Raw genomic sequence first — 56,855 nt, 5'->3', positions numbered from 1 at the left:
TGCGACGCTGTTAAAAGATCCCGAACTGATCTATCAGGGCGCAAAAGCCATGCGTGAGGCGGTGCCAGCGCATTTGCCGGTCACGGTGAAAATACGCCTGGGTTGGGATTCCGGCGCTCGTCAGTTCGAAATTGCCGACGCGGTACAGCAGGCAGGAGCCAGTGAGTTGGCTGTGCATGGTCGCACGAAAGAAGACGGTTACAAGGCTGAATGCATTAACTGGCAGGCAATCGGAGAAATCCGCCAGCGACTGCGGATTCCGGTGATTGCCAACGGTGAAATCTGGGACTGGCAGAGCGCACAGGATTGTATGGCGGCAACGGGCTGCGATGCCATCATGCTGGGGCGGGGGGCTTTGAATGTGCCAAACCTGAGCCGCGTGATTAAATATAACGAACCGCGTATGCCGTGGCCTGAGGTTATGTTACTGCTACAAAAATATGTGCGGCTGGAAAAACAGGGTGATACGGGGATGTATCACGTGGCGCGGATCAAACAGTGGCTTGGCTATTTGCGTAAAGAGTACGACGACGCCACCGCGTTATTCAGCGAGATTCGCACGCTGAAGACCTCAACGGAAATCGCACGTGTGATTGGTGAGCCATAAGCGCTCACCGTTTCCTCTCGTTATCTATTTTCCCATTCTTTGTTTTCCCCTCTTTGTTTCACACTTTTTGTTTCCCGATAGCGGCTGCTCAATTTTAACCCACTTCACTACTCTCCCGCGGCCTGCGCTTTACTTTACGAATCGGTTGACGGTATAACACTCCATCTATCTGGAAGTTTAGACGTCTACTCCCGTTATACTTCAAGTTGCCTGCGTGTTGGCTACGTTACTCGGAGCACTTGCGTGTACCGCGCTCCGTTGGGGCCGCTGCAAGCAGCGTTCAACTCTGCCAGAGGCAGATTTGTCACTCGCCGCCTTCATGCAACTCGAATTATTTAGGGACCATTACCGTCCTGCGACATCAAGCAGGGCAGGTTTATTGATAACGAAAGGTCATCATGGAACAACACGCACCTGGCTCGGAAGGACAGTTTAAGCGCACCATGAAAGCTCGCCATTTGGTGATGCTTTCGCTCGGCGGCGTCATCGGTACCGGCCTGTTTTTCAATACGGGCTACATTATTTCCACAACGGGCGCGGCTGGGACGCTATTGGCATATCTGATTGGTGCGCTGGTGGTTTATCTGGTGATGCTTAGCCTGGGTGAACTCTCTGTCGCTATGCCGGAAACTGGGGCGTTCCATGTTTATGCTTCCCGCTATCTCAGTCCGGCAACGGGCTATACCGTGGCGTGGCTATATTGGCTAACGTGGACGGTCGCACTGGGTTCCAGCCTGACTGCCGCTGGTTTTTGCATGCAGTATTGGTTCCCGCAGGTGCCAGTCTGGACCTGGTGTCTGCTGTTTTGTGTGCTGATCTACCTGCTGAATATCGTATCGTCCCGCTTCTTTGCTGAAGGGGAATTCTGGTTCTCGATTGTTAAAGTTGTCACGATTCTCGCCTTTATCGTGCTTGGTGCGGGGGCGATGTTTGGCTTTATTCCGATGCAGGATGGTTCTCCCGCACCGTTCTTCCAGAACATTACTGCGTCCGGCTGGTTCCCCTATGGTGGCCTGCCGATATTGATGACGATGGTGGCGGTAAACTTCGCCTTCTCTGGCACGGAACTGATCGGCATTGCCGCAGGTGAAACTGAGAATCCGCACAAGGTTGTGCCGATGGCGATTCGCACGACCGTCGCACGACTGGTGATCTTCTTCCTTGGTACGGTGCTGGTACTGGCCGCCATCATCCCGATGGAAGAGGCGGGCATCGCCAAAAGCCCGTTTGTACTGGTATTTGAGAAGATTGGCATTCCTTACGCCGCCGATATTTTTAATTTCGTGATTTTGACGGCGATCCTGTCTGCCGCGAATTCAGGGCTGTATGCCTCGGGACGTATGCTGTGGTCGCTGTCTAACGAAGGCACCTTGCCGCGCCGTTTTTCTCGCCTGACGCGCCGCGGCATTCCGCTCTTTGCCATTTCCGTTAGTATGCTGGGTGGGCTATTGGCGCTGTTTTCCAGCGTGGTCGCGCCCGATACCGTCTACGTGGCGCTGTCCGCGATTTCTGGTTTTGCCGTAGTGGCGGTGTGGTTGAGTATCTGCGCCTCACACTATATGTTCCGCCGTCATCATCTCCGCAGCGGAAAACCACTGTCTGAACTGCAATATCGTGCACCTTGGTTCCCGATCACGCCGATTCTTGGCTTCCTGCTGTGCCTGTTGGCCTGCGTCGGGCTGGCGTTTGACCCCAGCCAGCGGATTGCACTGTGGTGTGGAATTCCGTTTGTCGTGCTGTGTTACGCTGCTTATTATTTTACGCAGTCAATGAAAAAGCGTGGGTTAACGGGAGTGGAAGACATTGCATAACAATACGGTTACCGAAATGCTGGCGACAGCACCAACGGTTGTGCTGGACGGCGCGTTGGCGACCGAACTGGAAGCGCGCGGCTGTGATTTAACGGATCCCCTGTGGTCGGCGAAGGTACTGGTTGAGAATCCGGCGCTGATTTATCAGGTGCACCTCGACTATTTCAAGGCTGGGGCGCAGTGTGCGATTACCGCCAGCTATCAGGCCACGCCACAAGGGTTTAAGGCTCGCGGGTATAGCGAAGTGGAATCGCTGGCGCTGATTGCCAAAAGCGTACAGCTGGCGGCGCAGGCTCGGGATGATTATCGCCACGATAACCCGCAGGCTGGGGCGCTGCTGGTGGCGGGATCGGTGGGACCCTACGGTGCCTATCTGGCGGATGGCTCGGAGTATCGTGGTGATTACCATTTGCCGCAGGCTGAGATGATGGCATTTCATCGGCCGCGCATCGCGGCGCTGCATGATGCTGGTGCGGATCTGTTGGCCTGCGAGACACTGCCGTCTTTTGCGGAAATAGAGGCGCTGATTGCGTTACTGGCCGAATTCCCTCAGGCACAGGCCTGGTTCTCCTTCACGTTGCGTGATAGCGAACATCTCAGCGACGGTACGCCATTGCGCACGGTGCTGGAACGGGTTAACGCCTGCTCACAGGTGGTTGCTGTTGGTATCAACTGCATTGCGTTGGAAAAGGTAACGCCAGCGCTGATGCATCTGTCTTCGCTAACAGATTTGCCTTTGGTGGTTTATCCCAATTCCGGCGAGCAGTATGATGCCGTAACCAAAACCTGGAGCAACACGCACGATGCGGCATGCCAGCTGACCGCGTATCTGCCCGAGTGGCAGGCCGCAGGGGCACGTCTGATTGGCGGCTGTTGCCGTACTACGCCAGCCGACATTGCCGGTATTGCACGCTGCTGCCAGCACGAGAGTGAGTACTAAATAAGGGGATGCCGTGATGGAAAATGATGTGAATCTACAACATATGTACTCGCTTGCCAGACAGCGCGTTGAGCCAGATGTGCCGATAACGGTGCTGTGCATTGGCGAGCAACAGACGACAGTCGTCTGCGGGACAGCATCACAACCGTCGGCAACCCTGCAACTGACCATCGGTTTTGACAAAACGGCGGCGACGTTTTTCAAGCATCTTCCCCCGACGCCGGACGAGATGGAGTTGGCGATCATGGCGGTAGAAGATGAGGTAACACGTATTCGCCACGATATCCCTGCGAATTCCATTCTGTTCTCTTTCGATCCCACATTGGTGACAATCGCACAGATTTCGGGAGCAGAAGAAGAGGACGCGCGGTGGCGGTTGCCGCAGGATGATATGGAAAGAACCTTTAAACGTCTGGAGCGTGTCATGCTGGGGACTCCGGCAGTCTGGGAAGGGATTCCGTTAGAGAATGCCTTCTCCGCTCGCTTACTGATTTTGCGCGAGTTTATGCACCATCATGGCTTTGATTCTGCACTGATTTTGCTATTACCTGCTGTTGCTGTGTGAAGAACTAGCGGTTTTTTCCTTCTCAGCTACTATTAACGGCGGTCAGCGTCCCGTGCGGCTCTGACCGCATTTTCTTTGATGGGAAATTGCTGATGGCATTCGCTGTCAGGAAATTGCGCTCGGGATGTCTGACGTTGTAAGGTAATAACGCGGCATTATTGTCGAGTTAATGCTGTCCCGGTAATGCTATCGCGCTACCTGGATGTCACAGGACGTAAGGTGTTAATCAAGGAGAGTTAGAGGACGGCCATTCGGCCATATTATGTTACCTGTATGATCTATTTTGCGGACGACCGAATCATTATATTCTTGAACCTCCGTATGTCAGCGTAATAAAAATTCTGACAATGTGGCGGAGAGTCAATTTTATTTCAGGGACTCCAGTGAGGGAAAGAACATGGTTGAACATTTCACAGGGAAATATGAAGTAGAACTCAAATTTCGCATCGACGATATAGCCGTTTTCAGAAATACGCTTTTTAGTCTCCACCCAGAGGCTTTCGTCTTTGAAAATAAAGAACATGATATTTATTACGATGATGCTGAGAAGCATCTGCAACAGCAAAATATTAAAATGCTGGTGCGACGTATGGAACCATCGGGGATAAAACTCTGGATTGTTAAAGGGCCAGGTGCCGATCGCTGCGAAGCGGTTAACGTCGAAGCCTTTGAAAAAACCGACAGCATGTTACAGACGCTGGGGTATAAGCCCCTTTTTGAAATTCATAAAATCCGCAGTATCTACTTTTTAAGTGCCTTCCATATCACGCTCGATTATATTGAATCTCTTGGTTATTTCGTAGAAATATCGGTGATGACCGATGATGAAACCCAGTTGAAAGCACTTAGAGATCGGTGTATGGAATGTGCGCTACGGCTTCAATTGTCATTGGATAATATTGAAACGAAATCTTATTATCAATTATTAGGGTTTAGTTGATTGTTCTTTTATGGTTATTGAATTGTTGCTTTTGTTGTTTTATTTACATAGGGAAAAATGATGAAAAAATCTATTCCGGCAATGCTGGCCACGTTAGTGATGGCTTTTTCTCTGTCCGCACATGGCAGTAATGTAGGGCAATATAAAGACGGTACCTACACTGGTAAAGCACAGGGTAAGGCCGCAGAGGTTGAGGTAACGGTCAGCATTAAAGACGGGAAGATCGCTAACGCTGAAGTGCTGAAGCATGGAGATACCGAAGCGATGATGCTGAGCGCGACAGATCAAATCGTGCCTGAGCTTCTTGAGACGCAGGATATTAACAAGGTGGATGCGGTAACGGGAGCAACGTTGTCGAGTCAGGGCGTGATTAACGCGGTGAAACAGGCGCTGGAACAGGCAAAAGTCACACCGTGATTGAACGGGAATGTGACTATCACCGTTGATGAATGCACTGTTGATGAAGGAATTGCACCGTTGTGGAAAACTTGCTGATTATTTTGCGTCACACGCCCTATTGGGTGTGGGTCATTTTGGGCTACCTGATTTATGCTGGCGTAAAAGCCAGTCAGCCGCGGCAACAATCGCTGGTGAGGATGCTAGTCGTGCCCGCAGTTTTCATGATATGGGGTGTTAGCGCGATTTTTCACACGCTGATGCTTCCGCTCGCGGCGGCGGGCGGATTTCTACTGATGTTGATGATGGGGCTGTGGATCGGTTGGGCGTGGGGAAAGGCTTCTGGAACCTATCTGCCAGCGTCTCGCAGTTTTCAACGCACGGGATCGTGGTGGCCATTAGCTCTGATGCTGCTGACGTTTTGTTCTCGCTTCTACCTTTCCGTCCAGTTGGCTCGGTTTCCCACATTGGCGCATGACCCTGTGTTCTGCCTGTTATCCGGCGCGGTGGGGGGAATGACCGCGGGCATATTCAGCGGCGTCAGCCTGCGTTTGCTCAATCAGATGCGCAAAATAAAACCATCTCTAACGTAAGGCTAGAGAAAACAGTATGTTGCTAAAATCGTTTGTCAAAATTTGTCACAAAGCTTTTTCTGCTGCATGAGTGCGTGGGGAAGGACGGTAAATTATAATGCCGGTGCCTATCCCTTTCATTTAACAGAATACTGTTTAAGTTATTGAAGAATGACTAAAAATTTTAAGCTTTCTCTTTTTGGCCTATTGATACTGTCAACCCATGCTGTGATGTTGCCTCAGGCTATGGCGAAAGCGCCGACGTATTCCGCCGGTACTGCGCATCAGGAAATCGCTTCCGGTAGCGCCATGGTGGTGGATTTGCGTGATAACCACATCCTGTATTCCAGTAACCCAGATGTGGTGGTGCCGATTGCTTCGGTGACGAAATTAATGACGGCGCTGGTGGTGCTGGATGCCAATCAGCCGCTGGATGAAATCATCTCTGTCGATATCAGCCAGACGAAAGAAATGAAAGGGGTGTACTCGCGTGTTCGTCTGAACAGCGAGATCAGCCGGCATGACATGCTGCTGCTGGCGCTGATGTCATCCGAGAACCGTGCGGCGGCCAGTCTGGCGCACCACTATCCGGGGGGCTATCAGGCGTTTATCCACGCGATGAATGCCAAAGCCCGTGCGCTAGGTATGACCCACACGCGCTATGTCGAGCCGACCGGTCTGTCCATCAATAACGTCTCGACCGCCCGCGATCTCACCAAGCTCCTGATTGCCAGTAAACAATATCCGCTGCTGAGCCAGCTTAGTACCACGCAGGAGAAAACGGCGACTTTCTCTCATCCGGCGTACAGCCTGCCGTTCAGAAACACCAACCATCTGGTGTATAAGGCGGACTGGAGCATCCAACTGACCAAAACGGGCTTCACGAATCAGGCGGGACACTGTCTGGTGATGCGTACGGTCATTAATCAGCGGCCTGTGGCGCTGGTGGTATTGGATGCATTCGGTAAGTACACGCACTTTGCGGATGCTAACCGCCTGCGTAAGTGGATTGAAACTGGTAAGGTCAGCGAAGTGCCAGCTGCCGCGTTGAGCTATAAGAAACAGAAATCTCTGGCTTCTCGTCAACCGCAGAGCATGGCGAGTATCGAAATCGAGTAACGGGTTCTCCTTCCTGCTGTTCTGGAAGAAATGGCGACGGTGGCCAAATCGGCCACCGATTGCTACGGCGCTACGCGCGAGCGCGCAAATCTGCTATCACTTCTCCCGCTTTTTTTACTTCTTCATCATGCGCATCTTCACGCCAGGTTTCTGCTAAGGCGTCCTGTAGCCAGCGCTGCATCGCGGGCTGGGCTAATAGATGGTCGCAATAGGTTTCGGCTTCCGGTGAAACAGGAAGCTGATAGGTTTTGATGCGGAAGACAACGGGTGCAAAGAACGCGTCTACTGCCGAAAACTGTTTTCCTGCCAGAAATGGCCCGCCAAATCGTGTTAATCCTTCCTGCCATAGTTCACTGATTCGGGTAATGTCGCTGCTGAGAGCTGGAGAGATCTCGTTCAACTTGACACGCACGCCGCAGCTCATGGAGCAGGTGTTACGCAGCGCGGTAAAGCCAGAGTGCATTTCGGCGGCGGCACTGCGTGCCCAGGCACGGGTTTTGGCATCGGCAGGCCAGACGCCGGGATGCTGTTCAGCCAGATACTCGGTAATCGCCAATGAATCCCAGACAGTGGTCTCGCCATCGATCAGGCAGGGGACTTTTGCCGTCGGTGAAAAGGCCTTAAATGCTGGTTGTGCCATGCCCGGCGAAAAAGCAACCAGTTTCTCTTCGAAAGGAATCGACAGTGTTTTCAACAGCACCCACGGACGCAGTGACCAGGACGAATAATTTTTATTAGCGATGTACAACTGATACATGTCTGAGGCTCCTTATAGTAACGAAGCCTTAGCATTAGCACGAAAGGCGGCAGAAATCATCCTGCATCTATCCGCCTGTATGCTGTGTGAGAATCTGTAATAAAGCCCGCAATAAACCTCGGGAAAGTGGTATATCAGGCAACGATAACCTGCTGGCAATGCATCTGGAGTAACGACAGCTCGGGTTTATCCACACTAGACGCATCCGTCACCACCATATCGATTTCTTGCACGGTGGCATAGACAACCCGACTGGTGACGCCGACCTTGCTGTGATCCGCGAGGATAATTCGTGTTCTGGCATGCTGCACCATGGATCGGGCAATTGCCGCCTCGTGGTGAGCAAAACTGGTGGCACCAGAGGTCGCATCGATCCCTACGGGAGAAAGAAGCGCCACGTCGGCACGGTAGCGTTCCAGTTCATTGAGGGTGATATCGCCGCTGGTTGCCTGTGCCGAGGCGCCCATGTATCCGCCGAGTAGTATCACGCTGTGCTGTGCCACCGATTCTGCGGAGGTAAGTTTTTGCGCGACGGTTAGACTATTGGTAATGACCGTCATCCCCGGCATGGAGAGCAGTTCATCGGCTAACAGAGAGGTTGTGCTGCCTGAGTCGATAAACAGCGTTTGCCCGGCCTTTAGCTGTTGCACTGCTGCGCGGGCAATCGCCTGCTTTTCTTTTTCACGCACGGTATTACGAATGGACAGCGGCGGTTCCGGTTCCTGCGTGGTTGCTACAATCCCGCCATGGACGCGGCGTAACGCGCCCGCTGCTTCCAGCTTTAGAATATCGCGTCGTACGGTTTCGCGTGAAACACCGAGATGTTGAATAATTTTCTCGGTGCTCACCCGGTTTAATGTTGAGAGCAGAGCTTGTATGCGATGTAACCGCGTTTCTTCTAACATAGCTGTCCATTCGTTGATGTTTTGACACCAGTTACCATGATTGTCGCTTTTCTGTCACAAGATGCAGAAGGAGTGCGGTCATCGCCACGATGCCCATAATACAGGTCGAAAAAGCGGCGGCCTGTGACGTAAAGCCTGCTTCATCCAGCCGCATAACGGTGACGGCACCTAAAGGCAGCGACGGCGTGACCAAAAAAATCACGGCTGATAGTGTAACCATTGAGCGCATGAATAAAAACATGGCGACTGAAATCAACGTTACGCGCATGGCTGGCAGGTATACATCACGCAAAATACGCACTACGCCGCCGCCTAAAACGGTAGTGGCGTCTTCCATCGCATGAGGGACGTTGCGTATTCCCATCATCATCGTGGTGTAGCCTTGTGTGTGATAGTGGTAATAATTGCATAATGCCACCAGCAGTGCTGAACCATACAGCATTCCCCAGGGAAGATCGGCCGTATTGAATGTGAACACGTAAGAGAGCCCCAACACCAAGCCAGGAACAGCAACAGGCAATGCGCTCAGCAACACGGCTGCGTTGGCAACTTTGCCCGGTTGCCGATGAATACCGAAGGTGAGTAGGAATAACAGCGCGGTGCCGACCACGGCTGCCAGTGCGGAGATCCAGACTGACGTCCACAGTGGCGTATAGCCCCCTGCAAGATCGATATCGTAATGTTTAAGTGTCAGATCCAGTCGGTACGGCCAGAGGCGTATCATGCTGGCAATAATCACGGTGCCAATAACGGCGACAATCGTGAATGCGATAGTCATCGTTGCTACGTAGAACGACATATCGCGCGTGCGCAGCGGTTGCGGAACGTGTGGGATAGCCGCATGTGATCCGATCGCTTTTTGCCGTCTGGTCGTTGCGCGTTCTATCCAGATCGATGCAGCAGCAGGTAAGAGAAGCAGGATCCCGACAACGGCCCCCATGCCGAATTTCATTTGACCACTGACCTGACTGTAGATCTCGGTCGCGAGTACGGAGAAGTTGCCGCCGATAACCATCGCGTTGCCGAAGTCTGTGATCGTGATGGTAAAGATGACAAAGGCCGCACTCAGTAGGCCGTATCGCAGACCGGGTAGAGTGATATCCAGAAACTGTCGCCAGTCAGATGCACCCAGAACGTTAGCGGCTTCATACTGGCGAGTATCGCTGTGACGCAGCGTGGCACGAAGGATCAGGATCGCTTGCGGTAGTGCGTACAACACGTTGGCGATCAATAGTCCCCAGAAACCATAAATATCCAAGCGCACGCCAAGAAGATTGCCGATGATCCCGTTTCTTCCCAGCAGAAAAATTAATCCCAATCCCAACACCAGCGAGGGAGCAAGTATAGGGAGTGAGGTCGCAAATGCGATAAAACGCTTTGCGGGCATCACGGTGCACTCCAGCCCATAGGCGACAATAAATCCCAGCAAGAGAGTCACCAGCGTGGTGACGATGCCAAGTAACAGGCTATTGAACGTTGCTCGCCAGATGCCAGGTGAATCCATCAACGCCAAATAATTTGATAGCCCAACAGTACCGTTTTGATCGTTCAGCAGACTGTGCCAGACGATACTTAGCATCGGTATGCCGAAGAACATGAACAGCGCCAGCAGTGGGATCCACAGACACAGGCGAGAAAGCCAGCGGTCACTGGCCGTTTGCGGAGGAAGCAGTGTCTGATTCATGATTGCACCCAGGCGCAGTCTTCTGCGCGAATCGAGAGATGAATGGCGTCGCCAGGATTCCAGCTCACTGCGCTGCTAGTTTCGACTAATAATGGCTGCGATTTCCATATCACCTGTATGCGTTGGATACTCCCGAGGAAACTGGTGTTGATGACTCGTCCTTCTGCACCTTCAGCTTTATGCAGTGCAATCCTTTCCGGGCGAATAAACAATTCAGCACCTTCTGGTAGCGCGGCTTCCTGTGCGGAGGGGAGCAGTTCCGGCATCCATGTGTTGACGACATCGCGCGATAGCAGATTACTGTGCCCCATGAATTCGGCAACGAAACGTGTGCGTGGGCTGGTATAGAGTTCGTGCGGTGTTCCTTCCTGCACAATGCGTCCACCGTGCATGCAAATGATTTTATCCGCCATGCTCATCGCTTCTTCCTGATCGTGCGTGACCATCAGGGTGGGAATGCCGAGCCGCTGTTGCACGTCGCGTAATTCCTGGCGCAATCCGGCGCGCACGCGCGCATCTAGTGCTGAAAGGGGTTCATCCAATAACAGTAGGGAAGGGTTGACCGCCAGCGCGCGTGCGATAGCGACACGCTGTTGCTGCCCGCCTGAAAGCTGTGCAGGATAACGATCGCCGAATCCACTCAGGCGTACCGTATCCAGCAGATCGCTGACGCGTGCGTCAATTTCCTCGGTAGGCGTCTGGCGAATTTTGAGCCCATAGCCAATATTTTGCGCAATCGTCATATGGGGAAAAAGCGAGTAAGACTGAAAGACAATGCCAAAACCCCGCTCTTTTGCTGGTACGTTAACCAGATCGCGATCGTCCAGCGTGATCTTTCCCCCATCACAGCTTAGTAACCCGGCAATGATGCGCAGCAATGTCGTTTTGCCACAGCCGCTAGGCCCAAGCAGGCAGACAAACTCGGCATTTTCGATCGACAAATTGATGCGATCGAGAGCGACATAACCCTCAAAGCTTTTATAAAGATTTTGAATAACCAGCGCCATGATGCGGACCTCTTAATTACGGCTGCCGCGAAGGTGGAAATACTCTGCGCGGCAGTCTTTACTGCGACAGGCCGTTATCGGCCGATGGATTTTTGCCAGGTTGCCAGTGTGGCGTCACGATCGTTGGCGCTTTTGGTAAAGTCTACGGGGTAGAGTACATGTGTGAGATCGGCTGGCAGACCCGCCATTTGCGCGGCTTTGGACTGTTCAACGCCAGGGATTGTCACGATCTCTTTATATTTGGTGTAGAGCGCAGCGGCATGGCTGGAAAGTGTCCAGTCAAGGAATCGTTTGGCATCCGGTTTGTTCTTGGCTGTACTCATCAGAGCAGAGGCTTCCAGCTCATAGCCTGCGCCATCGTTTGGGATCACCATTTTGACGGGGTAGCCCTCTTCAATTGACTGCATGGCGGCAAAAGCCAGTGACACGCCAATGGCATATTCCCCTGTGCGTGCCGCTTTACAAGGTCGTGAGCCAGACTTGGTGTATTGGGCGATGTTGCCATCCAACGACTTCAGAAATGCCCAGCCGTTTTGTTCCCCTTTAGCTTGCAACAATGCAGCAATTTGCAGGTAACCCGTGCCGGATGAGACGGGATTCGGCATCACAATCTCGCCCTTATAGATCGGGTTAGTCAGATCCTGCCAGGATGCTGGCACGGGAAGGTTCTTGGCTTTTAGCGCTTCGGTGTTGACGCAGAAGGCTGCCATATAGCCTGTTGCCGCAAACCACTTGTGATCCGGTGCTCGATAGGTTGCAGGGAGACTGTCACTGCCTTTGGCATCGTAAGGTTCCAATAATGCAGACAGCCGTGGGTCCATTACGCTGGTTACCGCCCAGCCCCAAATGACATCATGCTGCGGATTTTTGGATTCGGCCAGGATCCGTGGGCCAAGGTCGCCGGTAGACAAGCGCAGCACGTTAATGGTCAAGTCAGGCAAATCTTTTTTGGCCTGTGCGACGTAATCTTTGATCTCATCTTCTTCTAGTGAGGTATAGACCGTGATGGTGCCCGCGTGTGCAGTGTTAACCAGCGTGGCACAAGTGAACGCAGCGAGCAGACTGACGCGGCGAAATAAAGATCGGTTCATAAATATTCCCCTACGGTTGTGGAAAAGGTTGGCATCGTTATCTCTCCCCCTCGTCTTGAACGTTACGTAGTCCGTCATGTGTATTTTTGTGTTTATTACGAGTGGTCTAAGGTTTTAGCACTAATCGTGCCATTTTCTTATTCTGTGAAATTTCATACATAAAATATTTATATTAATTAATAACTTATAAGATTTTTGGTCAAGGGGGAGTGGTTAGGGCGATAGATGGATGAGACTGAGGATTCTTTTTGTGACGTTTTTATTGCACTTTTTTGGCATTTTTTTGCATCAAAAAAGTGCATTTTTTTGTGTTTGTGTATTTTATTGCTTTTGATGTAGGGTGAGTGTTATCTGAACATGCGCGATGCGTTTCCTCATGTAATACGCAGTCGGGCTACCACCTTTGCTACAGGAGTCATTATGGCGACACGATCAACCATCATGGATACCAACAGCTTTCGTACTGAGCATGCGGATGCGCTGGATGAAGACACTCGGAGACTGACGGATAGGCGTTCCCAGATGTTAGGGGACTCGTATCGTTTGTTCTATCGTAACCCGGTGCATCTGGTTCGCGGTGAGGGACAATATTTGTGGGATGCTGCCGGACATAAGTATCTGGATGTCTATAACAATGTTGCCAGTATCGGACACTGCCATCCTGCGGTCATCGACGCTGTTTATGAGCAAATGCGTCTGCTCAATACCCATACCCGCTATTTGCACGAACGTATTCTGGATTACTCAGCAGATATTCTCAGTACGGTGCCAGCCGCCATCAATAAGGCGATGTATATGTGTACCGGATCGGAGGCTAACGACCTGGCGATCCGCGTAGCCCGAGCCTATAGCGGCGGAACCGGCATTATTGTGAGTCGAGAAGCCTATCATGGGACCAGCGAGTTGACGTCTGGCGCGTCACCTGCGCTTGGAAGCGGGCAGCCATTAGCTGCGACAACACGTCTTGTGCCCGCCCCCGATCGCTATCGCGTGAATGCGCCAGATCTGGGGGTCTGGTTCGCACAGCAAATTCAATTGCAAATTGATGATATGGCCGCGAACGGCATCAAATTTGCGGGTTTTCTGGCGGATTCTATTTTTTCTTCGGATGGCGTGTTGCCGGGACCCGCGGGCTACCTGAAACCGGCTATAGATGTGGTTCATGCTAATGGCGGGATTTTCATCGCAGATGAGGTTCAGCCTGGTTTTGCCCGGACGGGCGAGCATTTTTGGGGATTTGGTCGGCATGATATTGTGCCTGATGTGGTGACGTTGGGTAAACCGATGGGCAACGGTATTCCCGTATCAGCGTTATTGGCAAAAGCCGATGTGCTGGCGGCCTTCAGTGATGAGATTCCTTATTTTAATACTTTTGGCGGAAATCCAGTGTCGATAGCGGCAGCGCAGGCGGTATTCAACGTTATTCGTGAGGAGGGATTGCAGGAACACAGCCGTATCGTCGGGGAAAAACTGAAGCGGGAGTTGACGCTGCTTGCCGACCGCCATACGTGTCTCGGCGATGTGCGTGGCGCGGGACTCTTTATCGGTTTTGAGCTGGTCAGCGATCGAGAAACGAAAACACCGGATAAAGCGCTGGCGCTAGACGTGGTTGAGCAACTCCGCGCTGAACGTGTCCTCACCTCCGTTGCTGGCCCGCATGGCAATGTGCTGAAGTTGCGCCCACCGTTGGCATTTCAGGAGCATGACATCGACTGGTTGGTCGGGGCGCTAGATCGAGCGCTAAGTTCGCAGGCTCATCGGCGTTAATTCCCTCTCAAATACGCATGCGTCGGCAGTTGTCCGCCGCATGTGGCTCCACGCGGTCTATTTTTCTGTGACCGCTCAGGTTGAATGTAAGTTTTGCGTACCGTCTAGCATTATTCTTGCAGTTTTTATTAAATGAAATCTCAATAAATGCACTATATTACGCGCTGTGCATTTGAGTGCGTCGGTGCGGCAACCACTATCGGGAAGCCTTATTCGCTTAAGGCAGGAGAAGGTGTTTTTCTCCTTGTCAGAGAAGGGATGTGACCGTCGAAATCTTCAACCTGTCTTGTGCTTCAGTGCCTCGTTCTGCTCTGACGCCTGGATTGACTGGGTCTTTATAACGAATGAAATGGCTTACTTCACTGACTATAGCAATTGGACTTGCCTGTAATCCGGCGTTTGCGCAGGAATTAACGACTGTGCCGGCATCAATATCGCCTTCACATCAGCAGCGTGATGCATTTGTCACGGATCTGCTGAAGAAAATGACGCTGGAAGAGAAGATCGGCCAGCTCAGATTAATCAGCGTCGGGACGGATAACCCGAAAGAAGCCATTCGGGAAATGATTAGAAACGGCCAGGTCGGCGCGATTTTTAATACGGTGACCCGCCCGGACATTCGTGCGATGCAGGATCAGGTTATGCAGCTCAGCCGCCTGAAGATCCCCCTGTTTTTCGCCTACGATGTAGTGCACGGTCAACGCACGATTTTCCCTATTGCACTGGGGCTGGCCTCCAGTTGGGATATGGACGCGATTGCGAAAAGTACACGCGTGGCGGCTTATGAAGCGACAGAAGACGGCCTGAACATGACCTGGGCACCGATGGTGGATATCACCCGCGATCCTCGCTGGGGCCGCGTGTCAGAAGGCTTCGGTGAAGACACCTGGCTGACCAGCAAAATTGCCGGTGTGGTAGTAAAATCCTTTCAGGGCGATGACGTAACCGGACGCCACTCGCTGATGACCAGCGTAAAACACTACGCGCTCTACGGCGCGGTTGAAGGTGGGCGCGACTATAACACGGTCGACATGAGCCCCCAACGCATGTTCCAAGACTATATGCCGCCTTACAAAGCGGCGATTGACGCTGGCAGCAGCGGCGTAATGGTGGCGCTGAACTCAATCAACGGTACGCCAGCGACTTCCAACAGCTGGTTGTTGAAGGATGTGCTCCGCGATCAGTGGAATTTCAAAGGCATTACCATTACCGATCACGGTGCAATTAAAGAGCTGATTAAGCACGGCGTTGCCAGCGACCCGCGTGATGCGTCACGTCTGGCGATTAAATCTGGTATCGGAATGAGCATGAGCGACGAGTATTTCGTACGCTATCTACCAGAGTTAGTAAAAAGCGGGGCGGTGAGCGTGCAGGAAATCGATGACGCTTGCCGTCAGGTGCTGAACGTGAAATATGATATGGGATTGTTTGAAGATCCGTATCGTCATTTGGGGCCGGTAGGTTCCGATCCAGTAGATACCAATGCGGAAAGCCGCTTACACCGTCTGGATGCGCGCGATGTGGCGCGTAAGAGTCTGGTGTTGTTGAAAAACCGCCTGCAAACGCTACCGCTGAAAAAGCAAGGCACGATTGCCGTCGTTGGGCCACTGGCTGACAGCCAGCGCGATACCATGGGCAGTTGGTCTGCTGCGGGTGTAACGAAACAGACGATTACCGTTTATCAGGGGCTGAAGAATGCTGTCGGCGATAAAGCCACCATCCTCTATGCCAAAGGCGCTAACGTCAGTAATCACAAAGGCATTATCGACTTCCTGAACCAGTATGAAGAAGCCGTGCAGGTGGATAAACGTCCACCGCAGGTGATGATCGATGAAGCAGTAGAGGCCGCGAAGAAGGCGGATGTGGTAGTCGCAGTGGTTGGTGAAGCCGCCGGGATGGCGCACGAGGCATCCAGCCGCTCGAATATCGATCTGCCGCAAGGCCAGCGCGATCTGATCGCGGCGTTGAAAGCGACAGGTAAACCGTTGGTGCTAGTGCTGATGAATGGTCGCCCTCTGGCGCTGGTGCGTGAAGATCAGCAGGCTGATGCGTTACTGGAAACCTGGTTCAGCGGTACGGAAGGCGGTAATGCGATTGCCGATGTGCTGTTTGGTGACTATAACCCATCTGGCAAACTGCCGATGTCCTTCCCGCGTTCTGTCGGCCAGATTCCGATTTATTACAATCACCTGCCGTCAGGCCGTCCTTACACGCCGGAAAATCCAGGCAAATATACGTCCCACTACTACGATGAAGCTAACGGGCCGCTCTATCCATTCGGTTACGGTTTGAGCTATACCACGTTCAGCGTGTCAGATGTGCGTTTGTCTAGTCAGACGATGAAGCGTAACGGGACGATCAACGCCAGCGTTACGGTGAAAAACACCGGTAGCCGTGCTGGAGAAACGGTAGTACAGCTGTATCTGCATGATGTGGTGGCTTCCATCAGCCGTCCGCTAAAAGAGTTGCGTGGTTTTGAGAAAGTGATGCTACAACCGGGAGAATCACGTACGGTCACCTTCACGCTCGATCAAGATGCACTCAAATTCTATAATGCCCGCATGCAGCAGGTAGTAGAACCCGGTAAGTTCGATGTCATGATCGGTCTTGATTCACAGCGTGTGAAGAGCGATAGCTTCACCCTGCTATAATGGTGTTTGCCTCGCCGCCGGGGTTCCCGGCGGCGAATACATGAATGGCTATTACCGAAACGCAGCGTGATTTTCGAAATAAAGTGTTGTTACCGGAGAGTAGGGTATTGCAGGAGGAAGGTATGCCGTTGACTGAAGTCGTATTGGTTGATGAAAATGACAAGCCAACGGGTGTAATGGAAAAGCAGGAAGCGCACGTAAAAGGAGAGTTACATCGTGCGATTACCGTCTATATTTTCAACTCTCGCCAGCAGTTGTTATTACAGCAGCGAGCAGAAGAGAAATATCACAGCGGCGGTTTATGGAGCAACACCTGTTGCAGCCACCCAGCACCCGGTGAAGAGACATTACAGGCGGCACACCGCCGTTTGTATGAAGAAATGGGATTACGCTGTGCGTTGACGCCGATGTTTACGCTGATCTATCGCCTGCCGCTAGATAACGGGTTGATTGAGCATGAACTGGGGCATGTGTATTTTGGCATGACGGATGACGTTCCGCAGCTCAATCCTGATGAAGTGTCGAGCTACGAATACCAGTCGATAGACGAGATTGCACTGCGGATGGTGACGACACCCGAGCAGTTTACGGCCTGGTTCCAACTGACTTTCGCTCGTATTCCAGAGTACTGGCAGGCGTTCAGATCTGATCAATCGCGCTAGCCTGAACGATCGCATTCATTGCCGCGTTTCAGTGCGGCACCGTTCGTGCATTCGTGCCTCAGGAATAGGGCGCTCTGTGGGGCGAAAACCTCAGCCTGCGTGCTCAATAATAATGTAACCCACCAGCATCATGCCGGACATGCCACCTAAGGCGAGAAAGGCAAAGAGACCGATAATACCGATTTTTTGAAGAGTCATCAGGTTATCCTTTTGTTAATTGCCCCGAATTATAAAGCCTTCCGCCCATGAAACAAGGCCGAAACGCTCCTCACTTTTTAAATACTCTCCGTTACCGAAATAAAAGCAGCAGACCAAAAGAGAGCAAAATGACACCCGCACCGCGCTCAATAGGGTTAAGCCAGAGAGTTAAACGCTGCTGAATCAACGGGCGAGCGATCAGTGCAGCGATGAGTAGATCCCACGCTAACACGACAGAAAACATCCAGCTACCACTGACAAATTGCTGCATAGGTGTCACATCCTGCCCAAGAATACTGGTCATCAGGCTGATATAGAACAGCATATTCTTAGGATTCAATAGCGACGAACCGAGCCCTAGCAAGATTTGTTTACGCAGCGTCGGGCAACGCCTGGACTGCTGTTCCGCCTGTAGCGATGGCGCAGAACGGCTTTTCAGTAACTGATAGCCAATCCAGATTAGGTAAGCCGCCCCGCCCAATTCGATGACGGTAAAAAGTGTGGGTGAGCGTTGAATACCTGCCCAGCCGATCGCTGCCAGCAGGATGTATATGCCGTTGCCTAGTGCAATCCCCAGACATATTCCTGCACTGCCGCGCAGTCGGTATCGAATGGCGTAGGCAGTTAGCAGAAAGAAATCCGGGCCAGGGCTCAGCAGTGCGACAAAATGCGCCAGCGCCAGAGCAGGAAAATGGGTAGGAAAGAGAGCGTCGGCGGAAAAAAGGGGGGGGGTGAATAGCGTGTTGATAAGCATCGTATTTCTGACCTCGATAAGTAATCGAGCCCAGTCTAGACAAGGTGTTCTGCTATTTATTGTCAAATATTGATCGTGCGTACTGACCCGGTGTTGCGGCGGTGTAGTGGACAAACGTTTTGTGGAAATGGCTTTGGTCACAGAAGCCGCTTTGGTAGCTGGCATCAACCAGCGGCGTACCTTGTTTCAGTAGCGATTTGGCATACTCAATACGCGCATTATTAAGAAATGCCATCGGCGTAATGCCGGTGTCATGACGAAACTGTCGCACGATCGTTTCACGTCGTAGATTTAGCTCATCCGCCAGCGTTTCCAGTGAAGGGGATTCTTGCAAATTATTCAGCAGACGTTCACGTATGTGTCGCGTCGTGGCTTGTAATGTCTGAAGAGGTAACGTTGGCAAACGGGATGCGACAGGCAGGCAATATTGCTGCCAAATGGGTATCAGCATCGTTTTTAGCAGGTCGTCTGCTGAGGAAAACTCTCCCCGATGCAGCAAGGCAATGAGATATTGATAACGCACAAACAGCGTGGGATCGCGTAATACGACTCGGTTGCAACGCAAGCTATCCGCCTGATAACCACAGTGGGCAGCGATCTGGTCGAGGCACCATGCGGTATCCAGATAAAGCATATGATAACTGCGCGCTTTCCCTGGAAGTGGGTTGCAGCTGTGCGGTTGTTGAGGGTCGATAAAGATCAGATCGCCAACCTGTAAGTGATGCGTTTCATTGCGGTAATGGCACAGTGTTTCTCCGTGTTCTATTGCCCCAATTGAGAACTGCATATGGCTGTGTGTTTTATAGGCATGGCGGCTGTTGCGCGTGGTGCGGCTTTCAACATGCGGTAACTGGGGTGAAAACCAATACGATTGGTTAATAGCGTGGACCGAAGACATAATTTACCGAAGCTATTGTTTACCGAAGATAGCGTTTACCGCTCGCGATAAAGACCGTGTTTGATAAAAATACATGTTTGATAAAAAGAATAGCTTACCCTAATCGCTAGGCGGAAGATTGTCGAGAGTGGAATCATCGTGAACGTGATATCGGCTGACGCCGCCGGGCGTCTGTGGGACAATGACGGTCAGATTACACAGATACAGAGTATGCATGACGCTGTCCCCCGCAATAAAATTGCAGATTGGCCAATGGTATAAGGCCCTGCAAGAGCAAATCCCAGATTTCATTTCCCGCGTTCCTCAGCGACAGATGATTGCCGAAGTGGCAAAAACGCTGGCGGGTGATTACCCGCGCCATCTGGCTATCGAAGCACCAACCGGTGTCGGGAAAACGCTTTCTTACCTTATTCCGGGCATTGCAGTGGGGCGTGCGGAGGATAAAACCTTGGTGGTCAGCACCGCGAACGTGGCGTTGCAGGATCAGATTTACAGCAAAGATCTGCCTTTGTTGCAGAAATTTATTCCAGAACTGAAATTTACCGCAGCATTTGGCCGTCGTCGTTATATTTGCCCACGTAATTTGGCGATGTTGGCAACCGATCCTGACGCGCAGGGAGATTTACCACTTTTTCTGGATGATGAACGGATGTCCGCCAGTAAGGAAGAAGAGCGCATCTGTGTAAAGCTTGAAAAAGCGCTGCAAGGCCATGCCTGGGACGGGCTGCGCGATCATTATCAGGATTCGATTGACGATAGCCTGTGGCAAAAATTGTGTACGGACAAGGCAAACTGCCTCGCACACAACTGCCATTATTACCGTGAGTGCCCGTTTTTCATCGCTCGACGTGAGATCGAGCAGGCTGATGTTGTTGTCACTAACCATGCGTTGGTGATGGCGGCGATGGAAAGCGAGTCGGTACTTCCTCCCCCGAAGAATCTCCTGCTGGTTCTCGATGAAGGGCACCATATCCCTGACGTTGCTCGCGATACGTTGGAGATGTCCGGTGATATTCATCCTGCCTATATGATGGTGCAACTGGAACAACTGGTGCAGCTCATCGGGCAGTGTATGGCGCAGTTTGCCCCTAAATCACCGCCGAGACTAGCCAACAGCGAACGGTTAACCAGCCATTGTGAGGAGATCCGCGAGTGCGTGCTGTCTTTCTCGCAAATGTGCGGGCTGTTTCTTCCGAATGACGGGCAGGAAACCGAGTACCGTTTTGCGATGGGTAAAATGCCGGATGAAATGCGCGAACTCTGCGTGCGGTTGTTCAAACTGACCGATACGCTACGGGCGCTGGCGGAGTATATGCTCAACGATCTCAGTGAGAAAACCGGCAAACACGACGTAGTGCGGGTTTATCACGCATTGCTGAAAATGAGCCGCCAGCAGAGCTACCTGGAGTCCATGAGTAAGCTATGGCGGTTGGCGGCGATGGAGAAATCCTCGAACGCGCCAGTTTCCAAATGGATTACGCGGGAAATGCGTGATAACCAGCCGCATCTTCACCTGCACTGTGCGGGAATTCGCGTCTGCGATCAGCTTGAAAGGCTGTTGTGGAGTAAGGTGTCGCACGTCGTGGTGACTTCGGCCACGTTGCGTTCGCTGAACAGTTTTGCGCGAATACAGGAGCTTTCCGGTTTGGGTGAGCAGGAAGGGGACACCTTTATCGCACTGGATTCACCTTTCAACCATCGTGAACAAGGGCGTTTGGTGATTCCTAAAATGCGTCATGAACCCCTGATGGAGTCCGAAGCGCAGCATATTGCCGAGATGGCGCAATTTTTCCGCGCAGAATTACAGCAGGATAAGCATAAAGGTATGTTGATGCTGTTTGCCAGCCAGCGTGCTATGCAACTCTTTCTGACGCAGGTGGCTGATTTACGCCTGATGCTGCTAGTTCAGGGCGATAAACCACGCTATAGGTTGGTCGAATTACATCGCCAGCGGGTACAAGAAGGCCAAACCAGCGTGCTGATTGGCTTGCAGTCTTTTGCTGAAGGGTTGGATCTGAAAGGCGAGCTGCTTTCTCAGGTACATATTCACAAAATAGCGTTTCCCCCCATCGACAGCCCGGTGATTCTGACGGAAGGCGAGTGGCTCAAGAGCCTTAAACGACACCCGTTTATCGTACAAAGTTTGCCCAGCGCCTCGTTTAACCTCATCCAACAAGTTGGACGCCTTATTCGTAGTCATGACTGTTTTGGTGAAATCGTCATTTACGACAGGCGACTGCTGACCAAAGGCTATGGCGCACAGCTGCTGGCGGCGTTGCCGGTCTTTCCGATTGAACAGCGAGAGATGCCATAACAAATTTCTATATATCTGTTCGTCGAATAAGGAAGCCATTCAGCCCTATTTAGCGCTATATTTTTTTATTCTTATTTGTTAGATTTGTCTCAGAACAGCAAGGATGCCGTTAATACGTGTGACAAAGTATGTCATGCGCAATACGGTTTTTATCAACCAGGGACTGGTATTATGATGAGAATTAATGCAGTTAATAAAAATTCCTTCCTTTTCAAAAGTGAATGTCTTTTGGCATCCATCCTTCTTGCTGTCCGTACCAATAATAAAAATTAGTCATCGAACCTTATTATTTATCATTTGATAATAACGAAAATAATTGGCGTTTTTTCTGAATGATTTTCTTATAGAGATAATTTTTATTTATATGCGTTTTTTGGATATAAATATTTTTAGTGAACTTTATCTACCCAGGAGAGGATTAGGCCGCGGCCACGCGCGGTACATGCAATACAGCCATTGCATGAAGGGATTTAGGATTCTGATCATCCCGATCAGACTTATGGAGAAGAAAAGATGGCTTTACGAGATCAAGATAAGGATACCTCAGCATCTGCATTGAATGCAGCGGGTACGGGGTATAAAGATGTGTTCGATCTGTATAATTACCATTCCCGTGGCGATGGACAGCTTAATGGCAAACCCTCGTTCACAAGCGATCTGGCAGCAAAGGAAATTGTCCGTGACGGTCTGACCTGGAATGGAACGAACGTATTCGGCAAATCCGCTAATTTGACCTACTCGTTCTTACAGAACGTGCGGTCTATCCCTTCTGGCGATCAGGGCTTTGTGAAATTCACCGCAGCCCAGGAACAACAAGCCAAACTGTCTCTGCAATCGTGGTCAGATGTTGCCAATATCACGTTTACTCAGGTTAGCCCGACTCAAAAAGCCACCATCACGTTTGGTAACTACACCCGTGATTCAAGTGGTCGGATGGACTACGATACTCAGGCTTACGCTTATATGCCGGGTAATCACTCGGCGGCGGGCAGCGCCTGGTTTAACTACAACTCCGATACGGTGCGTAACCCGGCGACGGAATATGGCAAGCAGACGCTGACGCATGAAATCGGCCATACGCTGGGCCTGAACCACCCTGGTTCTTACAATGCGGGTGAAGGTAACCCGACCTACCGTGATGTGACCTACGCAGAAGATACGCGCCAGTTCAGCCTGATGAGCTACTGGAGTGAGCAGAACACTGGTGGGGATTTCCAGGGACACTATGCTGCTGGCCCGCTGATTGATGACATCACGGCGATCCAATATCTTTATGGCGCAAACATGAACACGCGTACCGGTGATACGGTATACGGTTTCAACTCCAACACGGGTCGTGATTTCTATTCAGCGACGAGCAGCAGTGACAAATTGATCTTCTCCGTTTGGGATGCGGGTGGCACTGATACGTTTGATTTCTCTGGCTACAGAAACGATCAGCGCATCAACCTGAATGAAGGTGGGTTCTCTGATGTTGGTGGCCTGAAAGGTAACGTTTCTATCGCTCACGGTGTAACGATCGAAAACGCCATTGGCGGCTCCGGCAACGATATTATTATTGGCAACGATGCGAATAATATTTTGAATGGCGGTGCGGGTGATGACGTCATTTACGGCGGCGGCGGTGCAGATACGCTGACGGGCGGTGCGGGCAAAGATATTTTTGTCTACGCGAGCGCAAGCGATTCTTCCTATAAGAACGGTTATGACACCATCACGGATTTCCAACGCGGTATCGACAAAATTGATCTGTCAGCGTTGAATCAAAATAAAGATTTGCAGTTTGTTGACGCTTTCACCGGACGTGGCAATGAAGCTCTGCTTGACTGGGATGCGGGTAGCAACACCACTAATCTGTGGTTGAATTTTGCAGGCCAGACCACACCAGACTTTGTTGTACATATTGTTGGTCAGCCTTCTGCGGCAACCGATTTTATCGTGTGATGTAGCAAGGACGGGGAAACCCGTCCTTTTCTGTTATCGACTTGGGGCCACTATGAAAAAATTAATCATCGCGGCGCTGTTAAGTGCAATAAGCGGAGGATGTATGGCAAGTAGTCTGAAATTACCTTCAGCAAGTGAGCTAAGCGGCGTATGGCAATTGCGTGGCGGGGAACAACACTGTGAGGTTGTGCTGCACAATACGCCGCTAGTGGACAACACCTGGCGTCTGGACGGTGACGCGCAGTGTTTAAAAGCGTTGCTATCCGATGTCCCAGCAGGTTGGCGGCCGACGCCGGATGGTATCACGCTGACGAAAGAACAGGGCGAGTCGGTGGCGTTTTTTAGCAAGGAAATAGAGGGCTATACGCTGATATTGCCTGATGGCAGTTCTCGTACGTTACATAAGCAGCCCTGACAGGAGAGGCAAACGCAGTGAGTCAACTATCAAATAAGGAACGTTCGTTGTTGAGTATACTGCGTCCTTTCCGGCGCAGCTTCTGGAGCATTGGGATTTTCAGCGCCATCGTTAATCTACTGATGCTGTCGCCTTCGATTTATATGCTTCAGGTTTACGATCGCGTGCTGGCTTCGGGCAATGGCACCACGTTGCTGATGCTCACGCTACTGATTGCTGGTCTGGGCATATTCATGGCGGCACTCGAATGGGTTCGAAGTCTGGTGGTCGTCAGACTCGGTACGCGGATCGATCTACAGCTGAATCAACAGGTCTTCAACGCTGCGTTTGAACGCAATCTGGAAGCGGGAGAGGCAAAAGCTGGTCAGGCGCTGAACGATCTCACGCTACTGCGGCAGTTTATTACAGGCAACTCACTGTTTGCCTTCTTCGATATTCCCTGGTTTCCCTTCTTTTTATTGGTGCTGTTCCTGATCCATCCGGTTCTCGGCCTGTTAGCGTTCGGGGGGACGGTGGTGCTGGTGTTGCTGGCGTGGCTGAATCAATATCTCACCACGTCGCCTTTGGAAGAGGCAAATCATGAAGCACTACAGGCGACCCATCTTGCGGATACGCAACTGCGTAATGCGGAAGTCATTGAGTCAATGGGGATGTTGCCAAATTTACGTCGTCGCTGGCTGGGGCAACACTATCGCTTTATTACGTTGCAAAATCTGGCGAGCGAACGGGCCGCGGTTGTCGGAGCCGCGTCAAAACATGCGCGTATTTTCCTGCAATCGCTGATGCTTGGTGTGGGAGCCATGCTCGCGATTAAGGGCGAAATCACGCCGGGAATGATGATTGCGGGGTCAATTCTTGTCGGGCGTGTGCTGAGTCCTATCGATCAGTTTATTGGTATTTGGAAACCGTTGAGCAGTGCGCGGCAAGCCTGGCATCGACTGAATCGAATCATGACGGCTTACCCGCCCAGAATCGAGACGATGGCCTTGCCCGCGCCGGTTGGTCAGCTTAGCGTCGAGAATGTGTTATTACAGACTCCGCAAGGGGCATCACGATTGCAGGACATCCATTTCTCGCTTCAGGCGGGGGAAACGCTGGCGATTCTGGGCGCATCGGGCTCAGGAAAATCCACACTGGCACGTCTGCTGGTTGCAACGCAAACACCGACACGTGGCAAGGTTCGACTGGATGGAGCCGATCTTAGTCAGGTAGATAAAACGATGTTTGGTCCGGCAATGGGCTACCTGCCACAGGATGTGCAACTGTTTAAAGGCACGCTGGCGGAGAATATTTCTCGCTTTGGCGAGCATGACGCGGAAAAGATCGTTGCGGCGGCGAAACTGGCTGGCGTCCACGAGATGATTCTTAGCCAACCACAAGGATATGACACTCCCCTCGGCGCTGATGGCAATGGGCTATCGGGCGGGCAGCGGCAGCGTATCGCACTGGCGCGTGCGGTGTATGGCGATCCCTGCCTGCTGGTACTCGATGAGCCGAACTCCAGCCTCGACAACGAAGGCGAAATTGCGCTGGCGCAGGCGATCTCACACCTTCAGAAGCGGGGGGCAACGGTGGTGTTGATTACGCATCGTCCTGCATTAACCACACTGGCGCACAAGATTTTGGTTCTTAATCAGGGTAAGCAACAGCGTTTTGGGCCTGCGCGCGACATTCTGAGCGAATTGCAGCCGCGTCGTGCTGCCAACCAAGCACAAATGACACCTTCTGCCGCTGTCCAGCAGTAACAGGGAATGAGAGAAAACAGGGAAAGACATGTCCGCATCTGAAATAAGCGAAGAGAATATGAACCAGACAGCGCGGCACGATGAGAAACGTGCCGTGCGTCTGGGGTGGTTGCTGGTGCTTGCCGGATTTGGCGGCTTTCTCCTGTGGGCGCTGTTTGCGCCGTTGGATAAAGGCGTCATGGTGAATGGCAGTGTCGTGATCTCCGGTAATCGCAAGGTTGTGCAGCACAATCAGGGCGGTATCGTTGATAAAATTCAGGTGAAAGACGGCGACAGGGTTAAGGCTGGTCAGATTCTGCTAACGCTGAATGAGGTTGATGCGCGTTCGGCGAGTGAAGGGCTGGATGGCCAGTATTTACAGTTGGTGGCGCGGGAAGGTCGGTTGCTTGCTGAGCAGCAGCGCCTGAATGACATGGTCATGACGGCTCGCCTGAAACCGCTAGTGGAAAAGTCGGAGATGAGTGTGATTACGGCATTGCAGCGTGATTTGTTGCACAGTCGTCAGCAGTCGCTCAAGCTTGAGGCAGAAGGGATGCGCACGAGTATTGCAGGCATGGAAGCGTCGCTTGGTGCACAGCGGCAGGTCATGTCCAGTAAGCAGAAACAGCGTGAGACGTTAGAGCAACAGCTACAAGGGTTACGTTCATTGGCGGCGGAAAACTATGTCCCGCGCAACAAAATGCTGGAGAACGAACGTCTGCTGGCGCAGCTCAACGGCGATATCGCACAACTGGCGGGGGACATTAATCGCACCCGCCGTGATATTGAGCAACAAACGCTGCTGATCGCACAACGCCAGCAAGAATATGACAAAGAGGTGAACAGCGAGCTGGCGGAAGTGCAGGCGCTATTGAGTGATGTGAGCAGCAAGAAGGAAAAAGCCGATTTCACTCTGGCGAATATACAGATGCGAGCTCCTGTTTCGGGTACGGTAGTTGGGCTGAAAGTGTTCACGGAAGGTGGTGTGATTGCGCCGGGGCAGACGCTTCTTGAGATCGTGCCGGACGAGCAGCCTTTACAGGTGGATGCGCGCCTTCCCGTGGAATTGGTTGATAAAGTCTGGCCGGGGCTACCCGTCGAGCTTCAGTTTGTGGCGTTTAATCAAAGTACGACACCGCGTGTGGCCGGAACCGTCGAGCTGCTCTCGGCTGACCGTCTATTGGATGATAGAGATGGTTCACCTTATTACAGTCTGCGCGTTCAGGTGGATGATGAGGGGAAACGCGCGCTGGAAGGGTTGGAGATTAAACCCGGTATGCCGGTACAAGGATTCGTCCGTACCGGGGAACGGTCATTCGTCAATTATCTATTTAAGCCTTTAATGGATCGCCTGCATCTGGCATTAACGGAAGAGTAATCATGCAAAGGATCACGATAATCGTGCTGTTTGGGCTGCTTTCTTCGGGCGCTAACGCATTAGGGCTGCTTGATGCCTGGGAATTGGCTCTGCGTAACGATGCACAATTTCGTGCAGCGGGTTTTGAACGCGTGGCAGGACTGGAAGAGGAGACGATCGGGCGTGCCAATTTGCTCCCCAATCTCCAGTATGGATATAGCGCGAATCGCAGCCATTCTAAAGTCACCCAAACGGATAGTTTTACCGCTAACACGCTAAAACGTGATTACAACAGCTACACATCAACGCTATCGCTGCGCCAGCCACTGCTGGATTATGCGGCCTGGGCACGTTATCAACAGGGTGTTGCTCGTACGTTGATGGCCGATCAGCGTTTTCGCGATCGCAGTCAGGATCTGATGGTGCGGCTATATAAAGCCTGGAGCAGTGCGCTGCTGGCGCAGGAAAAACTGCAATTGCTCGATGCGCAGCAGCGGGCCTATCAGGAACAGTTGACTCTGAATAAACGTCTTCTGTTGGCAGGCGAAGGGACGCTAACGGATGTGCGGGAAACGGAAGCGCGTTTTACGCTGATTGAAGCGCAGCGCATTGAGCAGCAGGATAATCTGGATTCTGCGATCACCGATCTGGAGAATATGACGGGCACGGCGCTGGATATTACAGAGCTGTATCCTCTGATGCTTACACAACTTCCGTCTACGGAATCAGTCAAGCAAACGCTGGCACAGTGGCGCGATCTTGCGGTGCAGCACAATGCTAAACTGGCGACGCAGCGTGAGGGGTTGGCGGTTAGCCGCTATGAAATCGAACGCAGCCGCGCTGGGCATTTACCCACGCTGTCACTGGTGGCATCGTCGCGTAATAGCCGTTCCGAGAGCGAATATAACTACAACCAAAAATACGACACACAAAGCGTCGGTTTACAGTTAAATGTCCCGCTTTATTCCGGTGGCTCCGTTTCTGCATCCATGCGGCAGGCGGCGGCGGAATACCAGCAAAGTCAGGCTGAGCTGGACGATCAAACCAAGCAAACGCTGGCGGAATTGAAAAAATACTACAACTTGTACAGTAACGGATCGGCGAAAATTAAGGCCTGGCAAATGACGGCCTCGTCGGCGCAAGAAGCCGTCAAAGCAACACGGTTGAGTGTTGCGGGTGGAGAACGTATTAATCTGGATATTTTGCTAGCCGAGCAAGACTGGTACAACGCCCGACGAGAGCTGGCAGAAGCGAAATATAGCTGGTTGCAGGCATGGCTCTTACTGCGCTATACGGCTGGTACGCTGAATGAGAAAGATATTCTGGAACTGGCGGCCTGGTTTCAGCCTGCTGGCCAGCCCTCATTTTAAATAGTTCAATTCTGTAGGATATTGCGCTTCAGTCATACTTAAACTCCTTTAAAATCATCAAATCTCACTGTTTTGCATAATAGCCTCCATTCTTATCAGGAGGCTTTATCGTGAAAAAAATCAAAAAACCGCGTCTTACCGGCTGGATTGTGACATCGGCTTGTCTCTTTGCTGTTATCGGGCTGATCTCACCACAACAGCTTCCCGTCACTGTCTATAAGCTCTCGCTTATCTCACTCGCGGCCGTATTAGGCTATTGGCTGGATCGTTCTCTGTTTCCTAAAGCGCGCCCCGGTTTATTCCTTGAACAAGGTGATGAACCTGTGCCGCGTGGACGTTTTCCTGTTCGGGACGGTCACCACACGGTATTTGCCGCAGCAATGTTACGACGAGCGCTGATTGTGTCAGCTGTTTGCATCGGCGTAGCGATGGGGCTGTGATATGCGACATATTCTTATCACGCTGCTTTTTAGCCCCATGCTTTTTAGCGCTACGGTCTTTGCAGACACCATCCCTCGTGCCGCTCAGGCGTACCGCAGTGATGTGATTCGTAGCGCACGGCTGGATTGGGGGATGAATGCCCCGATTGCTGATTTTGCGGCACAGTTGCATCAGGAAAGCGGCTGGAATCCACGGGCAGTCTCGCCCGTCGGGGCTCAGGGGTTGGCGCAGTTTATGCCGACAACAGCCGACTGGTTCAGCGGTATTGTTCCTGAGCTTCGAGCCAATCAGCCGTTTAACCCCGCTTGGGCTATCCGTGCGCTGACGGGTTACGATCGCTGGTTATGGACGCGAATCAGCGCCCGTAACGACTGTGAACGCATGGCAATGACTTTATCGTCCTACAACGGCGGACTTGGCTGGTTACAACGTGATAAGCAACGTGCGAAGCTCGCCGACAAAGACATACTTCGCTGGTTCGACCATGTGGAAACCGTCAATGCTGGACGCAGCACCGCCAACTGGCGAGAGAACCGCCATTATCCCGATCGCATCTTGCATCAACTGGCACCACGTTACTTGGGCTGGGGGAGGGCGAGCTGTGTGGAATAGTCTGTTTATTACTAGCCTGAAATCCTTTCTTTCGCCGCGTGTAGTCGCTGTCCTGCTTACCGTTGTGCTGCTACTTGTAGTCTATTTAACCGGCCGTAATCAGGGTTACCAATTGGCGCAGGCACTGGGGGAGGCTGCGTCAGCAAAGCAGTTGGCTGCATTCAATTTGCTACAGCAACAGCAGGCCGAAACCCAAAATCAGCTATTACGTGCGGCGGCGGAGCAATACCAACAGCAGGTTGAGCGTGGGAATCAACTCGAACAGCGCTATGTGGCAGCGCGTCAAAAACTGGCGGCAGATAACGCCGCTCTGCAAAGGAAAATCGACCATGTTACTCAGCAATACATTGACGAAAAAGGCAAGGTTCAGCCTGTGCAGTGCGTGTTTACTCGTGGCTTCGTGCAGTACTACAACGCCGCTTTCGGTTTGTCCGCCGATGGTGCCTCAGACATTACCACCTTTGCCCGCCACGCTGGCACAGCGCCCGGTTTCAGCGCAACCGCTGATGCCGAATTACAGCCTTCAGGTGTCTCCCAGCGCGATATCCTCGCCAACATCAGCGACAACGGAGAGCGCTATCAGGCGCTGAGTGCGCAGGTTAATGCGCTGCTGGATTACATCGAAGCATTACAACAGGCAAGGGAGGTAACACGTGAAGATTGAAGTAGAGTTTTGGTCGCTGGTCGGCCTGCTGCTGTCGTTTATGAGCTTCTTGTTTGCCGCCGGGCGGATTCTACTCACCCAGATTGAAAAGCGGCTGAACGAGCGTTTTGCCGCCCTGGAAAATGCACGACAGAAGAGCGAACAGGGGTGGACGCGACTGGAACGTGAGTTTCTGGAGTTTCGCGCCGATTTACCGCTGATTTATGTGCGACGTGAGGATTACATCCGTGGTCAGACGGTAATAGAAGCCAAACTGGATGCACTTTATAACAAACTGGAGTTAGTGCAACAGCGGTATTCGGGAGGACATCATGGCTGATTCGCAGTGTATCCGACAGGAATCGATGCGTTGGCATTTGCTCATTGCATTAAATAAAACACGTCCTTATACCGCGAATGAAATGTTTTTATTGGCCGTGATGCAACGGCTGTATGCCGATGCTTCTGAACCGGAACTGCGTCAGGCTTTGGATTATCTGGCCGATCGCAAGATGGCGGTGTTGACCAAACAGGTGGAGGGGGTCTGGCTGGCGAATCTCACCCGCCTGGGAGTGGACGTTGTCGAATATGCGGTTGACTGCATGGTTGGCATCGCCCGGCCGGAAAAATACTGGGATCGATAACTCGTAACGTTGGTTTCTCCCCTGCATTCTCTCTTTAGCAGTGTCGTCATACTCCTCTGCGCCAACACGATTGTGTTGGCGTTTTTTTTATCAAAATAATTTTTATATTTCATTGGATTAGACGTTTTTTATCAATAAATCATATCGCTGTTTTTTTCTAAAACAGATTAAAAGCCGCAGCCAGTCATTACCCGGATACTAGCGCCATCAAAGCAGTACGCCATCAATACAGCGGGTGAACGGATATGAATACCAAACCAATTATCGATGCGGTGATAGCCCGCCTCCAGCAGTACTTACCTGCACGGCGGATCGCCTCCTGTCCAGAAAATATTCTGATCAGTCCAGATCTCCTGACACCTGGCGATGTGCTGGTGGGATATCGCGGATCCGAATTTTCTGCACCAGAAGATGTGGATTCTCCGGTTCAGACGCAGCGACCTCAGTTGATGGTTGCCGTGCTGCTGGCGGAACTGGATGGCGAAGACGGCGTGTTGGCCACGCTCGATACGATTCGTCAGGCGCTGGGAGGATACCGACTGCCTGATTGTCATCGCGGTATCCGGTTAGTGCGCGACCGCTACGTTGGTTACACCGAAGGTCGTTGGCATTACGCCATCGATTGCACCACTGAAACCCTTTTTATCGAAGACCGCGAGCAGACGGATGGTCCGCTGCTTACCACGGTTAATTATGAGGAGAAAGACGCATGAAATACCGCTATACCGGCCCCGCCAGCGGCGTCACGTTGGCAGATGGTCAAGAAATTCTGCTTTGGCCTGCTCAGGTGACTGAGCTGCCAGCAGATCATGAGTACGTGAAAACGCTGATCGCGCTGGGCTATTTGCTGCCCGTCGCAGGTCAGAGTCTGGCTGATAGCGCAACGGAGGTGACCCTTGGCCGCTAATTATTTACACGGTGTAGAAACGATTGAAGTTGAAACCGGTGCTCGTCCGGTGAAGACCGTCAAATCTGCGGTAATTGGGTTGATTGGTACAGCACCACAGGGTGCGGTAAATGACGTTACGCTGTGCCTGTCCGAAAAAGACGCGGCGCAGTTTGGTAGCCAGTTCGGTGGCTATACCATCCCACAGGCGCTGGATGCGATTTACGATCATGGTGCAGGTACAGTTCTGGTGATCAACGTGCTGGATCCGGCGAAGCACAAATCTTCTGTGAGCGCGGAAAAAGTCACGTTTGATAAAGCGACCAGTACGGCGCAACTGGCTAACCGCGTGATCGCCAAACTGGTGCTGACGGCGGCAGAAGGCGGCGAGCCGTTTGTGGAAGGTCAGGATTATACGCTGGATGCGCAAACCGGCGTCCTGAAAAACCTGGGTAAAAACATTGATGTCTCCGCAGTGGTCAGCGCGTCTTATGAGTTTGCTGATGTGACGAAAGTGACTGCCGCCGACATCATCGGCAGCATCAACGCCGCGGGCAAGCGTACCGGTATGAAGCTGCTGAACGATACCTATAACCTGTACGGCTTCTTCGCCAAGATTCTGATTTCTCCAGTGTTCTGTACGCAAAACAGCGTAACGACTGAACTGATCTCGCTGGCAGACAAACTGGGCGCTATTGCCTATATCGATGCGCCAATCGGTACTACCTTTGCGCAGGCGCTGAGCGGCCGTGGCCCGGAAGGCACGATCAATTTCAACACCAGCTCCGAGCGCGCTCGTTTGTGCTACCCGCACGTAAAAGTGTATGACGCGGAAACTAACAGTGAACGTCTGGAACCGCTGTCGGCGCGAGCCGCTGGCTTGCGTGCCAAAGTCGATCTGGAGAAAGGTTTCTGGTGGTCGTCATCTAATCAGGAAATCAAAGGGATCACCGGCGTAGAACGCCAGTTGTCCGCGATGATCGACGATCCGCAGAGTGAAGTGAACCTGCTGAACGAGCAAGGCATCAGCACCATCTTCAACAGCTACGGTTCCGGCCTGCGTCTGTGGGGCAACCGCACCGCGGCCTGGCCAACCGTAACGCACATGAAGAACTTCGAAAACGTGCGTCGTACTGGCGATGTGATTAACGAGTCTATCCGCTATTTCAGCCAGCAGTATATCGATATGCCGATCAACCAGGCGCTGATCGATGCGCTGGTGGAGTCCGTCAACGCCTACGGTCGCAAGCTGATAGGTGACGGCGCACTGCTGGGCTTCAAATGCTGGTTTGATGCTGCACGTAATGAGCAAACCGAACTGGCGGCAGGGCACCTGTTGCTTAACTACAAATTCACTCCGCCGCCACCGCTTGAGCGTCTGACCTTTGAGACGGAGATCACCTCGGAATACCTGGTAACGCTGGAGGGCACTAACTGATGGCCGGGAAAATTGAAGTAAACCGTATTACCAACGCCAACATCTACATCAACGGCACCAACCTGTTGGGGCGTGCCCAGGAAATCAAACTGCCTGATGTCTCCATGATTATGCAGGAGCACAAGGCGCTGGGTATGGTCGGCAAGATCGAACTGCCTGCGGGCTTCGACAAGCTGGAAGGCGAGATCAAATGGAACTCCTTCTACCGCGAAGCGATGCTGGCAGCAGCGAATCCGTACCAGTCGCTGGCGCTACAGTGTCGCTCCAGCGTGGAACGCTATGGTTCTCAAGGCCGTATCGAAGAAGTGCCGCTGGTGACGTACATGACCATCATGTTCAAAAAGAATCCGCTGGGCACGTTCAAGCAGCACGAAAACCCGGATTTCAGCAGTGCATTCAACTGCACCTACATCAAGCAGGTGATGAACGGTGAAGACCTGCTGGAGCTGGATTATATGTCCAACATCTTCATGGTGGGCGGCGTGGATCAACTGAACAGTTACCGCGCCAATATCGGCGGTTAATTTATCTTTCAAGCCCGCCAGTGTGGTGGGCATTTCTATCAATAAGTGAGGTGACTATGTCAGCAAAAGTATTTGATATTATTGACTTGGAAAATAATATTCATTTCCAGTGCCGTGAGGATGTCTACATTTTGGATGCAGGAGAAGAGGCGGGCTTCGATTTGCCGTATTCCAGTCGTGCTGGTGCGGATGGGTCATCTGCAGCGCGTCTGATTTCTGGTCAGGTAGATCAGACCGATGGATCATTTTTAAGTGATGAACAGAAAGCGGCTGGATTCTTTCTGACCGATACGTCTTACCCTCTGAGCAACTGCGTTGTTCGCTTCTATGCAGAAGAAGAGCTGCGTTAATTCTTACTCAGCGAACAAGGGGCTTCGGCCCCTTTTTTACACCCACCAGTTTCGTTTTCTAATTCACTTTAAAATCGTTATTCCTCGCCGCACGCGATACTGCTCCCGACATTTACTAAGGAGCCGTTATGCATACTGAAACCTATTCTCTGCAATTCCCTTACACCACCTCTGCCGGCCAACGAGTGGACTCCATTTCACTCAAGCGTCTGAAAGTCAAAGACATCAAAGCGGTGAAAAAAATCAGCGATGATCCAAGCAACTGGGATGACGCACTGCTGTCGCGCATGACCGGTCTGGTGCCGGAAGACATCGATGAGATGGACGCGCAGGACTACATGGCGCTGCAAAAACGATTTCAACAGTTACTTGGGTTGGATAACGCAGCCAGCGCTGCTGTGGAAAGCGCAAGCTCTGCTGGCGAGGTGGTTTCGCTTTCAGCCGAGTGAGATTGATTCACTGGAACTGGACGACTTTGAACGCTGGCTGGATGAGGCCAGTGAGCAGATAAAACGTGAGAACGGTGAGGAAGACTGATTACTGACAGGATTAATTAGGCCACCATCTATCCTACCCCGGCCAGCGACAGGACGCTGGCCGTTTTGCTCCCTCACCACCTGTCTCTTCTCTCGCTTATCACCCGTCCTTCCTCGTCTTATCCCCGGTTTGTGATGGGGAAATCAAACGGGAGCGGCGCGAGCCGCCGTCTCCGATCCGCCCCGCAAGGGGCTTTTCTGAATGAGAGTGAACCGTGGATATGCTTTTAAACGGTGTCATGCTGGGCAGGGCGTTTGGCGCCACGCTGGATGACACAAAAAAATCGCTGCTGTCACTTAATGATAGCCTCCAACAGGCGCAAGAGCGGCAGCGGCAGTTTAATCAGTCGCTTGAACGTTTTGGCATCATCAGCTCGCAGGCGATATCGCGCAGCACACAGGCGACGTCACGGCTGAGCCAGTCGCTACGTGAACTAGAAACCAATCAGGAACGGCTGGCGCGTAGCCAGTCACGTCAGGAAATACTACACAGCCGTCGCGATGAACTCGCTGGTGATTTTCAGGCTAAGCGTGAGCAGTTTAGTTCTGTCATGAAGCCGATAGTGGCGTCAGTCACACGTTATGCGTCATTTGAGGCGCAGTTACGCAGCATCAGCGTTGCTCATGGGATATCGAGCGAGCAAGAAAAATTGATGGGGCAGCGCCTGCGTCAATCTTCTCAACAGGTGAACCAAACGCCGGATGCGTTGCTCGGGAGTACCAGACAGTTGCTTGCGCAAGGCATGTCGCCAGATCAGGCAACAGACGTTGCTGCGGTGCTGGGAAAAACGTCAACGGCCTCTGGCGCGGCGATGTCCGATCTCACTGCACTTTCGGCCACGTTGGATGGTGTGTTTAACCTGAAAGGTGTGAAAGCGCTGGAGGAATCCTTCTCCCGCATGCTGTCAGGCACGAAACAGGGGTTCTCCATGGCGTCGATGACGCAATACGCGACTGCGCTGGCTCCAGGATTTGCGGCGATGGGGGAGACGGGCAATCAGGCGTTAAGTCAATTGGTTTCCAGCCTGAGCGCCACGAAAGGTGCGGATACGGAAGCGAACACGGCTGCGCGGCTGGGGAGTTTCATGAATGCTGTGGGGCGAACGGACATTGCCGACAGTTACTACAATGCGGGCGTAGATTATAACGCATCACTCAAAAGCTATATGAAAGGTGGGTATTCACAGTACGACGCTGCGGTTCAGATTAGTAACGAACTTATCGACAGCAAAGGCAGTCAATTCCAGCAACTGTGGGATAAAGCCAGTAAAGCGGGCAACGTAGACGCACAGCAAAGTTTAATGCAGCGCTACGGGCTGCAGGAGGTATTCCGTACGCCGGAAGCGGTAAATCATGCGATGTCGATGAAACAGAACTGGCAGAGCTATCAATCTAACCAGCAGGTGATGAATAGCCCGGCTGCCACGCAAACGCTGGGTCTAGACTTTGCCCGACAAAATGACACGCTGACCGCGCGTTGGAATCGAATGACAACGTCGCTGCTGAATATTGCGCTCAATGTAGGCGAAGCACTGACGCCGGTATTGGTTTCTCTGAGCGATGCACTGATCCCTATTCTGGATCAACTGGTGACATGGACGGCAGCGAACCCTGAATTGGTTCGCGGAATTGTGATGGCCGTTGCCGGTTTCTTCGCGTTCAGAATGGTATTGAGCGGTGCAAAACTGGGGATTACCACATTGCTATCGCCTTTGCAGAGCGTTTGGAGCGGAATTTTACAGCTTCAACGTGGCTGGCTGCTGTTTAATGCAGGATTAAGAACGACAGGGGTATTGCAAGGTGTTGGGGCTGCTCTGAACTGGCTGGTAGGCGGAGCCGGAACATTAGCACGTATGTTTGGCGGCGTATTACGCAGTGGTTTGATGATGGCAGGTCGAGCCGTATTAGTGCTGGGGCGTTTGCTGCTGACAACACCAGTTGGTTGGATAATTACCGCGATTGTGGGGGTAGTTGCTTTGATTTACTACTATTTTGACCCAATCGCTGCATTTTTCAAAGATCTCGGTTCAAAAATTGGCAATGCTTTCGATGCGGGTCTGGAAGCACTCAATAATGCGGTATCCGGTGGTGTAGTGGGTATTACCGCTTTACTGCTCGATTGGTCACCCTACGGCGTGCTGTATTCCATCTTCGCTGATACCGTCAGCGAATTAGGCATTCAGCTTCCCGGCAGTCTAAGTGAGCTCGGTGGCGTGATTATTGACTCCTTGGTTAAGGGGCTGGTCAGTTACTTCCCCGAGCTAAAAAGTGTCCTGAAAACGATCGACGAATTTATTCCCGATAGCGTTAAAGACTTTCTGGGTATCGGCTCGAAAACGGTATCTATCGACGCTAACGGTCAATCTGTGGCTGCCAGTGTTATAAATCCGCCAGCTCTGCAACCCACGCCGGTATCTGTGCTATCGCTACAACCAACACCTCGTATTGAGTCATCTAAGACTGATGGCTCAGTGCCAACCCCGCAAGAACGTATTGCAATGACGCTTCCTGCTGGCGGAACGAAAAGCAAGCTCACTAGTGCGGCTTCTCCCGAGCGTGTTCAGGTTGCCTTCTCTCCCACCATTTATCTCAACGGTCAGAAGGCCGCGCCAACGCCCGAAATGACGAAGACGCTGACGCTTAGCATGAATGAACTGGAAAATATGTTGAACAAGCTGCTCGTTCAGCGTGAGCGCAGGGGGTACGCCTGATGTTTGCAGTATTAGGAAATATTGAATTTAAAGTGACCGCCTACTGGGACGGTTTTAATACCTCATTCGGGGCAGATTACGCCGAGCATAGCCGCATTGAAGGTAAACCCGGTCTGCAATTCATCGGCGCGAAGCTGGATGAAATTCGTATTAGCTTGGTGTTCCACAAGCAGTACTGCACGCCGGATACGGAGTTGAAGCGGTTGAATGAGGCGATGCGGGCGCATCAGGCGATGGCGTTGGTCTTTGGTAATGGGGATTATCGCGGCTGGTTTGTGATTACCGCATTGACCTCGACCAGCCAACATACCGACTCGAAAGGCAACGTATTGGCCATGAATGCGGAGCTGACGTTGCGCGAATATATTGGCGATCCGAAGAATCCGCTTAAACCGCCTGCGATACAGACACCTGTGCCCAACGTCAGCGCGATCACCAAGGTGGTCGATAAGGTAAGTGACTTTGCGACTTCGTTACGTACGGCCGTCACGTATGCCAAGAAGGCACAATCGGCCTTTAAGGCGGTGAAAACCACCGTTCAGATTGTAAAACGGATGAAGAAAAATCCCGAAACTGCGCTGTTGCAAATTCCTGGGCTACTTACGCAAGTCGGGAATGTATTGACCCCGTTAAGCGAGGTGGAGCCGGCGTTTAAAAAAGCAGCGGAAGCCATTTCTGATGCAGCCGTTCAGGCAGAGAAGATGATGCCTGAAATTACAGCAGTCAATAAAGCAGCGAATGAAATGCTGAAACAGGTCAAGCAAGTTGCCACCTTGTTGCAGGGTGTCGACAGCAAAAACGTTATCGAGAAGCTGGAAGCCATCAGTAAACATGTTGATGCCGCTAGCGACACGTTTAAAGGCGCTGAACCTGCGCTAAGCAAACTGACGGCGGAAATCGTGAAGAGGGTTAAACAATATGCACCTTGAACATATCACCACACAGGGCGAACGCTGGGATACCTTATCCTATCGGTATTACGGCGATCCGCTCGGTTATCCGCGTATCATTGCCGCGAACCCGCATGTCCCTATTGTGCCACTGTTGCCATCAGGCCTGGTGATGCTGATTCCGATTATTGAACAGGCAGAGGCCAACAGCGCGGAGGACACCCCACCATGGCTGCGTTAACGGAAGAATTAACCTTGCTCTCTCCTGCGGTGTCGGAAGTGCTGCAACCAGCGTTCACCCTGTGGTATCAGCAAAAAGACATCACCAATGATATCGCGCCGTATGTCACCAGCGTAACGTATACCGACAGCATCAAGAATGAATCGGATTCAATTGAGATCCGGCTCGATGATACCGATGGTCGCTGGATAGATAAGTGGTATCCCGGTACGGGTGACACGCTGTCGCTCAAGCTAGGCTATCTCGGCGAAATGCTGTTTGACTGCGGTACGTTCTCAATTGATGAGATTGAGGTGAGTGCACCGCCTAGCCAAGTGATGATTTGTGGTGTGGCTACATCGGTTAATCGAGCGCTGCGAACCAAATCAAATCGCGGTTTTGAAGAAACAACGTTAGCCGCTATTGCGACGCGCATCGCGAAAAAGCATCAGTTGATGTTGGTGGGGACGATTCAGATCATCAAAATCGATCGTGTGACACAATATGCGGAAACCGATGTCGCGTTTCTAAAGCGGCTTGCCAGCGAATATGGCTATGCCGTGAAAGTGGTCAACGACCAACTGATTTTTTCCCATCTGGCAACGCTGCGTAGTCTGGCACCTGTTAGACAAATTAAGCCAACGGACGTTGCGCGTTTTTCACTGCGCGACACGATCAGCCATGTCTACAAAAAGGCTAAGACGAAATATCAGAAAGGGAGTGAAAAAAAACTGATGGTTTATGAAGCCGATGGGGGAGTGAAAAACGAAATGAAGTCGGCTGGTGTGGCGACCAGTGCGGATACGTTGAAAGTTAACGCGCGCGCGGCGGATGCCTCTGGCGCGAGGATGAAAACGGATGCCGCGTTGGATGCGCACAACGAAAAACAACAATCAGGGTCGATGACGCTGATGGGCAGCCCGCAGTTGGCGGCGGGCAATAAAATAGAGCTGGTGACGTTCGGCCAACTTTCCGGCCAGTGGCTGATCGAATCGGCTCGACACGTTCTGGAGCGTGGTAGTGGCTACACGACAGAGATTGGTGTCACGCGTGGGCCGATTACGGCGGGCAAGCGCAAGTCGGACAGCGGAAAAACACTGGTGACTTATCACCCGGATGGCAGTTCAACAACGCGGACGGTCAAGAGTAAAAAGGAGGTGCTTCCATGAGTTTATCTCGTCGAATTGGCACGATAAGCGCGGTGGATGAGGTTCGCGTGATGGTGCGCGTTCGTCTACCAGAGTGTGACAATCTGCGTACGGCCTGGCTGCCGGTATTACAGCGCAATACACAGAATAATAAGGATTACTGGTTGCCGGATATTGGCGAACAGGTCGAAGTTCTGCTGGACGGCAACGGCGAGGATGGCCTGGTGCTAGGGGCGATTTACTCCGCTGCTGATGTGCCAACGCTGGCAGATAAGGACAAAAGGGCGGTAACGTTCGCTGACGGTGCGCATATTGAATACGATCGCCGAACGCATACGTTAACGATCAACGGAGGTGTGCAGCATATTGCGATTAGCAGCGGTACTGACGTGGTGGTTAATGCTCCGCGTGTCACTATCAATGCACCAGAGACGACGGTGACTGGCAAACTTCTGGTGCAAGGTCAACTCACCTACGAGAGCGGGATGTCCGGTTCCGGCGGTGCCGGTTTCAGCGGTGATGTTAGCGTTTCTGGCAACGTTAGCGCCAGCGGTAGTGTCATGGACGCTGGTGGCAATTCCAATCACCACTCGCACTAACGCTTTCTCTAAACCGATTTAATATTCCTTCCTCTCACCGGGGGCGACAATAGCCCCCTATGAAAACTCAATCTGTTTTTTGGCAACCGGCGCTGCAACGTTCTGGCGAAATAGTCGAAGGAACGGCAGATATCATGCAGGCGATTCATATCATCCTGCGGACACCCTGCGGCAGTGACCCACATCGGCCTGACTTTGGTAGCAATCTACACCTGTATCTCGATTATCCGATCGATCGTGCGATCCCGCATGTCGTCAGGGAATCGGTAGAGGCTATTAAACGATGGGAACCTCGCTGCCAGCTACTGGCGGTTAAACCTTCTGTGAATGGGGCTCACCTGACGCTGCTCGTTAGCTGGAAAACCGCTAATGGCGCGACACAGACCACGGAGTTGTTATGGCGCTGACAGAACCCAATTTTATTGAACGCGACGCGGCGAAGATTACCGCTGAAATGATCGCGAAATATGAAGCTGACTCAGGGAAAACACTCTATCCAGCACAGGCCGAACGCCTGTTGATTAACCTCTTTGCCTACCGGGAAACCTTATTGCGCAGCGCGGTCCAGGAAGCCGCTAAGCAGAACCTGGTTGCTTTTGCTCGCGCACCGATGCTGGATTATCTGGCAGAGCTTGTCGGTGTCTACCGTTTGGCCGCGCAGCCAGCGCGAGCAGAACTTCGCTTTACCCTTGAAACGCCACTAGTCAGCGATCTGCTGATTCCGGCAGGCACTCGCGTTAGCGCATCTGACAGCGTGATCTTCACGACTGACAGCGATGCGCTGCTGAGAGCGAACGGTAACGGCGTCACTGTACTGGCGACCTGTACCGAAAGCGGCGATGTTGGCAATGACTGGTTGCCAGCCCAGATCAGTACACTGCTGGATGAGATTGGCGACAGTGATTTAAGCGTCATCAATATCACCAAAAGCAGCGGCGGCTCCGCCGAAGAGGATGACGATCGTTTGCGAGAGCGTGTCCAACTGGCACCGGAATCGTTCAGCACGGCGGGATCGAAACTGGCATATCGCTTCCATGCGATGCGGGCGCACCAAAACATTGTTGATGTTGCGGTGATGTCGCCCGTACCGGGCGAGGTGGTGCTTTACCCCTTGCTTAGCACTGGTCTGCCGGACAACAGCCTGCTCTCGCTGGTGGAGAGTTTTTGCTCCGACGAACAGGTGCGCCCGTTGACGGATCTTGTCTCTGCCAAATCTCCCACTCAGATGGATTACGCAATTAACGCCAAATTGACGCTGTTTAACGGTGAACAGGCTGGCGTCGTTCAGGCTGCGGCGGAGAAAGCGGTTCAAGCCTGGGTTGAAACCCGTACCGCCACATTGGGGCGCGACATTGTTCCGAGCCAGATTATCGCCACGCTTTCCATCCCTGGCGTGTATCAGGTGGAGCTCGTTTCGCCGTCATTGATGGTGCTTGATGACAGTGAATGGGCGAACTGTACGGGTATCAATGTCAGCGTCGTCGGGGTGTCGAATGGCTGATTCACTACGACTGCTGCCACCGCCTCTGGCTGCCGACGCCCGCTTTCGCTCGCTGGCGGAGTTAGCCGACCGCTTCGATGATATCGATCTGAATACCTTGCTGGTTTATCTGATTGATATTGCAGACAGCAGCGCGTTGCCCTGGCTGGCAGAACAGTTCTCGTTGTTTGGCGACGGTTGGGAACTGGCGGAGTCGGATGACTCCAAACGGGCGTTGATCAAGGCCGCTATCGATCTACACCGTAGCAAAGGGACGCCCTGGAGCATTAAAGAGATCATCCGTCGCTTCGGCTTCGGCGACAGCACACTGATCGAGAACATTGGTCGCCTGAACTACGACGGCGAAACCACCTATAACAACCTTTATGTACACGGTGATAAAGCCGCGTGGGCTGTTTATCGCGTGCTGCTAAAACAACCCATTACCAACGATCAGGCCAGAATGTTGCGCAATGCCATTGGGATGTTTGCCCCGGCACGGTGTCATTTGGCCAGCATCGAATATTGGGAAGTGCCTATCCGCTACAACCGGACGGCAATATACGACAGTAACTACAATCATGGGAGCGCTTGAACATGGCGAATTTGTCAGAGAACCCACAATGGGTTGACGGCATTTACCAAATCGAAACGTCAGATCCGGTCGTGGGTGGACCGGACGGTGTTTCAAACCGGCAGGCTAAAGAGTTAGCCAGCCGTACCAGTTATTTGAAAAAAGAGCAGGAAAAAACGGGCAGCGATCTGGCGAAGCACACCGCCGCCGCTGACCCACATACGCAATATGCACCGAAGGAGAATCCTACCTTCACCGGCACACCGAAAGCGCCAACGCCTGCAATTGACAGCAATAGCCAGCAGGTGGCGACGACGGCATTTGTGAAGTCGGTTGGCGCGACGAAATTGGCTAAAGACCAAAATGGGGCAGATATTCAGGATAAAACCACGTTCTACAGTAATGTATTACAGCGTGGTACGTTGGGTAACGGTATGACCTTCGCCAGTTGTGATGAAGCAGGCGATTATGTTGTAGCGATATCCGATCCCAATAAAGTTTCTGACATGCCAGCGTATAAAGGGCAGAAATTGTATGGTTATGGCGTGCTGCATGTTTCTCAGCGCGATAATTTCGTCGGGCAGGAATATACCAACCATAGTGGAGATTATGCTTGGCGGCAAAAGTGGGATGATGGTGTTTATGCACCTTGGGTTGTTGCACTGAGTTCATCTCGTGTTCCGACAGCGACTGATGTTGGAGCATTACCTGAAAATGCGACGGCCCAGGCTGCAGTAAAATTTGCAACCCCCCGTACGATCAACGGCGTACCATTTGATGGCACGGCTAATATCACGCTGACTCCCGCAAACCTCGGTTTGGGCGAGGCCATGAACAAAGGGGAATTTGGGTGGGGAGGAAAAGCAGTTCCGTTACCATCTAACTCAAAGATTATTGATTATTTTAAGGCAGATAAACCATCGGGACTCTATTGGTGTAATACGACGATCGCAGACCGCCCGTTTGGGTTTAGCGACTGTTTGTTACTCTGGTCGGTTATTCAGCATAGTGATTTTTATGGGACACTCGTCGCGATATCTTTTACCCCGTCAGGGGATGATAGCCGTGTGCGTACAGCAACAATTAGTACAATCGATGGCTTGTGGGGCGAGTGGCAATATAGCTGGATGGGTTCCGAAAAAGGCGGAGTGGCGAATGCAGTAGGTGTTACTCCTTCAAAACCATCAAACGTGGATGAATATTTACATCAATTATCACAACAACAAGAAATGGGCAGTCGTACGTTTATTGGTGGAAATTGGAAATCACATATCTCCGTGAGACATCTGGGGGGTATTCCAGAGAATGGTGACAAGAACAATAGCCTGTATGGGTTTGCTATTATTGATGAAAATATGTTGTCGAATTCATATGACATTTCCATATACAAACAAAATAATGGTGAATGGCTTAATCCTGTACAGGTCTATCACTCAGGTAATAAACCCACTGCGTCGGATGTCGGTGCTATAACAAAAAAAGATGCCGATAATAATTATGTGCGGCAAGGCTCATCTGGTGTTATCTATCAAGGAGATGAACTGCCCTGGAACAGTCCTACTGGCGCCTATTTAAAGGATAATGACTCCCACTCATCCCTTATTTGGCATATGGGATTAAATACAGGGTCGGCATCATCGGCACAGTTTTATTTTGATTTCGCTAATGGTGGAATAAAATATCGCAGTTCCCGAGATAGTTCTGGCTTTGAAAAACCATGGGCGCGTATTTATAGCGATCAGGATAAACCAACTGCTACTGAAATTGGGGCGCTGACATCAACAGAAGCCGATTCTCGTTATTTAGGGAAAGGCAGTGGTGTTCAAGATATTCGTTTGGGCGCATTAAGCTCTGTTAATGCATGGCGTGGCCCAGGATTTTCAGATACTGCTGGGTATGTTATGACCGCAATTATAAATAATAATAGCGATGAGTACATTGATACTTTATCCCGCAGGCCGATTCAGAAATTAGTTAATGGCACATGGTTAACAGTAGAGGTTGTATAAAATGAATAACTTCATTAAATTTAGAAGGTATACGCCAGGAAATAAAAAGGAACTATCAAATTACAACGCAATATTTTTAGTCAGTGATTCAGGAGATGATTGGTATGAGTGCCAAAATAGTTTTTCAGAAAATACGCTAAAAATAATGTATGATGCGGATAATGTTGTTCGCTCTTTATCAAAAGATGTGTCATCATTTTTCCCTATCGAAATGAGTGTTGCAGAGATAACCGATTTTCCTGATGGTGTTGATATTAATGGAGGATGGGTTTTTGATGGGGAATCAATTATTCCGCGAGTGTACACCCAGGTTGAAAATATCGAAATGGCAGATAACAAAAAGAAATTTTTGTTGAGTCGCATTAACCAAGATGTCATCCCCCTGCAAGATGCAGTTGATTTAGGTATTGCAAGTGAAGAAGAAGAAAAAAAATTAAGTGCATGGAAGAAATATCGGGTGCTGTTGATGCGTCTTGATACGTCAAAAGCACCCGATATTGAATGGCCCGAAGAGCCTGTTAGTTAAATTATGCTAAGGATGGGATATCAGGAAAAACAAACTGTTCTGAATTAATATCAACTCGACTGAGCTGTAAGCGGTAATTTCTCCACGCTTTCAGCTCATTTTTTTCTTCTTCAGTTGCTAAATTTAGCTCAATAGCATCACTGAGAACCTGAATACGTTCACTTGCTTGAGACAACCTGGTATTAAGTTCTGATTTTTTATTTACGATTAATGTTTGACGTTGAGCTTCCAGATCGGTTACCCATTTTCCCATTTATCAAATTCAGAAGCTGGTACCAATAAGGTCTGGTTGGCTTGCAACTCTCCAATCTCTGTAACCTTCTGAGGTTGAGTGGTTTCCTTATTATAAACAGTCTGCCCACGGTAGTCAGATACATACTCCCACCGTTTTCCATCCACACTACGTCTTAGCGCCAAACCTGCCAAAGGAAGCTCAGGAACGTCAATATAGCTACCAGCGGGAATGCCTACACCAATAGGAAAATATTCATAATTTGCACTGATATATTTTTGACTTACTGGGTGAGCCTGATAAATAGTAATCCAACCCGCCTGAATGCTAAAACCTGATTCATTCATTCTTGCTGAGTTAACTTCAATAGAATAGTTTTTCATTATGCTGCTCTCACGATATAGTTGAATGCGATATTACGGACGCGGGTTTTAGTCACTCCGACCAAAGAATCTATATTATAATTTGAATGCCCTGGATCATCTCCCTATGCATATCTACGAGGACTTCCGCTTGTGCCATTTATATTGTTGTAATTATCAAAAACGATATAGTGAAGTGCATGATAATGAGATTTAAACAAATCTAACTGTAAGCTCAATATTGTGCGCCCACTGTCAATTTTGCGCCCATCATCCCAATCTCGAATAAACTCACTACGAAGGTCGGGTAATACTCTGGAGGGATACCCGCAGGTCGTTTTTTCTTTCATGTGATGAGTGCGCTAGCGGAGATGGAACGCGAACTAATTGTCGAACGCACGCGGGCTGGTCTTGATGCTGCTCGATTACAGGGACGCATCGGTGGACGAAAACGGCTGATGACGTCAGATGTGCTTGGTCGTGCCGAAGCGATGTTGGCGACAGGGGCTACGCGCTTTCAGGTGGCGAATGTCGTCGGTGTATCAGAAAAAACCATCTACAAGTACTTTCCCGTGCGGAGTACAGAGTAAGGATGGCATTCCTGCCGCTGGCTAAAAACGACGCAATAGCAATTTCCTCTGTGGCAGAGTGACCAGAACCGCACCAAACATGTTATTTTCATTGATAAGTTCTTTACTGCGTCGCCGAAAATAAGAGGCCAGCATGGATTACACCAAAATTATTAAAGAAGTTGGGCGCGGGAAGAATCATGCGCGTGACATCGATCAGACAACGGCTTATGAACTGTATAGCGCGATGCTGCGCGGTGACGTACCGGATCTGGAGCTCGGCGGGCTGTTGATTGCGTTTCGCATCAAAGGAGAATCCGAAACCGAGATGCTGGGTTTTTATCAGGCGATGGACGAGCATGTGCTGCGCCTGAATCCACCTGCAGGTTTTCCTATGCCAGTCGTCGTTCCTAGCTATAACGGGGCGCGGAGGCAGGCTAACCTGACGCCTCTGTTGGCGCTCCTGCTGGCAAAATTGGGTTTTCCGGTAGTCGTGCATGGCGTAAGCGACGATCCGACTCGTGTTACCACCGAAGAGATTTTACGTAACCTCGGCGTGACGATTGCGGAGAACGCGGAGCAGGCCCAGCAGGAGCTTGATAACGGTAGCCCGGTATTTATTCCTGTCTCTGTACTGTGTCCGGCCATCGATCGTCAGCTACAGCTACGCTGGCGTATGGGGGTGCGTAACAGTAGTCACACGCTAGCCAAGGTGGCGACACCATTTGGTGAAAACGAGGCACTGCGCATCGCCAGCGTTTCACACCCTGAATATGTTTCTCGTGTGGGAACGTTTTTTAACGATATCACTGGGCGTGCGCTTCTGATGCACGGCACGGAAGGGGAGGTTTATGCCAACCCGCAGCGCTGCCCAGAAATCCATTTTATCCATCAGCAACATACTAACGTGTTGCAACTTCGGCAGGATATCAGCATTGCGCCCGATGCCTTACCTATTGCGAAGGATGCCGCAACCACGGCGCGCTGGACGGTACAGTGTCTGATGGGTGAAATTGCCATACCACAGGCGATTCGTCTGCAACTTGCTTGCTGTTTGGTTGCTGCTGGTGAAGCAGCGACTATGGAACAGGCCGTTGCAACAATTAAGAAGCGCCTTGGCTGATTGGCCTGCCGGGGCGGATTCGGACGCGGATTACCGCGCCACTTCACACAGCCAAACGGCTGTCATTTGAAGAGAGAAGGAATAGCATGCAACAGGTAGCGGACTATTTTAGTGCATTGAATCGTGACTATCTTGCGGTTCATCAGGCGAAAGAAGAACTGTTTTGGCAACTGTATATGGGAACGGGAAACGATGAGGTGTCTGAGCGTTTCTCTGTCGCAGAGAGTGCGTATAAGCGCTTTATTTCGCAACCGCAGCGTTTGGCTGAGCTGCGAACCCACATTGCAACATTGGAGAATAGCCCGCGTGATGAGGACCAGGCGTTGTTACATGGCTTGCAGGGCTGGTATCGGTTTTTCGACTGTAATGTGATTGAAGATCCGCAGGCTCAGGCACTGATGGATGAGATTATTGCGGCCGAAAGTGCGCTATACGCCAAGCGTAAATCCTATGAGATGACGCATTTGGATGCTAAAGGAGAGCGCATTTCCGCCTCGCTCGGGGAACTATTGACCAATCAGGCGACTAATGACACTGAAGCCTATCGTCAAAGTTCTCAGCAGGCGCTGCGTTCCCTCGAACAGTGGCTGTTGCAGAATGGTTTCCCTGAGCTGGTTTCGCTACGTAACCGCTTTGCTCGTCAGATGGGCTACCGAAACTATTTTGACTATAAGGTTAACAAAACGGAAAGGATGACGCCGGAGCAGCTTTTTGCCATCCTCGATCCTTTCGAAGAACAAACCCGTGAAGCGAATGCCCGCAGCCTGAAAAATCTGGCGGATGAAAAGGGCGAAGATGCGCTGCAGCCGTGGAATATTCGCTATGCCAGCGCGGGGGATGTGACGCGCCAGCTCGATCCATATTTCCCTTTCTCTGCGTCGCTGGAACGGTGGATCAACAGTTTTAAGCGTTTGCGTATCGGGTTTAACGGTGCAGAAATGCAGCTCGATTTGCTGGTGCGCAAAGGTAAATATGAGAACGGCTTTATGCACGGCCCGGTACCACCGTTTGTGCAGGAAGGAACATGGGTTCCGGCACGGATTAATTTCACCAGTCTGGCAAAACCGGACCAAATCGGTAGCGGTGCCAGCGGTATTAATACGCTGTTCCATGAAGGTGGACACGCCGCGCATTTTGCCAATATTAAGCAGAATGCTCCCTGTTTTTCGCAGGAGTTTCCGCCAACCTCGATGGCCTATGCCGAAACACAATCCATGTTTTGCGACAGCCTGTTGGGCGATGCTGACTGGTTAAAACGCTATGCAAAGAATGCGCAGGGAGAGACGATTCCTGATGAGTTGATCCGTGCGGATATCAGTACTCAGCAGCCGATGCGAGCCTTCAATGATCGACACATCCTGCTGGTGCCGTATTTTGAGTGGCAACTCTATTCGTGGGATGACGAGGCGCGCACGCCGGAAGCGATGACCAAACTGGCACGCGACACCGAGCAGCATATTCTGGGGACCAGCGGTAGCCCGCGCCCAACGTTGGCGATCCCGCACCTGCTGTCTATGGAATCAGCGTGTTCTTATCAGGGCTATCTGCTGGCGTTGATGGCGGTGGAGCAGACACGGAGCTATTTCCTGCAACGCGACGGGTATCTGACGGATAACCCGGCTATCGGCCCCGATCTGGCGCAGCACTATTGGTTGCCGGGTAATAGCGTAAGCCATGACGATACTCTGCGTAGTCTGACGGGGGAAGGATTCAATCCCGCCTATCTGGCACAGGCTTGTAATCTAACGGTGGAAGAAGCCTGGGAACAGGCGGAAAGCACGATGGCGCATGCCGCTAGTCGTCCTCAGCCAGCCGCAGATTTCGATCTGTCTGCCCGAATTCGCGTGGTCGATGGCAGCCGTATACTGGCAGATAATGAACTCGGGGATGAGAAAATGTGCAAGGATTTTGCAGCGTTTATTGAGCGTGAATATCCACATTCGTAAGCGTAGCGTTTGCTAGCCTAGGGTAGTAAGAATAAGAAAAGGGGGCAAAAGCCCCCTTGTTGATCAGGATACGTGTTGCAGGAATTCACGCAGGCGATCGCTGGGTGGATTCGTAATCAGCGTTTCCGGGTCGCCATCTTCTGCGATGCGGCCTTTATCAATAAAGATCAGGCGTGAAGCCACTTTGTGTGCAAAGCCCACTTCGTGGGTGACGATCACCATTGTCATGCCTTCCTCGGCCAGATCTTTCATTACTGTCAGCACTTCATGACGCAGTTCTGGATCGAGTGCAGACGTCGGTTCATCAAACAGCATCAGCTTCGGTTTGACGGCTAGCGCACGGGCGATTGCCACGCGTTGCTGCTGACCACCGGAAAGCTCGGAAGGGTAATGATGTGCGCGTTCTGACAGACCTACTTTCGCCAACAATTCCAGCGCCAGTTTCTCAGCATCGGCTTTGCTTGCACCGCGTACCCGAATCGGGCCAAACGCGACGTTTTCCAGCGCGGTAAGGTGCGGGAACAGATAAAACTGCTGAAACACCATCCCTGCTTCCTGACGGATCAAACGCTCATCAACGCGAGGATCGTTCACTTTGAGGCCGTCAACAATCAATTCACCGCTGGTAATCTCTTCCAGTTTATTGATGCAGCGTAGCAGTGTGGATTTACCCGAGCCTGAAGGCCCGATGATGACCACAACCTCACCCTGACCGATGGTGAGATCGATATCATGTAAGACTTGTGTCTTGCCAAAGTGTTTGGATACGTTTTTAAATTCAATCATATAATCTTAAGTCTTCTTTCCAGACGACGCAGAATAAAGCTGAGGATCAGCGTGATGCACAGGTAAATAATGGCAACCGCAGTCCAGATTTCCAGCGCACGGAAGTTGCCCGCGATGATTTCCTGACCCGAACGCGTGAGTTCAGCCACGCCGATGACAATAAACAGTGAGGTATCTTTGATGCTGATGATCCACTGGTTACCCAGCGGTGGCAGCATACGGCGCAGGGCGAGTGGGGCAATTACATGACGTAACGTCGCGCTGCGAGATAGCCCAAGAGCCAGACCCGCTTCACGGAAGCCGTTATGAATTGACAATACCGAGCCACGGGTAATTTCCGCGATATAAGCACCGGAGTTAATCATGATGGTCACCACGGCGGCGGCAAAAGGGTCAATTCGTACGGACGTGAAAATCATCGGCAAGGCAAAGTAAATAAACATCACCTGTACAACAATTGGGGTACCGCGAATAATTTCGATAAAAACGAGCGAAATGCGGCTGGAAAACCAGCCGCCGTAGGCGCGGGCAAAACCCGCGACAACGCCAATCACCAGGCCGCCAAGCAGACCCAGAACAGAAATCAACAACGTCATTTTTGCCCCTTCCATTAGGAGGGGCAGAGAAGGCCAAATGGCACTCCAGTCAAACTGCATGGAATATCTCCAGATTAAATCGGCAATTACTTAGGTTCTACGCCAAACCACTTCTTGTAGATTTCAGCATAAGTGCCGTTTTCACGCAGTGTTTTCAGGGCACCGTTCACTTTTTCACGCAGCTCGTTGCTGCCTTTCGGGAACGCGATGCCGTATTGCTGGGCTTTAATAGAATCACCTACCGCTTTAAACTGGCCGTTGCCTGCGGTTTTGATGAAGTAGAGAATGTTTGGCGTATCGTGCAGCACAGCGTCAGCACGGTTGGTGCCCAGTTCCATATAGGCATTATCGATATTTGGGAACTGGCGCAGATCTTTGGTTTTGATATTGGCTTTCGCGTAATCAACGGAGCCGGTTCCACTCTTCACCGCAACCACTTTACCGGTCAAGTCCTGCTCGCCTTTGATGTCGTTGTTGTCCGCTTTAACCATCACCAGCAGACCGCTGTTGTAGTAACCGTCAGAGAAATCGATTGCTTTTTTACGCTCGTCGGTAATGGTTATGCCTGCGAGCGCCAGATCGATGTTACGCGTTTGCAGGGCAGGAATAATGCCGCCGAAGTCCATTGGCTTCAGGGTGTACTTCAGGTTGAGCTGTTTCGCGATAGCATCCCAGAGGTCGATGTCAAAACCGACGTACTTGTCGCCTTGTTTGAATTCAAAAGGGACGAAAGCGGTGTCTGTTGCGACAATCAATTCTTTCTCAGCGGCAAAGCTGGATACGCTCATCATCAGCGTCAATGCAGCCAAAGAGGCCTTAAGTAGTGATTTCATCAAATCCTTCCTATTTAGCAGTTGTGGGAGCTTTTTGTTTTACAGGCGTTTTAAGCATAGTACGAAAGTGGCACCCGTTAGAACATTAGGTCAGTTATCATACGTTGTGCTTAACCTGTTGTTTTTATTTTATTACCTTGCAGGCGGTGAAATTTTCATCTCCGATTCGCTAAGGTAAGGCGCTGTTATGATTAACTGATTTACACGAGGGAAACAACCGTTGATTAGCGTTATGGCCAATTAATGGAGGCAAAAGCTAATTTTTTGAGCGTATTAACGGATAAAATGCGTAGTTTGTGCAGATCGAACGAAGGAGAAGGGAATCTGACTGGATTTTTCGATGAGTAAAAAGGCTGCCTAAGCAGCCTTGAAAGCATTCGCGGGACGATAACGTCGATTATTCAATGTTTGATTCAATGAACCACAAGAACTGATCCAGATCGCGTGATGCAGCGGTCAGAATATCCGCAGAAGCTTCATCTTCCGTTTTACCAATGGCCTGACGTACGTTGTTAGCGACAATCGCATAACGTTCGGCCAGTGCTTTCAGATGATCCTGGACGCTATGGATAGTGGTTGGGTAGCTTTTCAGCGAGGTTTGTTTACCCACAATTTGCACGGTACCCAGCGCCACACCGCCTATCTGCACTACGCGTTCAGCGATAGTATCCTGATGGTCAATAATCGAGGTGCGGAAGCCATCCAGCATTTCATGAACGGCGATAAAGTTTGCACCGCGCATGTTCCAGTGTGCTTGTTTGGTAATCAACGATAGGTCAATGAAATCAACAACCAGTTGGTTTAACAGCGCGATCGTCGAGGTCTTAACGCTATCGTCCAAATCATTGCGAGTGTAAAGCAGTTCGGACGGTGCTGATTTCACGAGTTTGGCGGTAGACATAATAGTTATCCTCTCTTTAATTATTCATATACACGTCATACTTCAAGTTGCATGTGCGTTGGCTTCGCTACTTGGCACACTTACGTGAACCTCACCTTAGCGGACCAACGCTTTGCGTTGTTCAAAACGCTAACGTTTTGTCCTGAAACTCGAATTATTTAGTGCATAACTTTACTGTTTAACGTGACTAATTATAGCAGTGGTGAAAATTAATATTGAAAAGAATTACCTATCAAATGAATAGCTATAGCATAACGATATTGTGGTTATTTGTGGTCAGGATTTATCTGATATCAATAATGTGGGAATAGTGATGCAAGGGAAATATTTTAATTGTCTCTGCAACAATATCAAACATATTGATAAATATCATTACTTCTTGGGTGGGAATGGTTATTATCCTCCAGTTTTCTCTTGAAAATATTATGCGTTATTAAAGGACGTCATGAATAATGAGAATCAATATTATTGGTACCAGTGGAAGTGGAAAATCTACCCTCGCTCGTCGTTTGTCTGAAACGTTGGATATGCCCTACGTTGAAATGGATGCATTATTTTGGTTAAGCAACTGGCAAGGAAGAACGGATGACGATTTCTTTCAACGGCTTGAAAACGCAATCGAACCAGATAGTTGGGTGTTGGATGGCAACTATAATCGAACCCGCGACATTAAATGGCGAAATGTAGATGTCGTAATTTGGGTTGATTACTGCTTCACTCGTACGCTTTTTCAAGCGGTGAGACGCGCCTATCTTCGGGCATGGCACAAAGAGGAGCTTTGGATAGGTACAGGTAATAAAGAGTCTTTTCTCCGCAGTTTCTTCAGTCGGGAGTCGATTATAATCTGGACAATAAAAACTTATTCAAGAAATCGGAAGCGGTATTTGGCAGATTTAGCTGATCCTCGCTATCGCCATATCCACTTTATTACTCTGCGTTCTCCTCGGGAATGTGAAACCTTTCTGCAACACTTTCCCAAGGAAATACGCACTTATTCTGTTTGAGTCGTCACTTTGACCGTACCCGCTGGTTTTATTGTTAACGTTGCGCCTATTGATGCAATGATAATAAACATCAGCGCCATCCACTGTATAAATGCTAGATGTTCACCAAGGAAAAGGATCCCGGATAGGGCGGCAATCGCGGGCTCCATGCTCATTAGCGTGCTGAACGTTCTGGCGGGTAAGCGGGTTAGCGCCACCATTTCCAGAGAATAGGGGAGCGCGGTGGACAGAATGGCAACGGCAATGCCGAGTGGGAGTATAGAGAACGAAAACAGCGTGCTCTCCGCGTAATATGCACCGATAGGGCAGAAGATCAGAGCCGCAATGCAGGATCCAATGGCGACGGTTCCTGGCCCATGGTTTGCACCTGCTTTTTGCCCAAATAGAATATAGAGCGCCCAGCAGGCACCTGCGCCCACGGCGCAAGCGGCGCCCGTCAAATCAGCATTGCCGATATTATTGCCCAGCGGTAATAAGAACCATAGCCCGGTAACAGCCAGAAAAACCCATAGGAAATCAAGAGGTCTGCGTGAGGCTAACATGGCAACGGCAAGCGGGCCGGTGAATTCCAGTGCAACAGCAATGCCGAGTGGCACAGTCTGCAATGAAAGGTAGAACAGAAAGTTCATCCCGCCCAGCGTAATGCCATAAACTAGCAGCGGCAGGCGGTTGCTGCCAAAGCGCATACGCCATGGCTTGAAGATGATGCACAGAATGATCGTACCAATTCCCAGACGTAATGCCGTAACGCCAGTGGCCCCGATGAGTGGAAACAGGCTTTTGGCCAGAGCGGCCCCGCTTTGGATAGAAAGCATCGAAATAATGATGAGCAATACGGGGACGAATGATGACGAACGGTAGGAAAATAAGGTCATTCTTTTGGCCTTAAAGCAGGTATAACATTCCGTTGCTATTATATCCAATTGTAAACAATTTGTCTGGTATGAATTGACTTTTATTGACCTTTATTTACGGAACATTTAACTGGTGTGTTTCTACTCAATACCATTAGCATACAAACTGAGCGGTGAATTCAGAATTGTCTGTTTTACCGCCGTGTGGTGAATTTATTTTTAATCTAACTGTCACAATAAAAAATTCAATGTAATTATGATGATAGATTGGTTTTGACAATATTTGTTACATCTAAAGTCCAATTGATAAATATTTATAGGGCGGCAAGTTCCAAACTTCTTTGTTATATTTACTGCGTTAGTTAGTCTTTCATAAAATGAATTTGAGGCTGTAAATATGAAAAAAATCGCGTGTCTTTCAGCTCTGGCTTGTGTATTAGCCGTTGGCGCAGGTTCTGCATTTGCTGGTCAAAGTACTGTAACTGCAGGTTATGCTCAAGGTGATGCTCAGGGCGTACAAAATAAAGTTAAAGGCTTTAACCTGAAATATCGTTATGAGCAAGATAATAACCCACTGGGCGTTATTAGCTCATTCACCTACCTGGAAAAAAATGGTAGTGATAACGGCTTCTATAACAAAGGCCAGTACATGGGCTTCACCGCTGGTCCTGCTTACCGTCTGAATGACTGGGCAAGCCTGTACGGCGTTGTTGGTTTCAGCCATGGTAAAGTAACAAGCAACAACACCAATGGTCAGGATAACGCCAGCAATGACGATTATGGCTTCACCTATGGTGCTGGTGTTCAGTTCAACCCAATCCAAGACGTTGCTCTGGATGTTGGTTACGAACAAAGCCGTATCCGCAGTGTTGACGTTGGTGCTTGGGCCGTTGGCGTAGGTTACCGCTTCTAATCTAACCCTGTAGGGTTTCTGCCCTCAGTGTTGGTGTTAGCTGTGTCGAAAGAATCCGCTCTTTTTAGGGCGGATTTTTTTATGGCTATTAGCTAAGCCAGCACCGAATTTATCCAGTAATTTTCCAGCCGAACGATACCCGGTCGTTCTTGCCACCATGGATCTGCGGTACCTACTCTGTCATAATATTTTATCTTGACGTTAAGATTCTTTATGTGAAGATAATGATAATCAGACAGCAGTGACTTGCTCAAGCTATTGAGGTTATAAATGGTAGTGACATCAACGGCCCGCACGCGGGCTTTTCTATTCTTCACCATTATTCTATTGGGATTGAATTTACGCCCTGTTCTGGCGGGCATTGGTCCATTGCTGAATCAGATTCAGGCCGCTACAGGTCTGGATGACAGCATGGCGGGAATGTTAACCACGCTTCCTGTGTTCGCTATGGGTTGGTGCGCGTTATATGGCGGCCAGTTGCAGGCGCGCCTTGGCGAATATCGCGGAATCACGCTGGGCATTGTGGTGATCGCTCTGGCGTGTAGTGCCCGCTGGTGGCTGAATAGCGGCATTGCCCTGTTAGTTAGCGCTGCGCTTGCTGGGATAGGGATTGCCTTGATTCAGGCGCTAGTGCCGTCGTTTATCAAACTTCATTTTGGTCGCCATAGCAGCCTCCTGATGGGCTTTTATACCACCGCGATTATGACTGGCGCGGCGTTTGCCGCTTCATCTGTTTCTCCGCTGGCAAATGCGTGGGGCTGGCAAAGTGCGCTGGCATGCTGGGGGATTGTGGCATTAATTGCAACGGTGGCCTGGCGATGTATCCCTAAAGCGTATACCGCGAAGCAGAATGCGACGACTATCGTAGCCACGCGCCGAACGGGAATGGATTGGCTGCTGATGGTGTTCTTTGGCATTGGGACGGGCGCATATACTTTGGTCCTGGCATGGCTGCCGCCGTATTATATGCAATTAGGACTAGATGCGACACAAAGCGGCCTGATGTTGGGCGGATTAACGCTGACGGAAGTGATTTCTGGCCTGTTGGTGTCAACGTTCATCAACCGTTTTCCCGACCGGCGCAAACTGCTGCTTCCTATCCTGCTCGTGATGCTGGTGGGGATGATCGGGCTGATCGTCGCTCCGCTGACGTTTACGTACCCCATCATTATCATGCTAGGAATTGGGATTGGGGCGCTGTTTCCACTGTCACTAATCGTGGCGTTGGATCAGGTGACTGAGCCACATAAAACCGGTTCACTGATGGGTTTTGTTCAGGGCGGTGGCTATATTCTTGCCAGCCTGATGCCGCTACTTGCCGGGCTTATACGCCAGCATACGGCTGGATTGGAACAAGCCTGGATGATTATGACCGCTGGTGTCATCGTATTGATTATCATGGCGACTCGCTTTGCTCCATTGAAGAACTCGAGTCGTTAAGTCCGTGATTTTTCGTTGTAAGCGAGCGGAGCGCCGCTCGCTATTATGTATCAGTCGGTGGGCGATAGCGCCATAGCCAGCGCCCGCTCATCAGGCGGCGGTAATAGAAGAACCCGCGCACAATCCAGTCAAAGAACATTCCCATCCACACGCCGATCACCCCAAAGCCGAGCATCACGCCGAGGATGTACCCCGCGATAACACGACATCCCCACATGCCTGCCATCGCTACCCACATAGTGTAACTGGCGTCTTTCGCACCTTTTAATCCGGCGGGGAGCACCCAGGATGCGGCCCAGATTGGCATAAAGAGCGCGTTGAGCCACAGAAGATGTTTTGCCACGTCGATAACTTCCGGCTCGTTGGTGTAAAACGACGCCAAAAAGCTGGCGCTGGGAACCGACAGTATGGCAAGCACACAGAGCCCAATATTGGACAGCCAGAAGATGTGCTTCAACTGTCGGGTAGATTGCATAATCTGGCCTTTCCCTAGCCGTGTGCCAACGATAATTGTAGCTGCTGCACCGAGCGAATTACCGGGAAGGTTGATCAACGTTGAGATGGAGAAAGCAATAAAATTTCCGGCAATCACTTCGGTCCCCATGCCTGCCACAAAG

At 51.1% G+C, this 56,855-nt stretch carries 60 protein-coding genes and 1 pseudogene (2 of these 61 running past the window's edge); 45 read left to right on the top strand and 16 right to left on the bottom strand.

From position 1 onward, the window contains the following. The 8 genes from dusC to pbpG form a co-directional block, all read left to right on the top strand. Window positions 1–607, top strand: partial view of a tRNA dihydrouridine(16) synthase DusC gene (gene dusC / locus CLR69_RS07905; protein ID WP_129704164.1) — the 3' portion only. It extends 326 nt beyond the left edge of the window; 607 of the gene's 933 nt are visible here — the last part of the coding sequence; its start codon lies off the left edge, out of view; the stop codon is at window positions 605–607. Window positions 608–1,005: 398 nt separating this feature from the next. Further along, on the top strand, window positions 1,006–2,418 hold the full coding sequence (mmuP, locus tag CLR69_RS07900; RefSeq protein WP_129713192.1) for an S-methylmethionine permease: 1,413 nt from the start codon (window positions 1,006–1,008) through the stop codon (window positions 2,416–2,418). Further along, complete coding sequence (gene mmuM, locus CLR69_RS07895; protein WP_129713191.1) at window positions 2,411–3,358, top strand: homocysteine S-methyltransferase; 948 nt, start codon at window positions 2,411–2,413, stop codon at window positions 3,356–3,358. The genes mmuP and mmuM overlap by 8 nt, the downstream gene beginning before the upstream one ends. Window positions 3,359–3,374: 16 nt before the next feature. Then, window positions 3,375–3,923, top strand: coding sequence for a hypothetical protein (locus CLR69_RS07890; RefSeq protein ID WP_129713375.1), 549 nt, complete (start codon window positions 3,375–3,377; stop codon window positions 3,921–3,923). Window positions 3,924–4,320: 397 nt separating this feature from the next. Beyond that, window positions 4,321–4,863, top strand: coding sequence for a class IV adenylate cyclase (cyaB, locus tag CLR69_RS07885; protein WP_129704170.1), 543 nt, complete (start codon window positions 4,321–4,323; stop codon window positions 4,861–4,863). Window positions 4,864–4,923: 60 nt separating this feature from the next. Then, a complete protein-coding gene (locus tag CLR69_RS07880; RefSeq protein WP_129704172.1) occupies window positions 4,924–5,280 on the top strand; it encodes an FMN-binding protein in 357 nt (118 codons plus the stop codon). A gap of 62 nt (window positions 5,281–5,342) precedes the next feature. Then, complete coding sequence (locus CLR69_RS07875; protein ID WP_129713190.1) at window positions 5,343–5,852, top strand: DUF6622 family protein; 510 nt, start codon at window positions 5,343–5,345, stop codon at window positions 5,850–5,852. A gap of 150 nt (window positions 5,853–6,002) precedes the next feature. Beyond that, window positions 6,003–6,950 carry a D-alanyl-D-alanine endopeptidase gene (pbpG, locus tag CLR69_RS07870; RefSeq protein ID WP_129713189.1) on the top strand — a complete coding sequence of 316 codons (948 nt, stop codon included), beginning with the start codon at window positions 6,003–6,005 and terminating at the stop codon, window positions 6,948–6,950. 70 nt (window positions 6,951–7,020) lie between these two features. Here the strand turns inward: pbpG and CLR69_RS07865 are convergent, their stop codons facing one another. From CLR69_RS07865 to CLR69_RS07845, 5 genes are all read right to left on the bottom strand, one after another. After that, window positions 7,021–7,707 carry a glutathione S-transferase family protein gene (locus tag CLR69_RS07865; protein WP_129713188.1) on the bottom strand — a complete coding sequence of 229 codons (687 nt, stop codon included), beginning with the start codon at window positions 7,705–7,707 and terminating at the stop codon, window positions 7,021–7,023. 134 nt (window positions 7,708–7,841) lie between these two features. Next, on the bottom strand, window positions 7,842–8,612 hold the full coding sequence (locus CLR69_RS07860; protein ID WP_129713187.1) for a DeoR/GlpR family DNA-binding transcription regulator: 771 nt from the start codon (window positions 8,610–8,612) through the stop codon (window positions 7,842–7,844). A 31-nt stretch (window positions 8,613–8,643) separates the two neighbouring features. Then, a complete protein-coding gene (locus CLR69_RS07855; protein WP_129713186.1) occupies window positions 8,644–10,296 on the bottom strand; it encodes an ABC transporter permease subunit in 1,653 nt (550 codons plus the stop codon). Then, window positions 10,293–11,303, bottom strand: a complete 1,011-nt coding sequence (locus CLR69_RS07850; RefSeq protein WP_129713185.1) for an ABC transporter ATP-binding protein — start codon at window positions 11,301–11,303, stop codon at window positions 10,293–10,295. Before CLR69_RS07850 ends, CLR69_RS07855 begins: the two co-directional genes overlap by 4 nt. Before the next feature lie 74 nt (window positions 11,304–11,377). Then, on the bottom strand, window positions 11,378–12,394 hold the full coding sequence (locus tag CLR69_RS07845; protein WP_129713184.1) for an ABC transporter substrate-binding protein: 1,017 nt from the start codon (window positions 12,392–12,394) through the stop codon (window positions 11,378–11,380). Window positions 12,395–12,814: 420 nt separating this feature from the next. Between CLR69_RS07845 and CLR69_RS07840 the strand changes: the two genes are divergently transcribed. From CLR69_RS07840 to idi, 3 genes are all read left to right on the top strand, one after another. Continuing rightward, the gene (locus tag CLR69_RS07840; protein ID WP_129713183.1) at window positions 12,815–14,161 is read left to right on the top strand and encodes an aspartate aminotransferase family protein; all 1,347 of its coding nucleotides are present in this window, start codon (window positions 12,815–12,817) and stop codon (window positions 14,159–14,161) included. A 344-nt stretch (window positions 14,162–14,505) separates the two neighbouring features. Next, the gene (gene bglX / locus CLR69_RS07835) at window positions 14,506–16,812 is read left to right on the top strand and encodes a beta-glucosidase BglX (protein ID WP_129713182.1); all 2,307 of its coding nucleotides are present in this window, start codon (window positions 14,506–14,508) and stop codon (window positions 16,810–16,812) included. A 122-nt stretch (window positions 16,813–16,934) separates the two neighbouring features. Continuing rightward, window positions 16,935–17,474, top strand: a complete 540-nt coding sequence (gene idi, locus CLR69_RS07830) for an isopentenyl-diphosphate Delta-isomerase (RefSeq protein WP_129713374.1) — start codon at window positions 16,935–16,937, stop codon at window positions 17,472–17,474. Between the two features lie 90 nt (window positions 17,475–17,564). Here idi and CLR69_RS23490 read toward each other — a convergent pair whose 3' ends face one another. The 3 genes from CLR69_RS23490 to CLR69_RS07820 all read right to left on the bottom strand — a co-directional run bounded on the left by CLR69_RS23490 (window position 17,565) and on the right by CLR69_RS07820 (window position 19,324). Then, entirely contained in the window at window positions 17,565–17,672 is a 108-nt protein-coding gene (locus CLR69_RS23490) for a hypothetical protein (RefSeq protein ID WP_005972753.1), read from the bottom strand. A 91-nt stretch (window positions 17,673–17,763) separates the two neighbouring features. Next, window positions 17,764–18,426, bottom strand: coding sequence for a LysE family translocator (locus CLR69_RS07825; RefSeq protein WP_129713181.1), 663 nt, complete (start codon window positions 18,424–18,426; stop codon window positions 17,764–17,766). Between the two features lie 52 nt (window positions 18,427–18,478). Next, the gene (locus CLR69_RS07820; RefSeq protein WP_129713180.1) at window positions 18,479–19,324 is read right to left on the bottom strand and encodes an AraC family transcriptional regulator; all 846 of its coding nucleotides are present in this window, start codon (window positions 19,322–19,324) and stop codon (window positions 18,479–18,481) included. 214 nt (window positions 19,325–19,538) lie between these two features. On the opposite strand from CLR69_RS07820, the gene dinG reads away from it, so the two are divergent. The 28 genes from dinG to CLR69_RS07675 all read left to right on the top strand — a co-directional run bounded on the left by dinG (window position 19,539) and on the right by CLR69_RS07675 (window position 44,679). Next, window positions 19,539–21,638 carry an ATP-dependent DNA helicase DinG gene (gene dinG, locus CLR69_RS07815; protein WP_129704195.1) on the top strand — a complete coding sequence of 700 codons (2,100 nt, stop codon included), beginning with the start codon at window positions 19,539–19,541 and terminating at the stop codon, window positions 21,636–21,638. A gap of 513 nt (window positions 21,639–22,151) precedes the next feature. Next, window positions 22,152–23,582, top strand: a complete 1,431-nt coding sequence (locus tag CLR69_RS07810; RefSeq protein WP_129704197.1) for a serralysin family metalloprotease — start codon at window positions 22,152–22,154, stop codon at window positions 23,580–23,582. A 103-nt stretch (window positions 23,583–23,685) separates the two neighbouring features. Further along, the gene (locus CLR69_RS07805) at window positions 23,686–23,997 is read left to right on the top strand and encodes a protease inhibitor Inh/omp19 family protein (protein ID WP_129704922.1); all 312 of its coding nucleotides are present in this window, start codon (window positions 23,686–23,688) and stop codon (window positions 23,995–23,997) included. Between the two features lie 17 nt (window positions 23,998–24,014). After that, a complete protein-coding gene (locus tag CLR69_RS07800; RefSeq protein WP_129704199.1) occupies window positions 24,015–25,742 on the top strand; it encodes a type I secretion system permease/ATPase in 1,728 nt (575 codons plus the stop codon). Window positions 25,743–25,770: 28 nt separating this feature from the next. Then, window positions 25,771–27,099, top strand: coding sequence for an HlyD family type I secretion periplasmic adaptor subunit (locus CLR69_RS07795; RefSeq protein WP_129713179.1), 1,329 nt, complete (start codon window positions 25,771–25,773; stop codon window positions 27,097–27,099). A gap of 2 nt (window positions 27,100–27,101) precedes the next feature. Further along, the gene (locus CLR69_RS07790) at window positions 27,102–28,448 is read left to right on the top strand and encodes a TolC family outer membrane protein (protein ID WP_129713178.1); all 1,347 of its coding nucleotides are present in this window, start codon (window positions 27,102–27,104) and stop codon (window positions 28,446–28,448) included. 110 nt (window positions 28,449–28,558) lie between these two features. Further along, complete coding sequence (locus CLR69_RS07785) at window positions 28,559–28,888, top strand: putative holin (RefSeq protein ID WP_129704204.1); 330 nt, start codon at window positions 28,559–28,561, stop codon at window positions 28,886–28,888. Window position 28,889: 1 nt separating this feature from the next. Beyond that, on the top strand, window positions 28,890–29,501 hold the full coding sequence (locus CLR69_RS07780; RefSeq protein WP_129704206.1) for a transglycosylase SLT domain-containing protein: 612 nt from the start codon (window positions 28,890–28,892) through the stop codon (window positions 29,499–29,501). Then, window positions 29,491–30,165, top strand: a complete 675-nt coding sequence (locus CLR69_RS07775; protein ID WP_129713177.1) for a hypothetical protein — start codon at window positions 29,491–29,493, stop codon at window positions 30,163–30,165. Before CLR69_RS07780 ends, CLR69_RS07775 begins: the two co-directional genes overlap by 11 nt. Further along, window positions 30,155–30,484: a hypothetical protein gene (locus CLR69_RS07770; RefSeq protein ID WP_011094312.1), complete on the top strand. Its 330-nt coding sequence runs from the start codon at window positions 30,155–30,157 to the stop codon at window positions 30,482–30,484. Before CLR69_RS07775 ends, CLR69_RS07770 begins: the two co-directional genes overlap by 11 nt. Further along, window positions 30,477–30,788 carry a hypothetical protein gene (locus tag CLR69_RS07765; protein ID WP_129704210.1) on the top strand — a complete coding sequence of 104 codons (312 nt, stop codon included), beginning with the start codon at window positions 30,477–30,479 and terminating at the stop codon, window positions 30,786–30,788. The genes CLR69_RS07770 and CLR69_RS07765 overlap by 8 nt, the downstream gene beginning before the upstream one ends. 245 nt (window positions 30,789–31,033) lie before the next feature. After that, window positions 31,034–31,501, top strand: coding sequence for a Gp37 family protein (locus CLR69_RS07760; protein WP_129713176.1), 468 nt, complete (start codon window positions 31,034–31,036; stop codon window positions 31,499–31,501). Continuing rightward, window positions 31,498–31,695 carry a hypothetical protein gene (locus CLR69_RS07755; protein ID WP_129704214.1) on the top strand — a complete coding sequence of 66 codons (198 nt, stop codon included), beginning with the start codon at window positions 31,498–31,500 and terminating at the stop codon, window positions 31,693–31,695. Before CLR69_RS07760 ends, CLR69_RS07755 begins: the two co-directional genes overlap by 4 nt. Further along, on the top strand, window positions 31,685–33,112 hold the full coding sequence (locus tag CLR69_RS07750; RefSeq protein ID WP_129704216.1) for a phage tail sheath subtilisin-like domain-containing protein: 1,428 nt from the start codon (window positions 31,685–31,687) through the stop codon (window positions 33,110–33,112). Before CLR69_RS07755 ends, CLR69_RS07750 begins: the two co-directional genes overlap by 11 nt. After that, a complete protein-coding gene (locus CLR69_RS07745; RefSeq protein ID WP_005972713.1) occupies window positions 33,112–33,636 on the top strand; it encodes a phage major tail tube protein in 525 nt (174 codons plus the stop codon). The genes CLR69_RS07750 and CLR69_RS07745 overlap by 1 nt, the downstream gene beginning before the upstream one ends. A gap of 56 nt (window positions 33,637–33,692) precedes the next feature. Next, window positions 33,693–33,986 (top strand): 2Fe-2S iron-sulfur cluster-binding protein, encoded by a 294-nt coding sequence (locus CLR69_RS07740; RefSeq protein WP_129713175.1) that lies wholly within the window; start codon window positions 33,693–33,695, stop codon window positions 33,984–33,986. Between the two features lie 128 nt (window positions 33,987–34,114). Continuing rightward, window positions 34,115–34,435 (top strand): phage tail assembly protein, encoded by a 321-nt coding sequence (locus CLR69_RS07735; protein ID WP_129713174.1) that lies wholly within the window; start codon window positions 34,115–34,117, stop codon window positions 34,433–34,435. Beyond that, window positions 34,380–34,523, top strand: a complete 144-nt coding sequence (locus tag CLR69_RS23355; protein WP_129713373.1) for a GpE family phage tail protein — start codon at window positions 34,380–34,382, stop codon at window positions 34,521–34,523. Before CLR69_RS07735 ends, CLR69_RS23355 begins: the two co-directional genes overlap by 56 nt. A 220-nt stretch (window positions 34,524–34,743) precedes the next feature. After that, window positions 34,744–37,233 carry a phage tail tape measure protein gene (locus CLR69_RS07725; RefSeq protein WP_129713372.1) on the top strand — a complete coding sequence of 830 codons (2,490 nt, stop codon included), beginning with the start codon at window positions 34,744–34,746 and terminating at the stop codon, window positions 37,231–37,233. Continuing rightward, entirely contained in the window at window positions 37,233–38,162 is a 930-nt protein-coding gene (locus tag CLR69_RS07720; RefSeq protein ID WP_129713173.1) for a phage tail protein, read from the top strand. The genes CLR69_RS07725 and CLR69_RS07720 overlap by 1 nt, the downstream gene beginning before the upstream one ends. Next, window positions 38,152–38,364 (top strand): tail protein X, encoded by a 213-nt coding sequence (locus CLR69_RS07715; protein ID WP_129704224.1) that lies wholly within the window; start codon window positions 38,152–38,154, stop codon window positions 38,362–38,364. The genes CLR69_RS07720 and CLR69_RS07715 overlap by 11 nt, the downstream gene beginning before the upstream one ends. Continuing rightward, window positions 38,352–39,512 carry a phage late control D family protein gene (locus CLR69_RS07710; RefSeq protein WP_129713172.1) on the top strand — a complete coding sequence of 387 codons (1,161 nt, stop codon included), beginning with the start codon at window positions 38,352–38,354 and terminating at the stop codon, window positions 39,510–39,512. The genes CLR69_RS07715 and CLR69_RS07710 overlap by 13 nt, the downstream gene beginning before the upstream one ends. Next, a complete protein-coding gene (locus CLR69_RS07705; RefSeq protein ID WP_129713171.1) occupies window positions 39,509–40,090 on the top strand; it encodes a phage baseplate assembly protein V in 582 nt (193 codons plus the stop codon). The genes CLR69_RS07710 and CLR69_RS07705 overlap by 4 nt, the downstream gene beginning before the upstream one ends. Before the next feature lie 59 nt (window positions 40,091–40,149). Further along, window positions 40,150–40,497, top strand: a complete 348-nt coding sequence (locus tag CLR69_RS07700; protein ID WP_129704230.1) for a GPW/gp25 family protein — start codon at window positions 40,150–40,152, stop codon at window positions 40,495–40,497. Continuing rightward, window positions 40,488–41,591 carry a baseplate assembly protein gene (locus CLR69_RS07695; RefSeq protein ID WP_129713170.1) on the top strand — a complete coding sequence of 368 codons (1,104 nt, stop codon included), beginning with the start codon at window positions 40,488–40,490 and terminating at the stop codon, window positions 41,589–41,591. Before CLR69_RS07700 ends, CLR69_RS07695 begins: the two co-directional genes overlap by 10 nt. Continuing rightward, window positions 41,584–42,165 (top strand): phage tail protein I, encoded by a 582-nt coding sequence (locus tag CLR69_RS07690; RefSeq protein WP_129704235.1) that lies wholly within the window; start codon window positions 41,584–41,586, stop codon window positions 42,163–42,165. The genes CLR69_RS07695 and CLR69_RS07690 overlap by 8 nt, the downstream gene beginning before the upstream one ends. Window positions 42,166–42,167: 2 nt before the next feature. Continuing rightward, the gene (locus tag CLR69_RS23145) at window positions 42,168–44,153 is read left to right on the top strand and encodes a hypothetical protein (RefSeq protein WP_242451569.1); all 1,986 of its coding nucleotides are present in this window, start codon (window positions 42,168–42,170) and stop codon (window positions 44,151–44,153) included. 1 nt (window position 44,154) lies between these two features. Next, entirely contained in the window at window positions 44,155–44,679 is a 525-nt protein-coding gene (locus CLR69_RS07675) for a tail fiber assembly protein (protein WP_129704237.1), read from the top strand. A gap of 1 nt (window position 44,680) precedes the next feature. On the opposite strand, the gene CLR69_RS23140 is transcribed toward CLR69_RS07675, so the two are convergent. Together CLR69_RS23140 and CLR69_RS23135 are read right to left on the bottom strand one after the other, a co-directional pair. Next, window positions 44,681–44,932, bottom strand: coding sequence for a tail fiber assembly protein (locus CLR69_RS23140; protein ID WP_242451568.1), 252 nt, complete (start codon window positions 44,930–44,932; stop codon window positions 44,681–44,683). Continuing rightward, window positions 44,917–45,294, bottom strand: coding sequence for a hypothetical protein (locus CLR69_RS23135; RefSeq protein ID WP_242451567.1), 378 nt, complete (start codon window positions 45,292–45,294; stop codon window positions 44,917–44,919). Before CLR69_RS23135 ends, CLR69_RS23140 begins: the two co-directional genes overlap by 16 nt. Before the next feature lie 311 nt (window positions 45,295–45,605). On the opposite strand from CLR69_RS23135, the pseudogene CLR69_RS07660 reads away from it, so the two are divergent. The 3 genes and pseudogenes from CLR69_RS07660 to CLR69_RS07650 all read left to right on the top strand — a co-directional run. Then, a pseudogene (locus tag CLR69_RS07660) lies at window positions 45,606–45,863 on the top strand (recombinase family protein); the annotation flags it as partial. A 133-nt stretch (window positions 45,864–45,996) separates the two neighbouring features. Further along, window positions 45,997–46,965, top strand: coding sequence for a DNA-binding protein YbiB (gene ybiB / locus CLR69_RS07655; protein ID WP_129713169.1), 969 nt, complete (start codon window positions 45,997–45,999; stop codon window positions 46,963–46,965). A gap of 86 nt (window positions 46,966–47,051) precedes the next feature. Beyond that, window positions 47,052–48,911, top strand: coding sequence for a M3 family metallopeptidase (locus CLR69_RS07650; protein ID WP_129713168.1), 1,860 nt, complete (start codon window positions 47,052–47,054; stop codon window positions 48,909–48,911). Between the two features lie 63 nt (window positions 48,912–48,974). Here CLR69_RS07650 and glnQ read toward each other — a convergent pair whose 3' ends face one another. The 4 genes from glnQ to dps all read right to left on the bottom strand — a co-directional run bounded on the left by glnQ (window position 48,975) and on the right by dps (window position 52,027). Beyond that, a complete protein-coding gene (glnQ, locus tag CLR69_RS07645; RefSeq protein WP_129704245.1) occupies window positions 48,975–49,697 on the bottom strand; it encodes a glutamine ABC transporter ATP-binding protein GlnQ in 723 nt (240 codons plus the stop codon). Beyond that, the gene (gene glnP, locus CLR69_RS07640) at window positions 49,694–50,353 is read right to left on the bottom strand and encodes a glutamine ABC transporter permease GlnP (protein ID WP_010294864.1); all 660 of its coding nucleotides are present in this window, start codon (window positions 50,351–50,353) and stop codon (window positions 49,694–49,696) included. Before glnP ends, glnQ begins: the two co-directional genes overlap by 4 nt. A 26-nt stretch (window positions 50,354–50,379) precedes the next feature. Beyond that, complete coding sequence (gene glnH, locus CLR69_RS07635) at window positions 50,380–51,126, bottom strand: glutamine ABC transporter substrate-binding protein GlnH (RefSeq protein ID WP_129713167.1); 747 nt, start codon at window positions 51,124–51,126, stop codon at window positions 50,380–50,382. A gap of 397 nt (window positions 51,127–51,523) precedes the next feature. After that, on the bottom strand, window positions 51,524–52,027 hold the full coding sequence (dps, locus tag CLR69_RS07630; protein WP_011094302.1) for a DNA starvation/stationary phase protection protein Dps: 504 nt from the start codon (window positions 52,025–52,027) through the stop codon (window positions 51,524–51,526). A gap of 452 nt (window positions 52,028–52,479) precedes the next feature. On the opposite strand from dps, the gene CLR69_RS07625 reads away from it, so the two are divergent. Beyond that, window positions 52,480–53,031, top strand: a complete 552-nt coding sequence (locus CLR69_RS07625) for an AAA family ATPase (RefSeq protein ID WP_129713166.1) — start codon at window positions 52,480–52,482, stop codon at window positions 53,029–53,031. On the opposite strand, the gene rhtA is transcribed toward CLR69_RS07625, so the two are convergent. Next, window positions 53,019–53,906, bottom strand: coding sequence for a threonine/homoserine exporter RhtA (gene rhtA / locus CLR69_RS07620; protein WP_129713165.1), 888 nt, complete (start codon window positions 53,904–53,906; stop codon window positions 53,019–53,021). The genes CLR69_RS07625 and rhtA overlap by 13 nt on opposite strands. Window positions 53,907–54,282: 376 nt before the next feature. Here rhtA and ompX point away from each other — a divergent pair, with 376 nt between their 5' ends. Together ompX and CLR69_RS07610 are read left to right on the top strand one after the other, a co-directional pair. Beyond that, a complete protein-coding gene (ompX, locus tag CLR69_RS07615) occupies window positions 54,283–54,798 on the top strand; it encodes an outer membrane protein OmpX (RefSeq protein ID WP_129713164.1) in 516 nt (171 codons plus the stop codon). A gap of 270 nt (window positions 54,799–55,068) precedes the next feature. Beyond that, the gene (locus CLR69_RS07610) at window positions 55,069–56,238 is read left to right on the top strand and encodes an MFS transporter (RefSeq protein ID WP_129713163.1); all 1,170 of its coding nucleotides are present in this window, start codon (window positions 55,069–55,071) and stop codon (window positions 56,236–56,238) included. Between the two features lie 43 nt (window positions 56,239–56,281). Here CLR69_RS07610 and CLR69_RS07605 read toward each other — a convergent pair whose 3' ends face one another. Then, window positions 56,282–56,855 carry the 3' end of an EmmdR/YeeO family multidrug/toxin efflux MATE transporter gene (locus CLR69_RS07605; protein WP_129713162.1) on the bottom strand. Its footprint extends 830 nt past the window's final position, so 574 of the gene's 1,404 nt are visible here — the last part of the coding sequence; its start codon lies beyond the right edge, outside the window; it ends in the stop codon at window positions 56,282–56,284.

Source organism: Pectobacterium zantedeschiae (assembly GCF_004137795.1).
In the GTDB taxonomy this organism is placed as follows: Bacteria; Pseudomonadota; Gammaproteobacteria; order Enterobacterales; family Enterobacteriaceae; genus Pectobacterium; species Pectobacterium zantedeschiae.
This window is presented reverse-complemented; position numbering and strand designations above follow the sequence as displayed.

Excerpts from the sequence above, each read along its gene's own strand:
- mmuP (WP_129713192.1), top strand. The coding sequence starts at position 1,006 with ATGGAACAACACGCACCTGGCTCGGAAGGACAGTTTAAGCGCACCATG.
- CLR69_RS07890 (WP_129713375.1), top strand. The coding sequence starts at position 3,375 with ATGGAAAATGATGTGAATCTACAACATATGTACTCGCTTGCCAGACAG.
- cyaB (WP_129704170.1), top strand. The coding sequence starts at position 4,321 with ATGGTTGAACATTTCACAGGGAAATATGAAGTAGAACTCAAATTTCGC.
- CLR69_RS07880 (WP_129704172.1), top strand. The coding sequence starts at position 4,924 with ATGAAAAAATCTATTCCGGCAATGCTGGCCACGTTAGTGATGGCTTTT.
- pbpG (WP_129713189.1), top strand. The coding sequence starts at position 6,003 with ATGACTAAAAATTTTAAGCTTTCTCTTTTTGGCCTATTGATACTGTCA.
- CLR69_RS07865 (WP_129713188.1), bottom strand. The coding sequence starts at position 7,707 with ATGTATCAGTTGTACATCGCTAATAAAAATTATTCGTCCTGGTCACTG.
- CLR69_RS07860 (WP_129713187.1), bottom strand. The coding sequence starts at position 8,612 with ATGTTAGAAGAAACGCGGTTACATCGCATACAAGCTCTGCTCTCAACA.
- CLR69_RS07855 (WP_129713186.1), bottom strand. The coding sequence starts at position 10,296 with ATGAATCAGACACTGCTTCCTCCGCAAACGGCCAGTGACCGCTGGCTT.
- CLR69_RS07850 (WP_129713185.1), bottom strand. The coding sequence starts at position 11,303 with ATGGCGCTGGTTATTCAAAATCTTTATAAAAGCTTTGAGGGTTATGTC.
- CLR69_RS07845 (WP_129713184.1), bottom strand. The coding sequence starts at position 12,394 with ATGAACCGATCTTTATTTCGCCGCGTCAGTCTGCTCGCTGCGTTCACT.
- CLR69_RS07840 (WP_129713183.1), top strand. The coding sequence starts at position 12,815 with ATGGCGACACGATCAACCATCATGGATACCAACAGCTTTCGTACTGAG.
- bglX (WP_129713182.1), top strand. The coding sequence starts at position 14,506 with ATGAAATGGCTTACTTCACTGACTATAGCAATTGGACTTGCCTGTAAT.
- idi (WP_129713374.1), top strand. The coding sequence starts at position 16,935 with ATGCCGTTGACTGAAGTCGTATTGGTTGATGAAAATGACAAGCCAACG.
- CLR69_RS23490 (WP_005972753.1), bottom strand. The coding sequence starts at position 17,672 with ATGACTCTTCAAAAAATCGGTATTATCGGTCTCTTTGCCTTTCTCGCC.
- CLR69_RS07825 (WP_129713181.1), bottom strand. The coding sequence starts at position 18,426 with ATGCTTATCAACACGCTATTCACCCCCCCCCTTTTTTCCGCCGACGCT.
- CLR69_RS07820 (WP_129713180.1), bottom strand. The coding sequence starts at position 19,324 with ATGTCTTCGGTCCACGCTATTAACCAATCGTATTGGTTTTCACCCCAG.
- dinG (WP_129704195.1), top strand. The coding sequence starts at position 19,539 with ATGACGCTGTCCCCCGCAATAAAATTGCAGATTGGCCAATGGTATAAG.
- CLR69_RS07810 (WP_129704197.1), top strand. The coding sequence starts at position 22,152 with ATGGCTTTACGAGATCAAGATAAGGATACCTCAGCATCTGCATTGAAT.
- CLR69_RS07805 (WP_129704922.1), top strand. The coding sequence starts at position 23,686 with ATGGCAAGTAGTCTGAAATTACCTTCAGCAAGTGAGCTAAGCGGCGTA.
- CLR69_RS07795 (WP_129713179.1), top strand. The coding sequence starts at position 25,771 with ATGTCCGCATCTGAAATAAGCGAAGAGAATATGAACCAGACAGCGCGG.
- CLR69_RS07790 (WP_129713178.1), top strand. The coding sequence starts at position 27,102 with ATGCAAAGGATCACGATAATCGTGCTGTTTGGGCTGCTTTCTTCGGGC.
- CLR69_RS07780 (WP_129704206.1), top strand. The coding sequence starts at position 28,890 with ATGCGACATATTCTTATCACGCTGCTTTTTAGCCCCATGCTTTTTAGC.
- CLR69_RS07765 (WP_129704210.1), top strand. The coding sequence starts at position 30,477 with ATGGCTGATTCGCAGTGTATCCGACAGGAATCGATGCGTTGGCATTTG.
- CLR69_RS07760 (WP_129713176.1), top strand. The coding sequence starts at position 31,034 with ATGAATACCAAACCAATTATCGATGCGGTGATAGCCCGCCTCCAGCAG.
- CLR69_RS07755 (WP_129704214.1), top strand. The coding sequence starts at position 31,498 with ATGAAATACCGCTATACCGGCCCCGCCAGCGGCGTCACGTTGGCAGAT.
- CLR69_RS07745 (WP_005972713.1), top strand. The coding sequence starts at position 33,112 with ATGGCCGGGAAAATTGAAGTAAACCGTATTACCAACGCCAACATCTAC.
- CLR69_RS07740 (WP_129713175.1), top strand. The coding sequence starts at position 33,693 with ATGTCAGCAAAAGTATTTGATATTATTGACTTGGAAAATAATATTCAT.
- CLR69_RS07735 (WP_129713174.1), top strand. The coding sequence starts at position 34,115 with ATGCATACTGAAACCTATTCTCTGCAATTCCCTTACACCACCTCTGCC.
- CLR69_RS07725 (WP_129713372.1), top strand. The coding sequence starts at position 34,744 with ATGCTTTTAAACGGTGTCATGCTGGGCAGGGCGTTTGGCGCCACGCTG.
- CLR69_RS07720 (WP_129713173.1), top strand. The coding sequence starts at position 37,233 with ATGTTTGCAGTATTAGGAAATATTGAATTTAAAGTGACCGCCTACTGG.
- CLR69_RS07715 (WP_129704224.1), top strand. The coding sequence starts at position 38,152 with ATGCACCTTGAACATATCACCACACAGGGCGAACGCTGGGATACCTTA.
- CLR69_RS07710 (WP_129713172.1), top strand. The coding sequence starts at position 38,352 with ATGGCTGCGTTAACGGAAGAATTAACCTTGCTCTCTCCTGCGGTGTCG.
- CLR69_RS07705 (WP_129713171.1), top strand. The coding sequence starts at position 39,509 with ATGAGTTTATCTCGTCGAATTGGCACGATAAGCGCGGTGGATGAGGTT.
- CLR69_RS07700 (WP_129704230.1), top strand. The coding sequence starts at position 40,150 with ATGAAAACTCAATCTGTTTTTTGGCAACCGGCGCTGCAACGTTCTGGC.
- CLR69_RS07695 (WP_129713170.1), top strand. The coding sequence starts at position 40,488 with ATGGCGCTGACAGAACCCAATTTTATTGAACGCGACGCGGCGAAGATT.
- CLR69_RS07690 (WP_129704235.1), top strand. The coding sequence starts at position 41,584 with ATGGCTGATTCACTACGACTGCTGCCACCGCCTCTGGCTGCCGACGCC.
- CLR69_RS23145 (WP_242451569.1), top strand. The coding sequence starts at position 42,168 with ATGGCGAATTTGTCAGAGAACCCACAATGGGTTGACGGCATTTACCAA.
- CLR69_RS07675 (WP_129704237.1), top strand. The coding sequence starts at position 44,155 with ATGAATAACTTCATTAAATTTAGAAGGTATACGCCAGGAAATAAAAAG.
- CLR69_RS23140 (WP_242451568.1), bottom strand. The coding sequence starts at position 44,932 with ATGGGAAAATGGGTAACCGATCTGGAAGCTCAACGTCAAACATTAATC.
- CLR69_RS23135 (WP_242451567.1), bottom strand. The coding sequence starts at position 45,294 with ATGAAAAACTATTCTATTGAAGTTAACTCAGCAAGAATGAATGAATCA.
- ybiB (WP_129713169.1), top strand. The coding sequence starts at position 45,997 with ATGGATTACACCAAAATTATTAAAGAAGTTGGGCGCGGGAAGAATCAT.
- CLR69_RS07650 (WP_129713168.1), top strand. The coding sequence starts at position 47,052 with ATGCAACAGGTAGCGGACTATTTTAGTGCATTGAATCGTGACTATCTT.
- glnQ (WP_129704245.1), bottom strand. The coding sequence starts at position 49,697 with ATGATTGAATTTAAAAACGTATCCAAACACTTTGGCAAGACACAAGTC.
- glnP (WP_010294864.1), bottom strand. The coding sequence starts at position 50,353 with ATGCAGTTTGACTGGAGTGCCATTTGGCCTTCTCTGCCCCTCCTAATG.
- glnH (WP_129713167.1), bottom strand. The coding sequence starts at position 51,126 with ATGAAATCACTACTTAAGGCCTCTTTGGCTGCATTGACGCTGATGATG.
- dps (WP_011094302.1), bottom strand. The coding sequence starts at position 52,027 with ATGTCTACCGCCAAACTCGTGAAATCAGCACCGTCCGAACTGCTTTAC.
- CLR69_RS07625 (WP_129713166.1), top strand. The coding sequence starts at position 52,480 with ATGAGAATCAATATTATTGGTACCAGTGGAAGTGGAAAATCTACCCTC.
- rhtA (WP_129713165.1), bottom strand. The coding sequence starts at position 53,906 with ATGACCTTATTTTCCTACCGTTCGTCATCATTCGTCCCCGTATTGCTC.
- ompX (WP_129713164.1), top strand. The coding sequence starts at position 54,283 with ATGAAAAAAATCGCGTGTCTTTCAGCTCTGGCTTGTGTATTAGCCGTT.
- CLR69_RS07610 (WP_129713163.1), top strand. The coding sequence starts at position 55,069 with ATGGTAGTGACATCAACGGCCCGCACGCGGGCTTTTCTATTCTTCACC.